Raw genomic sequence first — 42,404 nt, 5'->3', positions numbered from 1 at the left:
CTTTCAATACCCGAAGGTCCGATTGACAGGCTTATAGCCCCTTCATCCATCTCTACTCAAAAGTAATAACGGTTTACCTTTTACTTCACCTACTATCGGAAAAATAGTTGCTTTTCTCATTTATACGATTGAGATTTGGGTATGAATCAGACTTTATCGAAGCCATATACGTCTGTAGATTACCGATCATGACAGAAAAGTATGAATTTCCGGAAGAGCCATCAGACGATTTTCGCAATCTACTCGATGAGCTGACAAATAGTAAGATAACCCCCAAAGAGATTAAAAGCGTTACGCACCAAAATAGTACGACCCGCTGGCACAATTTGGATGGTTTTCCAATACGTGAATTGTTCTTTTTTGCGGCCGGGCTAAGTTGTGATTCTCGTGCCTTGTTCGTAGTTTTGAATTACGACGCTGATAATAACAGCTACGTATATCACCACATAGAACTGGCGAATGGAGACGAGTTCAAAAGATTTTGGTGCGATTAAAAACGCTATCACGGGCAAAACTATTCGTGAGATGACGTGGGACGAAATATTCGCTCTTGCCGGTAAGCCGATGACGCAGGCGGAAGCCCTTCAGCATATAAAAGCGGTACAGGAAGAGAAAGCTAAGGGAAAATCATCACAGTAACTGGTTATCATTATTATACCGCTGCAGTAAGGCTGCTACCCGTTTCACCATTTTCTCCCGCAATCCAACCGGTTCCAGCACTTCGACTAGTTCGCCGAAGGCCAGGATTTCTCGCTCAAGTTCGTGGTTGAGAATAACAGTCAATTCCAGATCAACAAAATCGGGGGTTTCCTGGATCAGCCGCTGACTACTATGTAACGGCAGTGAACGGACGTAGTTAGCTTCGCCGACCTGGAAGCGCAGGACCACCCGTTGAGGTTCGAGGTCGGGTGGACAGGTTACGCCGATGGCGTGTCGGCGGTCGGTTCGGCGCTGGCCCGTACGAGCGGTGGAAATAGGCTGATCCGTCAGTTTAAGCCCGTGCAACCGATCTAAGCCGAAGGTGCGGGGTTGATTGGCTTCCAGATCAAAACAATCCAGATAAAATCGATTACGATACTCCAGCAGTAAATCCGGTTCTACCCGCCGGATCTTTCCTTCGTCAGTTTTATTCTCAAACTTTCGGTAGACAAACTCCACACAGCGGCCTGTTTGTAGCGCCTGCCATAATAGAGGCAAATGCCCGGCCCCTGTAAACTGGGTGTTATGCTCAAGTTGCAAATAGCGCCCAATGCCCCGAATACTCGCTACCGACGACGTCAGGAACTCCAACCGTTCTCGTCGTTCGAGTAGTTGCACAAACTGTTCAAAGTCCGCCACATCTTCATCGGTAGGCAGATCGAGGTAATAGCCACCTTTGCGCCGGTCATTCCGAATATAAATTTGATAGACTGCTCCAATCGCCCGGATGTCTCGCTCAACAGTCCGTTCTGAAACCGCATCGAAGTCCTCACGGAGTTGAGCAACCAGCTTTTTGAGGGACGGATACAAAAAAGGCCGGTCGACCATACGGATAATGTGCAGCCGTCGACGCAGGGTTTGGATTTGATCCATTAAGGAAAGGGATATGGGCGAACTTAAGGTCAACGAATGAAAATTTATGTCGTTGACTACACCAGAGAAACAAAGATGGTTTCTGAATAGATGATAGGTTGATTGGAGTTATCGCTTTCTTCTAATCGCCTGCTTCTGTCGTTCGCGAATGGCTTTCATTTCAGCAACGAGCTTTTCATGTTCGTACTGGGTTTTCCCTTGTACCATCGCCCTACTATAATCATTCGGAAGATTATCGCTCTGGGACTTCAAAATTTGCCCTAATAGCCCAGGCTCCTGTTTGGCCAGTTGGTAGCCATGATTATAGCCCTTGACGAACTCAGGAGATGGCTCTTCTTCGTCTTCTGTCATAGCTAAAAGGTTGATTTAGAATGGCGGGATAAATAGTCGTTGATGGAATCGCTGTCGTATAGGATGATCTTCCTTTCAGGCTGTGAAAACCGGATACTCCCTTCATCTCGTAGTTTCTGCAAAGTCGTTTTGCTCTGAATGCGCAACTTCTTCATGGCCTCGCTACCCGAAATCCATTTGTCTTCCTTCTTCGCTTGCTGGTACTGAACCCGTTCAAGAACTTTGTCGATCAGGGCGTAGAAGGCTTCATCATGTAGACAGATAACTTCCATTGTGCTTTTCAGCCAAAATAGAGAGTCTATGAGTAAAAACTATACGAACGGCCTACATACTGACGTTTACTTGTCCCCATTTTATTTAACGGACTACTAGCTAATAAAATGATTGCTTAACCTATGCAGGTCATCCCAGAATTCGTTCATTGTAGTTATCCAGGAGGTTGACCGGTAGCCCTTTTAGATAAATCTCAGTGGTTTTTACGCTGGAGTGGCCAAGCATGGTGCTGATAGCCGTAAGCGGGATATCGTGTAGCATGGCCTGAGTCGCAAATGAATGTCGGCTCACATAACTGGTCAGGTTTGAGTCAATGCCGCATAGGGAGGCCAGTATCTTTAACTTTTTATTGTATCGCTTCCTGGCCCACTGAATGTCTTTTTCGCGCAGAATTGGCGAAGCCCGTTTCAGAATCGGAAAGACAAACTTAGAATCGGGGTTTTGTTGCATGTAGTAAACCAGGATGCTTTCCAGCTGCGGGGTGATCTTGATATCGTACAGCTTGCCCGTTTTTCTCCGGCGATACCTGACACGCCCATTTTCAACAGCGTTTTTTTCCAGGTAAGCCATATCCGCGAAGTTCATTCCGTACATCATGTAGCTGGCAACGAAATAGTTACGCGTATTGAAGCACAGATGGTTGGCAGGAATGTCCAGTTGAATAATGGTTTTAAGGAACTCTCCGTCCAAAGCCCGTTTTTCCGTTGGAGCAGTCTTGATCTTATAGTCATCGAACGGATATAACTCCTTATCGGCTATGCCAGACTTGATAGCCTTGTTGTAGATAGCTCGAATTGTCCGCATATAGACGGCCAGTCCGTTGGCACCATTCCCTTTACTTTTATGGTTGGTTTCAAATCTGGTTAGAAAATCGTAAGTGATTTCCTTGAACAGTAAATCTTTGCCCTTGCGGTATTCTTTCAACACACTGATTAAGCCTTTATACGATCGGGCCGTACCAACCCGATGCGCTTTAACCAGTTCGTCCACGCATTGACTGGCGAATTGTAGAAATGAATCTTTGGCTTCTTTCTGCGTAATCCGATCTTTTAGGGACGTAATCGACAAGGTTTGAAGGGTGCCCAACTCGTGGAGTTTGAGGATGATATCCATCGCATCGGTCTTCTCCTTGTCAATCTGATTGTTCAGTCGGGTAACGGAGCTGACGCCCTTGTAGCTTTTTTTGATAGCCCGTTTTTTTTCATCCCAATCGGCTACAGCAACGCTTATCCCAATGGGAATAGAGGTTGTTTGCGCATTATGGCCCAGCCGCATAATGACCGGATAGGTACCGTCCTTTTTGGCACGGCGCGTGTCTAAGGAAATCACGACGTTTGTGTTCATGAATTGAAGATACGAAAAATTTGCACAAGATTTGCACAAGAAATCCGTATTTATACGATCTGTCCTGAAACTATATTTTCCTTAAATAATTAATAGTCAGAGCATTATAAATCATATTAAGCCATATCAAACCAATAATCTGCTGACTGTTAATCAGAGGGTCGCTGGTTCGAGCCCAGCTTCGGGAGCATTAAAAACGCCACTAGCTAATCTGCTAAGTGGCGTTTTTAGTTTTAAAGCACCCAAAAACACTATAGATCATCAACTTACTCTTTTTAGCCACACGAGCCCACTGCCACCACCCGCCCCGTCTCACTACCGGGCATCGTCACTACAAAGACGTCCTGATCGGCGATAATTGCGTAGGCAATGTGATCAATTTAACAACCAAGCTTTATAGGCTAAACACTTTGTAAATGGGCGACTACTATTTTCGGCCAAACCCCGACATGGCTCGTTCTACCATGCCCTTACTAGCCCCGCTGTTAGTAAAATTACTGACTGCCTCTCGAACTACCAGTTGATAAGCTGTCTAATGTTCGCTGCTGTTTTATCCGTTTTATCTGTTGCTCGAGCAGGGAATTGTCTGATTGAATTTTTTCCAGTTCTGTCTTAGCCGCTGGCTTTTTTAAGGCAGTAGTTCCGGCGCTGGCGGCCTCACCAGCCGCTTTTATCTGATCCACTGATAGTCCTGTTTGCTGGAGCGACACAGTCCGCAATGCACCGGTCAGTGGATCAAGTTCTACGCCTACTTTTGAGGCACGCTCTGGCAGATAAGCCACTCTTCCTAACTGTGGTAGGGGCAGCATGGCAACAGCCACCGGAGATTCGGCAATCTCATTGCTAATAGCTTGTACTCGGCCGCGGACCAGAGCGGGTATATTATAGGCAATACCCGCTCTGGTCCGAGAACCATTCTGCGGTACATAGGTTCGATCTGCAACCTGAGTCCCCGCTTTAAAATCAAAAGTTAAGTAGTACACTTTATACCCTCGACTAATAGTTTCCGTTTGGCGACCAAAATGAATCAAGTGTTCGTTTTCGTAAGAGCCACTCGAGGGTTTGGCTAAAATCTCGACACCACTTTCCTTGTTGAAAGCAAACAAAGGTTTTCGTGCCAACGCAGCGTCAATATCAGAAGAGACAAAACTGGCCGGTGTTGGCACCAGCACATCGAACCGAAGAATGGCTTTTGTTCTTTCCTCTTCATAAGTGAGTCCGGCCATCAGACCTTGGTCCTGATTGTCAAACTCGGCTAACTTTCTATTATAAAGTGCTACATCACCTGAGTTTGACGCCGACTGCGTGAAGTCAAACCGCGCCTTACGAACCAAAAGGAGGTTTTTCTTCTGATCGAAGCACCGTCGAGTCACATCGCTATAATGAGCAATCTGCCAGTCTAACGTCGTTGTATCTTTACTGGCAGCCGCAGCGCCGACTGCAGGCGCTGCGGCCCGACTCCCAGCAATAGTGGATACAACACCAGCCAACGAGCTAACCCCCTGCACAACGAGATCAAACGTTCGATTCTCGTTAACGAACTCTCCTTTTGTCATTTGGCCTAGTTCGTTAAGCGTTAGGGCTAATTGCTGATTACGGTTCCATTTACCCTTTAACGTCGCGTAGTAGACTTTATCCCGGTCAGGAGCCGGACGAGTTGCCAGAGTGATTTCTTTATCATGCAGTTTGTAGAATGTATAGGTAAATTCATTGGCTGAAGACCATTTATCAACCAGGTCAGTCTTCCATTTTTTCCCCAGCCGTTCTTCCATTAATTTTTGACAAAACTTATCGCTCTCATCAAAACAGTCGCCTTTTTTACGCTCAATTTTGGTAATAGGTACCTCAACTGTTATGATCGACAGCGGTAAGGCGTAATACATGCCGCCGACATCATCTGCCGGAATTTCAGCCATTTGCGTTTGCCCGGGAGGTAAGTCCATTCTTGTCACGTTTAACTTAGGAGAACAGGCGCAAACGCCTGTCAGTAATAGGCATACAAGTTGTTTTGACTTCATTGCTGTAAGAAGGCTAATTGATTTGAAGAAAAGTACTGTTACGAAAGGCTTCGGTGACTACCCCTATTTCGGCATAACTCATCCCCCCCGTTTGGCACGAAGGAATGTCTAAGCACAATTGCTTATAGTTACGTCCGCCTGAGTTATCCGCTATAACCAAATCATGCATGTGTAAGGTAAATAACCCACCAGAGGGTAAGCCAATTGCCGTACTCGGATCACGTGAAGCGCCTATGTAAATCATCTGATACGGCTCGTTACGCTGAGTCCGTATATCGACGCACTGGTTCAATGCGGTTCGGCTACGCTCGAACGTACGCTCACGCTTGAATTTTTCTTCTCGTTGTGCCTCTTTTTCAGCAGCGGATAATGAACGACTTCGTTCAGCCCGCCTAGATCTCGTCCGATTAATGGCTTCTCCGGCCGGTCTGCGGCCATCATCCTTGTTGACGGCGAAATCATGAATCGAAAACGTAGAGCCGGCATGACACGCATCAACAATCATGACGATTCGCACGGCTGGACCGTAGCCAACCCAGACAGGTCGTAGATCATCATCTAACAAACAAGCGCTGCTGCCTGCCAGCATTTCATCCATACCATCATCTTCGTCACCGTTGAGGTCCCTGACCTGATCGCCGTGTCCCGAAAAGTAAAATACCACCAGATCCCCGGGTGATGGGTTGATTTGACGCAAAGTGGCTATAATGGCTGTTGGCTTAGTTTCATCGGGGGTTGTTAATGTTTTGATGCGTTGCGGCTCGAAACCAGCCCGATCCAATATGTCACGCATACGAACTAAATCCTGTGGCACGCCAGCAGTAGCTTCGTTATTAAAGTGTCTACCCTGTACGCATTGAGCCGTGGTTGCTGGTACGCCCACCAGTACGGCAAAACCTTTGGGTGACTGAGCCTGGACTACACCAGCCACTAAGCACCACTGTAAGCATAGCAGCGCACGTATCTGTATGAATGTGTATAAGCGCATTATAAAGGAGGACAGTTATTTTCATCAAAGCTACCTGTAGCCTCTGCGCGCTACAATGGGGAAAAAACCCTTTTTAGTCGTGTTTTCCCCCTTTATTTCAAGTTACACTACCACGCGAATAGTCACTGAACATAGGGCTTTATTATCATACCTGTCAATTCCAGCCAGGTAACCTGAGGATCTGTATAACACAGGATTTTAATTGAATACCCTGGCCAGATTACTCGAAAGCCTATTAAGAGACTACTGTTAAGAGGGGTAGGCCTATTGCCGAAAGCGCCTGGGAGCCGCTGTGCACAGCGGTTCCCAGGCGCTTTCGGCCTGCCAGTCTGAAGAGAGGAAAATACGCCGACGGTATTTACCGGCCCAACTCAGGCAATGGCCCGGGCATTCCTGTTTATTCCGTCGATTACTTCAAATAGACGCCGGGTCCGGTCCGCAAAGACATGCAGCAAACGCTGCTGCGGGTTTCGCAGGCGCAGGAGTTCACCCCGGTTGAGTCGACAACAGCCCGAAAAACAGACGTGCGTATTATTGCCGCTACGCATAAGTCACTACGACAGGCCTGCCATGACGGCCTCTTTCGGTGGGATTTATTCTATCGCTTATCCGTAGCGGAGCTGCATCTGCCCACCCTGACTGCGTGGAGCCTGACCGAAAAGCGAGACCTGATCGATCATTTTATCCGGATCAAGCAAAAAGCGTTTCGCCGGCCGAGGCCAATCCGGCTAACCACTGCCGCCCGGCAGCAGCTGGACCTGTATCTGTTTCCGGGCAATGTTCGCGAACTGGAGAATCTGATCGAATCGCTGTACGTCTTTGCCGAAAGTCAGGTAGACGTAGCCGACCTGCCCGACTGGATTCGGCAACCTGAGCAGGCAGTAAGCGGTTTTACCTGGCAACACCACGAGAAAGACCTCATACAAAGGGCTCTTGCCTATTTTGGGGGCAACAAGACCCGCGCCCTCGACGCGCTGGGCTACGGCTCCATGAATACATTGACGGCCAAAATAACCCGTTACGCCATCCCGCTACCCTGACAAACCGGCACCACCACGCATTCGTGAGCACAAACGCATAGCTTTGCCAACAGCTTTTCCCTAGACCGATTATGCGACTTTCGTTTGTTTTCCTGCTGCTGCTGCTGGTGCTTCCTGCCTGGGCGCAGGGACCCGATACCCGTCCTAAACCCCGGGTGCTGGTACTGACCGATATCGAGAATGAGCCCGACGATACGCAGTCGCTGATCCGGTTCATGCTCTATGCCAATCAATGGGATATTGAAGGCTTGATTGCCACTACCTCGGTTCATCAGCAAGAGCGGGTTGCGCCCGAGAAAATCAGGGAGGTCGTTACAGCCTACGGACAGGTTAGGGCCAATCTGGCTTTGCACGAACCCGGCTATCCGGAAGCCGCGCAGCTATTGGGTCTGATCAGGCCTGCCCTGCCCCGGTTCGGCAGACAGGCGGTTGGCCCCGGCAACGACTCGCCCGGCTCGGACTGGATCATTCAGGTTGTCGACAAAAACGACGAGCGGCCCGTCTGGGTGCTGTGCTGGGGCGGGCCGAACTGCCTGGCCCAGGCGCTCTGGAAAGTATCGATGACCCGATCGGCGGAAGAGCTGAATCGCTTTGTCGGTAAACTCAGGGTCTACACCATCTCCGACCAGGACGATTCAGGGCCCTGGCTGCGCAAAACCTTCCCGTCACTTTTTTACGTGGCCAGTCCCGGCGTATACGCCCGGGGAGCGTACCACTACGCCACCTGGAACGGCATCAGTGGCGATCGGCACCACGGCCGGTTCACGGGTGCCGATTTTTCGCTGGTCGATAACCCCTGGCTGGATGTCAACATACGGCAGGGTCACGGCCCGCTGGGAGCGCTGTATCCGGTTACCAAGTACCTGATGGAGGGCGACACCCCCTCGTTCCTGCATTTGATCGACAATGGATTGAGCGTACCCGAACACCCGGACTATGGCGGCTGGGGCGGCCGCTACGAATATTACCAGCCGCACACCCGACCCTGGTTTTCGGAGCCGGAGACCCGTCCGTTTTTCACCGATGCCGACGATGAGGTCAAGGGCCTCGACGGACACATGCACCGGAGTAATCAGGCCACTATCTGGCGCTGGCGGCAGGCCTATCAGCATGACTTCGCGGCCCGGATGGACTGGTGTGTGAAGCCGTTCAGCGAAGCCAACCATCCGCCCCGGGTCGTGCTGACCCACCCGGCGGTGCTGACAGTAAGCAGCGGAGAGCCCATCACCCTCAGCGCGCAAGGCTCGACCGACCCCGACGACAACTCTCTGACCTACAAATGGTTTTACTATCCGGAAGCCGGTACGTATCTGAGCCATCGGGACCTGGTGATCGGCCAGCCAGCCGCCCCGTCGGTTACCCTGACGGCCCCCGATGTCAGCAAACCCGAAACGCTGCATGTTATTGTGTCGGTAACGGATAACGGCCGGCCGGCCCTGACGCGCTACCAGCGGGTTCTGGTAACGGTTCTGCCCAAGATCCGGTAGACCGCTGGCTAAAGGACTGGGGCGGGTAACGGGCTCCTCTTCCGATCTTTCGGGTATGCAGACCTTGCTTTGTTCCCTCCTGTTGCTGGGGCGACCGCTGGCTCTAACCGAGCCGCCCCCGCAGACGCTCAACCAGTACGTGGCGTTCCTGAGCCAGTCGGTCGATGTGGTCAATGGGCGCTGTCTGGCGCTGAAAGCGTACGAGGCCGAGGTGCAGCGGTATCGGAAAAAAGCCGATGGTACGCTGCGGCTACCTTCGTCGGGGCCGCTGGAGACGTATTATTACCAGAAAGCGCTGGCCGCGACCGGACTGACTGCCGCTGAACAGCAATCGTTAAAAACCAGCGCGCAGGGTCTCTGGCAACGGCTAAACCAGATCGACCAGACCGGCAAGGCGCTGGAAACCTACGTGCGCCTGGGCGATTACCGGCGCGACAACCTGAGCCGATCCGATTCGCTGGTACGGGCGCTACAGACCCTGGCTAGTCAGTTTGGCCGGGAGAAGGACGCCTGTTACCAGCAGATCCGGCAGATGTACCGGCGGTATCAGCCCTACCAGGCCAGCGACCCGTACCTGGTTGCCGAACACGAAATGGAACAGGTGTTACAGAGCCAGCAGGCGCTGCTGTCGGCCCTCCCCTTCGTGCTCCACGACGATAGCCCCGCGGCCTGGCCCGTCGACCGGGTGCAGCAGCATATGCTGGCCGATGCGGAACCGCTGCAACGCCTTGACCAGACCGCCCCCCGGATCGGCTACCCGGCTTCGTCCATGCTGGCGTCGTTCAAAACGGCTTTACAGACTATGCAGGCCCTCAAGAGCCGGGCCATCGATGATAATACCTATGCCGCCCGGCAGTCGGCCCGGCACGGGAACGAGGTGTACCTGGCCCTGCTGCAGGCGTTCAATCAGGATTTACTGGCCATGTATCACAGCTTTGTCAACTACAGCCGGTCGGCCCGGTCGCTGCTCGACTACCCATCGGTCAGCATCACCTTCCTGATCGACCCACCCGCTCCGGTCAGTCGGACGGTTGCGTCGGCCGTGCCTTTTGCCGACAGCCCTCCGCTGGTGTTCAGCGTCCGACCGGCAACGGCACCGGCCAGCCGGGCAACGTTTCTGGCGCTCAATGCCTATGTCGATTTCATCAACGAGTCGCTGCGGCAGCTGCGTACGCTACAGGTCGGCCTACGCAACTACCAGTTGTCGGCGGAGTACCAGCGCGATCCGGCCCGGAGCCAGAAACGGGCGGCCCTCACCTACGCCCACGACGACTACAAACTGCCTACTTCCCTGTATCAGCTGCTGCGGGTCAGCAGCCAGTCTGTACCACCCTCCTACCGGGCTTCGGTCGTTGGCCAGGCCGAGGTGCTGATGAACATGCTGACCGAGATGGATCAGCTGAGCATCGAACTGACGAATTATACGGCCGACAAACGTTACCAGCAGGACCAGCTACAGCGGTCTGACGCCATTCTGGACCGCTACGCCTACCTCTTCGATGCCTTCGATCAGAAGAAAGAGCGGCTATATACCGACATACGGCGCATTTACGAAAGCTACCCCGCGGCCAGTCCGGGCAGCTCGTGGAACCGGGCCGGGAAAGCCCTGCTCAGCGCGGTCGACAGTAACCGGGCCGTGCTGGCGGGTATTCGGGCGTACCTGAGCGGGCAGTCGGACCGGCTTCCCGAAACCGCTTCTCTCGAAGCCATGGGCCGGCAGCTGATGGCCGATGAGTATTCGAACCTGAACGGCCTGACCCGCTACGGACGCAGCAATGGGCTCTGCCCGTATACTCCCTACGAAGACCTGGCCGAGAGTTCGCTGCGGTTTGCGGAGTTGACGAAGCGGATCGCGTTACCCCGGGCTACGGCCACCAGCCATCCCTACGAATCGGTCTATTATTTCTATAACAATCAGCTTATTTACCCCTACAACAGGTTCTGTGAACTGGCCAAAGAAAACCAGCTGAAAGCCATCAACCAGCCCGACCTGTTTGCGTTCCGCCGGCAGGCGTCGGCTCCGGTGTCGCCCCCCGCTCCGCTGCCGGTCAGCCCGCCCGAATCGGCACGCCCCCGCCGGGAGCCACCGCCCAGCCCGGCTACAACTCCAGCAACGCCCGTTTCACCGACCTCCGCTCCTGTGGCCGCCGGACCGACGCTGCGGGATACGGTTTATGTGGAACGGCTACGGGTCGATACGATGTACGTCGACCGAAGCCGCGAGGGGGCGGTAAGTCCGTCGCTGGCGGGGTTTGCGCCGAACAACATGGTGCTGCTGCTCGACGTGTCGGGGTCGATGGATTCGCCCTACAAACTGCCCCTGCTGAAGCGATCGGTCAAAGCGCTCCTGACCCTGCTCCGGCCCGAAGACCAGCTCTCCATCGTGGTTTATTCGGGCAAAGCGCGGGTGGCCCTGAAGCCAACCTCCGGCGCGCATGTGGGCGAGATTGCCCGCGTCATCGACGAGCTGACATCAACCGGTGATACCGATGGCAACGGCGGGTTGAAACTGGCATACAAGGTGGCGGACCGGAACTACATCCGGGCCGGTAACAACCGGATCATTCTGGCTACCGACGGCGAATTTGCGGTCAGCGGGGAGGTGCTTCAGCTCATCGAGGAGCGCGCCCGGCAGGACATCTCCCTGACCGTTTTCACCTTTGGCCGCAATGCCCTTACCGGACAGGGCCTCCGGCAGCTGAGCCAGCTGGGCCGGGGCACTTTCGTTCACGTTACCCCCCAGAACGCCACCAACCAGCTGATCCTGGAAGCGCAGGCCAGGCCCGTTCGATAGCCCGCGCCCGGTAAAGAAAACAGCCGCTCAGAGAGTGGCTGTTTATCGGACAGGAAAAAGGCATGTTATCAGTCAATACGGTTCGGTTTGTCAGCGGATCGCGATACCATCTTTGATATCCTCGCGTGCGTTGATGATGATCTTGTCGTTGGGGGTCAGGTCGCCGAATATTTCTGTCATATCGCCCGATTTCTGCCCCCGCCGGATCGGTACATGCCTCGCCCGGCCGTCTTCGACCTTGATGACGTACTGGCGCTCCGTCGACGCAATGACGGCCGAAGTCGGTACGGCCAGAGCGCCGGGCGTACCGGCCGCCGACAGAATAATTTCGGCGAACATGCCTGGCCGCAGGGTCCGGCTCCGGTTGTCGATGTCGATCTCGACGGTCTCGGAGCGGAACTGCTGGTTCATACTGCCCGACCACCGGCTGATTTTCCCGGTAAAGGTTTTTCCGGGCATGGCGCTAACCGTAAACGCCACCGACTCGCCTTCCTTCATCTGGGGGCTGTAGGTCTCGGGGACATCGACAATCAGACGCAGCCGGGTCTGCTGCTGCAAAACCAGCATCGGCCGGTCCTGTCGGGCGCCCGACCCGACCAGCGCGCCGGGGTGTACGTTCCGCTCGGTGATGAAGCCATCGAAGGGTGCCGATACGGTCAGGTATGATTTGAGTTTCGCCATGGCCCGGTAGTTGGCCTGTTCGCCCAGTACAGATGCGCTGTCGGCCTGCACCCGCGCCTGGGCCGTTTCCAGGTCCAGAGCCGATACCGAACCGGCTACCTTATTGCTGGCCAGCAACCGGCGGTAATGTTCGCGGCTGGCTACCAGCATGGCCTGTGCCTTCAGCGTGTTGGACCGCGCAGCCGCCAGCCGCTCTTCGGTTTCGGGCGCATCCAGCACCATCAGCACCTGCCCTTTCCGCACGGCCGAACCCCGGTCAACCAGCACGCGCTCCACAAAACCCGTGGCTCGTGGATAAATGGTCACCTCCTGATAAGCATGAAACTCGCCGGGCAGCTGTACCGTCTGGGCCAGCGACTGCCGCGTTACGGCGCCAATCCGGTAGCTGGACGGGGCTGATTTTGTTGCCGGAGCCGATTTTTTCCGGTCGCTCTCAGCCGAGTCGCCGGAGTGGCAGCTGCAGAGGGCACCCAGCCCCAGCAGGAAGGCCAGTGTTCTGTTATAATGAATGCTTTTCATACGATTCGGGGAGAACAGGTTGGGGGTCATAGTCGGTATCAGCTACCGGCGTGGTCACCGGAGCGGGCAGGAGCGACGGGTCCTCATACGTAGCCCGGCGCTGCAGCCAGACGTAGACCTGCGGTACGATATAGAGAGCAGCCAGCGTAGACGCTACCAGCCCGCCGATAACAGCCCGGCCCAGTGGTGCCACCTGCTCACCCGCTTCGCCCGTACCGAGCGCCATCGGCACCATGCCCGCAATCATGGCAAAGGAGGTCATCAGCACCGGCCGCAGCCGCAGCCCAACACTGTCGATAGCCGCCTTCCTCAGATCCCGATACACCCAGCGCAACCGCTCGGCATTGGTCACGATCAGGATAGCGTTGGCTACGGATATACCCGTCGACATGATAATGCCCATGTACGACTGCAGGTTGAGCGTACTACCCGTCAGCAGCAGCAGCCCGATAGCGCCGACCAGTACGGCAGGTACCGTGCTGAGCACCACGAACGATAGTCGGAACGACTGGTAGTTGGCCGCCAGGAGCAGGAAGATGACCAGGACCGCAATACCCAGCCCCAGCTGCAGGCTATCGAGGGTTTCGGTCAGCAGCGACGACATCCCTTTCACCTCCGTAACGAGGCCTTTCGGCGTTTCGCCCAGCTTGCTCAGGGTTTGGTTTACGGCCTGGGTAGCGGTACCCAGGTCGCGGTGGTGAACGTTGGCCGATACCGTTACGTACCGGCGCGGCCCCGTGCGGTCATACTCGCCGGGCAGCGTATCGACCGAGAACGTAGCCACATCGCCCAGCACCGGCCGCGACTGTCCCGCCACCAGCGGAATCTCGCGCAGCTGCGACAGGTTCTGCATATCATACTCCGGAATCTGGACCTGTACCTGGTAGGTATAGGCCGCCTGCTGGTCGAGCCACTGGTTTTTCTCGGTATAACGGCTCGATGAGGTCGAGGCCGTAATGGACCGGGCAGCCTGCTGGATGTTCAGCCCCATCATGGCCAGCCGCTGCCGGTCCAGTTTAATGTTGATGACCGGGAAGTTGAGCGGTTGCAGAATCCGGACATCGCGCAGATAAGGCACCTCGGCCAGACTGTCGACCAGGCGGTGGGCATAGCCCGCAATCTGCTTCATATCCCGACCGGCTACCTGCACCTCGATGGGCGTGCTGGCGCCACCGCTCATGAGTTTCTCGGTCAGGTCGGCCGGTTCGAAGGAGAGCGTCAGGTCGGGCATCTGCTCCCGTACGGCCTCGCGAATCCGTTCTTTCAGATCCTGCATATTGGTCCGAAACCCCTTCGTCAGCCCGACCTTGATGACCGCGTCGTTTGTACCACTGGTGCTGACGTACAGGTTGGAGGTGGCATAGTTGGTGGGGACAACGCCGACGTAGGCCGACGACACCGCCAGATTCCCGCCCGACACCTCATCGACCAGTGTCAGCAGCTCACCCACGCGCTCTTCGGTTCGTTCGAGCCGGGTGCCGTCGGGGGTTTTCATGCGGATGACCATCTGGCCGGTATTGATGACGGGCAGCATGTCTTTCCCGATCAGTGCGAATCCCGCGCCCGCCAGCACCAGAATACCTATCCCATACAGCCCGATAATGAGTTTGTTACGGTTCAGCAACCGGTCCGTCTGGGCCACGAAACCCGCCCGGACCCGATCAAACCGCGACGGCTGGGCGTCGGGCCGATGGGGTTTGTGGCTGTGGGCTTTCATGAGCCAGTTGGCCAGCACCGGCACCAGGCTCTGCGCCAGAAAGTACGATACGGTCATGGCAAATCCGATCGACAGCGACAGCGGCAGGAACATAGCCCGGGGTACGCCCGTCATGATGAACGATGGAGCAAAAACGGCCAGAATACAAAGCAGGATGAGCAGGAGCGGCAGCGCTACCTCTTTGCAGGCCTCGAATACGGCCTCTTTTTTGGGCTTGCCCATCTCCAGATGCTGGTGAATATTTTCGATGGTCACCGTAGCCTGGTCGACCAGCACCCCGATGGCCAGCGCCAGACCCGACAGCGTCATAATGTTGATCGTTTGCCCGGCCAGACTCAGCCCCAGCACAGCCGCGATAATCGAAATCGGAATGGTGATGATCACGATCACCGACGACCGCCAGTCGCCCAGAAACAGCAGCACCATCAGGCCGGTCAGAATAGCCCCCAGCCCGCCTTCGAAAAGCAGACTCTCGACCGCGTTGATGACAAAAACCGACTGATCGAACTCGTAATTGACCTCGATGTCGTCGGGGAGCAGGCTCCGCATCTCGGGCAGTTTGGCTTTGAGCCGCGTGACCACATCCCAGGTTGAGGCATCGGCCGTTTTGACGACCGGGATGTACGACGACCGGCTTCCGTTCACGAGCGCGTAGCCCGAGGTAACATCGGAACCATCCTGAACGGTGGCCACATCGCTCAGAAAAATGGTGCGGTGCCCTTCGGTAATGACCGGAATCCGGCCAAAGTCCGACACCTGATCTTCGAGCGAGTTGAGCGTGGTAATGTAGGTGGTATTGTCGACCCGGATGTTGCCCGATGGTGTCATGGCATTATTGGCCGCCAGCGCCCTGACCACCTCATCGGGTGAGATGTTCATACTACGAATCCGGCCGGGGTCCAGGTTGATAACGATGGTGCGGGAGTTGGTACCGATGGGGGGCGGAGCCGTCAGCCCCGGAACGGTCGAGAACAGAGGCCGGATGCGCGTAACGGCCAGTTCGTGAATCTCTTTCAGCGACCGCGTTTTGCTCGAAAACACCAGATCGCCGATGGGTACCGACGAGGCATCATAACGCACCACCTGCGGAGGCAGCGCCCCGGGCGGGAAAAACTTCATGGCCCGGTTTACCTGAATAGCCACTTCGGCCGCGGCCTGAGCCATGTCGGTTCCTTCGTAGAAAGCCAGTTTCACGATGGTCAGCCCCTGCACGTTACGGCTCGATATGTCGCGCACGCCCCCGATGTACAGAAACTGATCCTGCATGCGGGTGGCGAAAAAGCCTTCCATCTGCGCGGGCGACATACCGCCGTAGGGTTCGATGACGTAGATCACCGGCGAGTTGAGCCGGGGAAAGATATCGATCGGAATCCGCAGCGCCGACATAACCGAGAACGTCACTATGCCGGCAACCAGCACCAGCACCGATATCGGGCGTTTCAACGAAGTTGATAATAAGGACATAAGCAGATCGGGTTAGCGACGGAACAGCGAATAGAATTCGTCAAGGTTATCGGTAGCCTGGGCGCGTTGCAGCCGCAGCTGAACAGCCTGGGCGCGCGTTTGTACCACTTCTTTCTCCACGGCCGTAAGCAGGGTTAGCGCATCGGTCAGGCTCAGCACGGTTTCCAGACCGTTGTTGTACAGCGAAAGTCGCTGGGTGTAAGCCTCCCGGGCCGAACGAAGGGCGTTAGGAAGCTCGGCCAGCTGGTTCTGCACCACAGCCAGCCGGGCATTGGCGATACCGAGGGTGTTCTGCAACTGCAGCTGAGCTACCATCAGCTGATTACGGGCCTCCTCGACCCGAAACTGCTGCAGCCGGACCCGACTGGTAGCCCGCCGAAAATCCATCAGATTGGCCGTAGCCGCCACTCCCAGCAGATAGTTGGTACGGCTGTAAGACAGCCCCGGCAGAAGCGGGCCGTAGTTATTGTCGACATCCAGACTGGAGCCGCGCGCCCAGGTTGCGCCCAGCAGCGTTACCCGCGGCAGCGCCGATTTCCGGATCAGGTCGACCTCGGCCACCTGTCGGGTAATGAGTCGTTGCTGAACCTGCAGCAGCGGGTGAGCCGAAACGGGTTCAGGGTCAGCCAGCGGTATAAGCAACGGGTCGACGCGCAGCGCTGTGTCGATCTCGATTTGGTCGATGGGCCGTCCGGTCAGGGTAGCCAGCTGAACCCGCGCCCGCTGCCGCTCTTCCTGCATGCGCAGATAGGCCAGCCGGGCGCGCGACAGGGCCGCCCGTGCCAGCGACGAGTCGAGTCCCGGCTTGATGCCGTTGCGAACGAGGTTGGCGATAATTCGGTGTACGGTATCGACCCGGGCCAGGTTCCGCTGCTCGATCTGCAGGTTCTGCTCGGTCCAGAACAAATCCAGAAAACTGCTGATTACGGTTTGCCGCAGTCCGAACCGCTCCCGTTCCAGACCGGCCTCCCCTACGGCGATGTCGGCCCGCAAGAGCTGGTTTTCGGCCGCAAACCGGCCAAAGTTATATACCTCCCAGTCGGCGCTAGCCAGCGCAATGTTACCCGTTGCCAGATCGGCCTGGTTATCGGCGCGCCGGGCGCCCGACGTGGGCACAATGAGTCCCAGCGAGAAATACGAACCCGACAGCCCGTTGGCCGTACCGATATTGGTCTGGCTATGGACACGCACATTCGGCAGCCGGTTATCAGCAAGAATCTGGCTGTTGGCTCTCAGCGCGCCCAGCGCCGACTGCCGGGCGGCCAGCGTAGGGTATTGCGCCAGGGTGGCCGCTACGGCCTCTTCGAGGGTCAGTCGCTGCTGGGCCTGCAATCGGGTTGGCAGACCGACCAGACCGCTGATCGCACACATCCAGATAGTAAGCAAACGAGCCGCGTGAGGCATAGGCAACGGAACAGTTGAGTAAAAGGTCGCCGGATCGGTTGAGCCGGTCAGTAACCAAAATAACCACCGGGTCCATTAGAGACTTCTGAGAGAGTTATTACAATCTGATTAGAGTGAGCAGACGGCCGCTCATCCTGGCGTCTTCTGCTGTACTTTCGACCCTGTACTATCAGGCGCAGCTATGCACGTATTGGTTGTAGAAGACGATGTTGAACTGACGCAGTTCATTCAGAAAGGCTTACAGTCTGAAGGCATCGGCGTATCCGTGGCCTTCGACGGGGTCGTTGGTCGCTCTATGGTCAATGACCGGCAGTTCGATGTGGTAGTGCTGGATATCAACATGCCGGGCCTCAATGGCTACGAGCTTTGTGCGTTCATCAAGCAGAACTGGCCCGCTATTCCGGTCATAATGCTTACCGCCCTGGGTAGTCTGGACAATAAAGTAATGGGGTTCGAGTCGGGGGCCGACGACTATCTGGCCAAACCGTTTGCCTTCAAAGAGCTGCTGTTCCGGCTGAAAGCGCTGGCCCGGCGGCATCCGTCGCGGGCGCCCCTCCCCAAACGGCTCGAACTGCTCGACCTGGCCGTCGATACCGAATCGCATCAGGTCTGGCGGGCGGGCAAGCGGGTTACGCTGACGGCCCGCGAGTACGCCCTGCTCGAATACCTGCTGCTCAACCAGGGCAAAGTAGTAAACCGGGTCGATCTGCTCGAAAACGTCTGGGATGTTCACTTTAACACCAACACCAACGTGGTTGACGTGTACATCAACTACCTGCGCCGGAAAATCGACCATGTAGAGCCGAAACTGCTGCATACCGTCTTCGGCGTGGGCTACATGCTGCGGGCCGAGCCATGAGCATCAAGCAGAAAATTACGGTTGGCTTCGGGCTGCTGGTGGCTGCGCTGCTGCTGCTGTTTTCGCTGTATATTTTCCAGACCTACGAGTCGTACCGGCGGTCGCAGATGCGGATGCGGCTGCAACGCCGGGCCCTGTCGGCCCAGCTGTTCCTGCAGAACCGGCAGGAGTTTCTGCGCTACAACTACCTGACTCTGCCCGAGCAGCACGAATCGCTGGTGAACGCGCAGAACCGGCGCATCTACTCCTCATCGGGGCCCGACGATTACCGGATTACGCCCGCTCGGCTGGCCGAAGCGCGGCAGCAGGAGGTTTACTTTACGTATGACAGCCCGCTCTGGGAAGACCCGAAAGAAGGCATGGCCCTATCGTTCCGGATAAATGGCGATCAGTACGTAGCCGTGGTAACCGCCTACGACCTGGCCGGGCGTCAGACCAGCAGGAACCTGCGGCTTATCCTGATTCTGGGCAATATTCTGTCGCTGGTGGTGATTGCGCTGGTCGGGTTTCTGTTTGCCCGGCGGGCCATGCGTCCGTTCGATCAGCTGATCAGCCAGCTCGACTCGGCCACGGTCAACGATTTCTCGTTTCGGCTCAGCGAAGGCAGCCCTTCCGACGAAGCGGGGTATCTGGCCGCATCGTTCAACCAGCTGCTGGCGCATCTTCAGGAACTGGCCGTCAGTCAGGAAAACTTCGTAGCCTACGCATCGCACGAGATTCGTACTCCGCTGACGGTCGTGAAAGGCATGCTGGAAACCTCGCTGGCCTACGATCAGAGTCTGCCCGCGGCCCGGCAAAGCATCGATCAGGCACTGAGCCGGCTGGAAGGAGCCATCGAACTGGCCAATGCGCTGCTTCAGCTGGCGGAGGTGGAGGGGCTCAAAGCCATGCAATTACAGGAAGATATCAACGTAGTCGATACTATTCTGGACACGGTGGCCTATGTGAGCGAAAAATACCCGTCCCTGACCATAGAAGTGCAGCTGACCGACGAGTTTACCGAACAAAGCTCAACGGTGCGGGTCATCGGAAACGCTACGCTGCTGCGTACTGCCCTGATCAACATTGCCGATAATGCCGGTAAGTATTCGTCGTTTCAGCCCGTCGATATACGGGTTCGCTACGAAACGGGCTGGATCGTTATCGACATTACCGACCGGGGTATCGGCATCCCCGAAGCGCAGCTGACCGATGTGTTTCTGCCGATGATGCGGGCCGAAAATGTAGGGCGGATTCAGGGGTTCGGCCTGGGGCTGACCCTGGCCCGAAAAATTGTTGATCTCCACCAGGGCTACCTGCTGCTGCACTCCGTACCTACCCGGGGCACTACCGTTTCGCTGCGGCTGCCGGCCCGGCCCCTCTGGCCGTAAGCGAGCCGGTGTCAGGCCAGGGCCAGCCCGGCCAGCGGCAGACCGAACCAGTTGGCCAGTACGGACACGAGCAGGTTATGGTCGTCGCGCTGGGGCAAACCTGACACGGCCAGCGTACCGACGCAACCCGTTCCGCGCAGGATCAGCGGAAAACAGCCGCCAAAAGGCGCATAGTCTCTGAGGTCGAGGCCCGAGCGTTCCTGCAGGGAGGTTTGCCGCTGTTGCAGATCGAGCCCTACGGCGTAGGAACTCCGGTGGAAACGCAGCACCACGTTGCGTTTGCGCCGAATCCAGTCGGCATTGTCGGCGGTGGTACCGGGCATGGCGTAGAAGAACAGCGGCTGACCAGCCAGCTGAATCTCGATGGCAACGGCTTTGCCGGCGGCTTCGGCGGCTTCTTTGAGCCGGGTACCGAGCTGCCAGGCGGTATCGGCCGTGAAGGTATCGAACTGGAGCTGCTGCTCCTGAACGGCAAGCCGGTCGAGGTCGGCCTGTACATCAATGGGGACAGTATCCATAGGTAGCGGAGTAACGAGTTAGGGCCGGGTCGTAAGGGAGGAGTTACCGCTTCTGACGACCCGGCCCTGACAGAACCACAGGCAGCCGCTTCTCTACTCGTCGGCCCAGCGGGTCAGGCCCAGCAGTTTTTTACCCAGCTCGCTTAGTTCGGCGGTCTGGTGGCGGGTGCGCTCCCAGCCGCGCGGGTCGCCGGGAAAGGCGTAGCCCTCGGGGGCGATGCGGTCGCGCCAGGACGTGATGCGCCACTGCCGCAGGGCTTCGTTGTCTTCTTCGGCCGGCATCATGGATATATACTGCGCAATCCGCACCTGATCGGCCGAGCGGTTGGGCCGGATGCCGTGGGGCTGGGTGCTGTTGAAGATCAGCAGATCGCCGGCGTTCATCTTTACCTTGACCAGCTTGTCTTCGAAGCCCGTTATATCGGGTTTGAACCGGTTGCGGTCGGCGGGTTGGGTCAGCTTCCAGGTGTCGTAGGTGCGATACAGCTCGGGTATGCACTGGAAACCGCCCATGTTTTCATCGTTCTGATCGGCCAGGGCCAGCACCCCCTGCACGTTCTGAGGGCGGGTTTCGGGGTCGTAGTCCCAGTGAATGAATCCTTTGAAGGTATCCTGCGGACGCAGCGGAAAATTCAGGTTGGCCCGGTCGATGGTTACCCAGAGGTGCTCGGTGCCCCAGATGTCGACAAACGCATCGTAGACGCGGGGGTACTGGCGGTTATCCCATTGGTACTGGTGGTTATAGAGCTCGACCATGCCGCTGCCGATCAGCTCTTTCATCTGCATATCGGCCCGCGGGGGCGCGTACCAGGTGCCGGGGTCGTTGGGGTCTTTTTCTTCAAACACCCACAGAAAACGGGCCAGCCGCTCGGCCTGTTCGCGCGGCACGGCCTGTTTGACAACGATATAACCGTTTTCTTTCCAGAACTGCCAGTCGGCTTCTGACAGCACCCGCAGCGGTTTGACCGTTTCGCCGGAACGGTCGCTCAGGCTGATTTTGCTGCTGGTAGCCGTTGAGGGGTTGCCCGGAATGTCTTTGTGGGCGTTGGCGGGCGCCATGGTCGGCGTCATGGTTGGAGTTGCTTCCATACGAACTGATCGGTAAAAACAGGGTTTGGTTACGACAAAGGTAGCCCGACCGGGGCGGGAGGTGTTATGACGAAACTAGCCCTTTTTTGTACTATATTGCTCTCGGATAGCACCAGACTCTCACAAACCAGCAGATATGCACAAAATTTGCCCCGTATGAAACTAGCGCTCGAACAGATCAGCCCGGATGCCGACAGCTCGTTCCATATCCTGCTGACGCCCCACCTGAGCGACGTTTTCCTGTGGCATTACCACCCGGAGTATGAGATTGTGTTTATCGAAGGCGCCAGCGGCACCCGCCACGTAGGCAACCACATTTCGCGCTACGAAGGCAGCGACCTCGTTTTTATTGGCCCCAACGTGCCGCACCTGAACTTCGACTACGGGGTCAGGACCGAGCACCGCAAAGTGGTGGTCCAGCTGAAAGAAAACTTTCTGGGTGAGGTGTTCTGGCAGGCCCCCGAGCTGGCTGCTGTTACCCGCCTGTTCGAGCGCGCCCGGTCGGGGCTGTCGTTCTACGGGGCTACCAAGGAGGCCGTTGGGCAGCAACTGAGCCAGCTAGCCGGGCTGCCGTCGTTCGAGCGGCTGCTCAGCTTGCTTCGCATCTTTCAGCAACTGGCTACCAGCACCGAATACACTCCCTTACACGGCCAGGCGGTGGCCAGTGCCTATAACCTCAACGAGCAGCAGCGGCTGAAACGGGTGCATCAGTTCATTGTCGACGAGTATGCGCGTAAAATCGAGATTCCGGAGGTGGCTGCCCTGGCCAGCCTTACCGAATCGGCCTTCTGCCGCTACTTCAAACGGATTACCGGGCTTACGTTTACCCAGTTTCTGAACCAGTACCGGATCAATCAGGCGCAGAAGCTGCTGCTCATGGACCATACCGTATCGGAAGCCTGCTTTGCCTGCGGATTCGAGAGTCTGTCGTATTTCAACCGGATTTTCAGGCGGCTGACCGGCGAGAACCCGCTTCAGTTCAAGAAACGACACCGCCAGGACCTGACCTGACCTTTTTTGCAATCCCGACGAAGGACCGGGCCACCGGGATACCAAAAAACGGCGGGTCGCTTTACAGTTTAAACGCCAGGCCGGGTTCAGTGAGCATGGATGCCGGGTGCAGGAGCTGGAGCAGGACGGCCCGCTCGGCGGTAGAGAGGTGTTGCTGCAGATACCCGGCCAGGTTGCCATAGGTAGCGGTTGCAAAAGCCGGATGCAGCGCCTGGTACGCTCTTACGCAGCGGATGATCCGTTTCAACTGACCCATGTATGTCAGCTGCCGATCGATCTGCTCCGACGAATCTGGTTCGAAGATGGTCATCAGCACGCAGCGTATACTCGTAAGGGTTGCGGCCTTGTACAGTTTCCAGATCATGACTATCGTGTTTAACTAGTTGGAGAAATAAACCAGCCTGTTCAGTGCATAAATCGTTCCAGAAGCGGGGGCAAGCCCGATTTTCTGGAACGATTTATGCTTGTTACAGTGCTAATTCTCAAATTTACTATTTTAACTTTAAAGTCAACTCATTGTTACTTATTAAACAATGGCACGACCGTAAGTAAACAGTTTCACCCCAATCTGGCACATGAAAAAGAAAAGACGTATCATACATCACTATCATCAGCTCAACAGCCTTTATATCAAACGCTTATGAAAATACGATTAAAATGCACTAATCGATGAATGGTTAGTATTCGTCAATTGTTGCCCGGAAATAACTGGCCCCCATTAAAATTTGCGCTGGCCACCTGAATAATTACGTATATGGTTTTTAGTAAACTTATAATTTGCCATATTTGACACTTGTAACTTTACAGCAAGCACAAAGACAACCTCATGGAAAATAGCTACCACGTCCTTCATATAGATGATGACGTCTTCATCAGAAGGATCATCGAGCAGGCCCTCGGCGCCCAGTTTAAGATTACCTCATTTGCCAATGGCATGGAAGCGATGATGTGGCTGGAGTCGGGCAACGTTCCCGATATTATCCTGACCGACCTGCGGATGCCGATGCTCGATGGCACCGAAATGATCGATCTGATCCGCAGCAGCTCCCTGTATCGACACGTACCCATTATCGTGCTGTCCAGCGCCGACGACAGCGCGCTGAAAGTGAAATGCATTGACCAGGGGGCCGACGACTTCATCATCAAGCCGTTCAATCCTCTGGAGATAGAGGCTAAAATCAAAGCCCTACTCCGCCGGACCAATGATCGCCGGACCTTCCGGACCGATTTCGATGCCGCACGACTGAGCCCTTTCCGACAGTAACGCCCCCTTCTCTGTGATGACTTCAGACTCGCCCGTCAATACCGTTGATTTTCGCATACTGTATGTTGAAGACAACACCGAAAGAGCCTCTGATTTCGTGCAGGCGTTTGCTACGCTGGGGTCGGTGACGGTTCTTCCCGGCCGGTCAGAAGCGCTGGCAGCCCTCCAGCAGGGGCGGCCGTTCGATCTGGTCGTGGTCAATGATGAGCTGGGCGGGCTGAAATTCCTCAACAGCATCGACACGATCCGGCTCGACCAGGCGTTTGCCGTTATGCTGCTCAGCCCCAACGCCGAACCCGACACGAACGTGCAGGCCGAAGGTCAGCCCATTATCGACGTGTTTCCGCTGGATTACGATCCCACGGCGGTTCGGCAGCGGCTGACCTACCTCATCCGAAAAAAAGAATACAAAACAGCGTTTACGACCTTCGACAACGAAGAGCCGCTTCGGATGCCTCTCGGCAAACGCCTGTTCGACATGGCCGTATCGGCCGGGGTGCTGCTGCTGATCTCCCCCCTGCTGCTGGTGGTGGCGGTGCTGATCCGGCTCGACTCCAAAGGGCCGATTCTGTACAAATCCAAACGGATCGGTATGGGCTACAAACTGTTCGACATGTACAAGTTCAGAACCATGCGCACCGGGGCCGACAAGCTCATTTCGGGCATGGCGTCGCAGAACATGTACCAGTCGGCCCAGCCCGAGCCGGCTCCCGATGCGCTCTGCGAAACCTGCCAGCAGGCGGGTACGCCCTGCCAGCGGCCGTTGTTTCAGGACAATATGCAGGTCTGTGAGATTCAGGTGCAGCGGAACCGCAAAGCCAAAGCTATGTTCATGAAGTTCAAGGAAGATCCGCGCGTAACCCGCCTGGGTAAGTTCCTGCGCAATACGAGCATCGACGAGTTGCCGCAGCTGTTCAACATCCTCAAAGGCGATATGTCGTTTGTGGGCAACCGCCCCCTGCCGCCCTACGAAGCCGAAAAGCTGACCACCATCGGCTACGCCCGCCGGTTTGCGGCTCCGGCGGGGCTAACGGGCCTCTGGCAGGTTACCAAACGCGGTAAAGCCGGCGTGTCGGACCAGGAACGGATTCAGCTCGATGCGCTCTACGCCCGGACCTACTCCTTCCGGACCGATCTGATTATCCTGATCCGGACGGTAAAGGCTGTTTTCCAGAAAGAGAATGTATGAACAGCCAGCCGCTCGTTTCGCTGATCATCCTGAACTACAACCAGGTCGAGGTCACCTGCGCCCTGCTGGCGTCGGTACAGCAGCTGACGTATCCATCGCTCGAAATCATCGTTGTCGATAACCATTCGACCCAGAACCCCGAACCGGCCCTGATGGCTATGGGCCTGCCGAACCTGCAGCTCATCGTTACCGACGCCAACCTGGGTTTTGCGGGCGGCAACAACGCGGGTATCCGGCAGGCTACGGGCGATTTCCTGCTCATTCTCAACAACGATACCGAGCTGGCCCCCGACCTGATCGAGCGCCTGCTGGAACCCTTCGCCACCGACAACGCCATTGGGGTCACCTGCCCCAAGATTCGTTTTTTCGATCATCCGACCGTTATCCAGTACGCCGGCTACACGCCCCTGAACACCTATACCGGACAGGCCTGGGCCGTTGGCAGCCATCAGGTAGACCAAGGCCAGTTCGACCAGCCGAGCCCTACGCCCTTTGCCCACGGCGCGGCCATGCTGGTGAAGCGCAACGCTATCGAGCGGGCCGGCCTGCTGCCCGAGCTGTATTTTCTGTACTACGAAGAACTCGACTGGTGCATCCGGATCCGCGAGGCTGGCTATGTCATTTATTACCAGCCCTCGGCGCTGGTTTATCACAAAGAGTCGATATCCGTAGGCAAGGGGAACCCGATGAAGGTGTATTACCAGACCCGAAACCGGATTCTGTTCATGCGCCGGAACGTGGCTCCTCCACGGCTGCTGTTTTTTTTGCTGTACTACGCCGGCCTGGCTTTACCGAAAGCCATGGTGCGCTACAGCCTGCGTGGCCAACTACCATTTTTGAAGGCGCTGCTCAACGGCGTCGGCTGGAACCTACGCCATAGCGTAGCCCGTCCGGCCCCGCTGCCAGCCGACGCCCTAACCCTGTTAACACCCCCTGTGTATGCGAATCGGAATTGAAGCTCAGCGGCTCCTCAGACCTCATAAACACGGTATGGACATTGTCGCGCTGGAGCTTATCAATGCCCTCCAGCAGATCGACCATGACAACGAGTATTTCATTTTTGTGCGCCCCGACGTGGACGAAGGCTGTCTTACCCTGCGTGAGAATTTTACGCTGGTCAAGGTAACGGGCAACAACTACGTACACTGGGAGCAGGTGGCACTCCCGAAAGCCATCCGCGATTACCGGCTCGACGTGCTGCACTGCACCGCCAATACGGCTCCGCTGATGCCCGGCGTTCCGCTAATGCTGACCCTGCACGATGTGCTGTTTCTGATGCCCGCCTTCGGCGTTAATACCGCAACGGCCTATCAGCGCTTCGGCAACCGGTACCGGGCCCTGCTGGTTCGGCGGCTGATTCGGCGCTGCCACAAAATCCTGACCGTATCGCACTTTGCCAGCCAGCAGATCAAGGGTGAGCTGAACCTGGCCAAAACGCCGATCGAGGTACTCTACAACGGCGTCAGCGCCCGGTTTTCGGAGCCCATCACCGATCAGCAGCGCGACCGAGCCAGAGCCACGTACCACCTGCCCGAGCGGTTTATGCTTTTCCTGGGCAGTTCGGACCCACGCAAAAACATGACAACGGTGCTGAAGGCTTTCATTCGCTACGGCCAGATCGACACCGATGTGCAGCTGGTAATCAGCGGCAAGCTCCCCGCGTTTCTGAAGCAGCTGCTCACCGCCGAGGAGTATGCGTTTGTGGAACAGCGCTGCCAGTTTATCGGCTACATCGACAACGACGACCTCCCGGCGCTCTATGGGCTGGCCGAAACGTTTCTGTTCCCGTCCATCAGCGAGGGCTTTGGCCTGCCCATTCTGGAAGCCATGGCCTGCGGCACCCCCGTTATCACGAGCCGGGTTACCTCCATGCCCGAGGTAGCCGGTGATGCTGCGCTGCTGGTCGACCCGCACCAGCCCAACCAGATGGTGGTGGCCATGCACCGCCTTCGCCACGACCCGGCCCTCCGGCAAACGCTGATCGAACGTGGCCAAAAGCAGGTGGCCCGCTTCTCGTGGCAACGCTCGGCTCAGCAACTGCTGGCTACCTACCGTACTTTTGCCCCGGCCCCGCAGTCGGTCACGGCATCTACCTATTCAATGGCGTAATTAGCTATGCAGCTCTTCCTCCTGTTATGTCTGGCCGTTGTGGCCTATACCTACGTCGGTTACGGGATCGTGATCACGATCCTGGTAGCCCTACGGCGCTGGATCAAAGGTCGCCGACCGCTCCCGGCCGATGATTCGTACAGTCCGCCGGTGACGCTGATCATTCCGGCCTACAACGAGATGGACTGCCTGCCCGCTAAACTCAGCAACTCGCGCGCGCTGGATTACCCCGCCGGTCAGCTCCGCTTTCTGTTCGTCACCGAAGGGTCGACCGACGGGTCTACGGCCTACCTCGAAGCCCTGCGCGACGCGGGCGACTCGCAGATTAGCGTACTGGGCGGCACCGAACGGGCGGGCAAGGTGGCGGCCATGAACCAGGCCATGCAGCACGTCAGCACCCCGCTGGTCGTTTTCAGCGACGCCAATACCCAGCTCAACGCCCGCGCCATCCGTAATCTGGTGCGCCATTTCTACGACGAAGGCGTAGGCGCGGTAGCGGGCGAAAAGCGCATCGAGGTATTCGATACCGAAGCGGCTGCGGGTGCGGGCGAAGGGCTCTACTGGAAATATGAATCGTACCTGAAGCGGAAAGATGCCGAACTGCATACGGTCGTTGGCGCGGCCGGGGAGCTGTTTGCCCTCCGTACCAGGCTGTATGAACCCGTAGAGACGGATACGCTGCTCGACGACTTCATGATTTCCCTACGCATTGCGGGGCGGGGGTATCGGGTCGAGTACGAACCCGAGGCTTACGCGCTCGAGCGGCCTTCGTTCTCGATCGTTGAGGAGAAAAAACGAAAAGTCCGGATTGCGGCCGGGGGTTTCCAGTCGATCCGGCGGCTGCTGTACCTGCTGAACGGATTCCGCTACGGCTGGCTGACGTTTCAGTACGTGTCGCACCGGGTGCTGCGCTGGGCCGTTACGCCGTTTCTGTTGCCGCTGATCTGGCTGGCCAATCTGGCGCTGGTGCTGGGCATCGAACCCCTGTCGCCCCTGGCCTATGGTTTCTGGGTGCTGCTGTTTATTGGTCAGTGTGCGTTTTACGGAGCCGCCTGGCTGGGGTACCGGCTGGAGCATCGGCAGTTGCGCGTCAAAGTGCTGTTTGTGCCGTTTTATTTCACCTTCATGAACGGTTGTGCCATACTGGGCTTCCAGCGCTACTGGCGGGGCAACACCTCCGGCATCTGGGAAAAAGCCCGTCGCGCCAACGATCTTCAGTTAGCCAAGTAGAGACGCAACCCCTTGCGTCTCATTCGCGGCAGCACCCCACCTACGCGACAGCAACAAACCATCCGGACAGAAGACGCAATGGCCGGGCCGCCGGGCGGTTGCGTCTCTACGTGCGGTCAGGACGACAACCGCACAGGTACTGGTCGATACCATGCCATTTCCCCCTAACTGTGCCGATAGGCCAGCCAGTGGTGCAGACCGTGATCCCCGTGTATTATTCCCTGGAGCGTAGTCCGGGACGCGTCCCCGGTGCAGACACGAACCACCGGGCAGGTCCAACCCCTTGCGTCTTATTCGCCTTATCGACAGAACGGTTAGGAGACGCAAAGGCGGGGCCGCTGGTGCGGCTGCGTCACTACATCTGCCATTCCCATCACTGGGGGCACGGTTTGCACCACTGACTGGCCTATCGGCACAGTCAGGGTGGTGACGTCAAACCGCCCGGCAGCGATGAATCCTGGTTCTTACTGGCTGACGCCTTTGGCGCTGTGGGGCGTGTGCAGGAACTGGTTCTTGGCCGTTTTCATCTTGTAGATCGACTTGATGAAGCTCGTGAAAAGAACCGGCAGCTTCAGCAGCTCGGCCGGGCCGATCTGACGAATTAGGGCGTTGGGCGTTGAGATATAGAACGTGATCAGCAACAGAGCCAGCTGAATGCCGGTAATCAGCAGAAAGACCGGACTGTTGACCAGCGCACTGGCCATGACGGCCAGCAGCAACCCACCCATCAACAGAATACGGGGTGGTATCAGCGTCTGAAACACCTTGTCGGCATAGTCGATGTTGCCCTCCAGCAACGACCGGATTCCAGACCGGAAATTCAGCCGCAGGTATTTGTACTGAGCCGCAATCCAGCGGGTGCGCTGCCGTTCAAAAACCGCTTCGTTGGGCACCTTTTCATCGTATACGAAGGCGTTGGCTACGTAGGTAAACGGAATTCGCTGACTCAGCAGCCGCATCTCCAGCTCTTTATCGAACCCACCCACCGCCTGTACCTCCGGCATGATCTGCCGCAGCAGCGCGTATTCGAACGCCATGCCCGAACCAATGAGCGCGGCCGACAAGCCTACCGACCGGTGACCCTGCCGGAAAATATGGTTGTTGATTTCTTCGCTGATGGCGTCCAGCACGGCCACGCTGCTGTCGGTATTTTTGGCCACCCGATGCCCCTGTACAATGCGCCAGCCCTGCTGAAAGGCCGTGTTGATCTGTTGCAGAAAGTCAGGCGCCATCAGGTTATCGGCGTCCAGGATAACGGCAATGTCGTACGTGGTGGGCAGCTGCTGCAACGCCACATTGAGCGCCTTGGCCTTGGTCGACTTCTCGAACGACACTTCGATGACCTGGATCGGAAGCTTTCGCAGGGTCTGGATGGTTTCGGGCTGCAGCGAATCGGCAATCACGATTACGTCGTACATCGATGCCGGGTAGGTTTGCAGCAAGCCCTGCTGCGCCGACTCCAGAATGACGCCATCTTCGCGATAGGCCGGAATCAGCACCGCAATGCGCTGGCTCGTGGCCGCGTAGGTCCGAACCATATTTTTGTTTTTCCGAAGCCGGCCCGCCAGCGCAAAAAACAGCAGGTACAGCACAACGAGACCCGTGTATAGAAACAGAGCGGCAGCCGCCCACTGAAAAATAAGTACCATAATACGAAGCAGTTAAGCCATTAATCGTTTCCACTCGCGCCGGAGCCGCATCGTAAACGCCTGCCCCAGTCCGCCCGACTCCAGCAGCCGGCGATCGCTGGTGCGGGCGCGGGCTTTGGGCGACGACACCCGGTATAAACGACCGCGTTCCATCAGGCAAAGGGCCATCCAGCCGTCTTCGCAGGGCCCGCTTTTATGATTCACCGTACCGGTATGACCGGCGTTGAGATTGAAGCCGCCCACGGCCAGCGCGTCGGCCCGCCGGAAGGCGAAGTTGAACCCCAGCACGTTGGTGGGCTCGCTGGTCCGGCTGCGCATCAGCGAAGCCAGCCGCGACGCCCGTTCGTAGAGGGCCAGCTGCAGGGGCGAGGTGCGGGCGCTGGGAATAAACGAGTAGGTGCCGTAGGTGCAGCTCACGGCCGGGTTCTCCAGCGGTTTGATGATGGTATTGAGCCAGGTAGGCGGATACACACTATCGGCGTCGGCGTTGGCAATGTAGATGCCCCGGGCCGCTTCGAGCCCGGCCTGCCGCGCGTAGGCCACGCCCTGCTGCTGTACGAACAGAGACCGAACCCCGTACTGGTCGAGCAGGGCCTGGGTCCGATCGGTCGAGTTGTTGTTGGCAATGATCAGCTCGACCCGGTAAGACGTTACCTGAGCTGCCATCGACTTCAGCAGCCGCTCAATCGTCTTTTCTTCATTGTAGGCCGGAACAACAATAGACACCTCGGGGTCGTCGACCAGAAAGCGCTTCAGTTGCTGGCGGAGTTCGGGAGTACCGGTGGATGGTTTGTGTGAGATAGCGGCCATAGGAGCACGAATTTCACACAAGTATAATGCTATAATTTATGATAATCCATATTAAGTAAACAATAGAGTTGTTAAAATTCGATTAACCTATTTTTTATTAACAAAACATATGCCTTATTTGAATGTATTTGTCATTCAGCACACTTACAGAGCCGTTCTATCTGACTTGTATGAAGAAACGACCTACCTGTAGCCTGTTAATATCTACCTACAACTGGCCCGATGCCCTGCGGCTTTGCCTGTTGAGTGCGTTCCGGCAGAGTGTTCTTCCGAACGAGATTATTGTCTGCGATGACGGCTCCCGCGACGATACCCGGCAGCTGATCGATCAGCTCCGGCCGCTGAGTCCGGTGCCGCTGCTTCATGTCTGGCAACCCGACGAAGGGTTTCAGCTGGCCCGCATCCGCAACAAAGGACTGGCGCGGTCCAGCTATCAGTATATCCTGCAGATCGACAGCGACATCATTCTGCACCGCCATTACGTAAAAGACCAGCTGGCCAACGCGCGCCAGGGGTTCTTTTTCTCGGGCAACCGGTATTACCTCTCGCCCGACGAATCGATCCGGCTCCTGGCCGATCCGGCTGCGAGCGAGCATATTCCGTTCAAACTGAACAAGATGAGCTGGCGTCGGCTACGGCTTCCGGTTTTGCAGAACCCCATGCGCTGGTATTACCACTGGCCGACCGAGTACCTGTATACTACGGGCTGTAACATGGCTTTCTGGCGGCAGGACCTGGTCGACGTGAATGGCTACGACGAAAGTTTCAAGGGGTGGGGCTGGGAGGATACCGACCTGGCGCTGCGGCTGATGAACAAGAACGTTAGCCTGCAATTCATTCGGTTCGGCGCCATCCAGTTTCATATCTACCACCGCGAAGTCAGCCCCGACAAGCGGAACGAGAACTACGCCCGGGCTATGGTGTCGAAGGAGAAAAAAATCATCTACTGTCAGCAGGGGATGAGTCAGTATCTGCTGGCAGCCAACCACCAGCCGGCTATCGTTTAAGGCTGGCTACTACCGAATTTTCTGTATGGTCATGACTATTGCGCACAGGGTTGCCGACAACCCGCGTCTGAAACAACTTATTCATTATCTGCTCATTCCGAAAGGGCAGGCGCGTCCGCGGTGGTGGGTGAGCTGGTTCGTGAATCCGTTTATCCATAAGAAAGGCAAAGGAGCCCGCATCTGCCGGTCGGCCAGACTGGACGTGCTGCCGTTCCGAAAATTTGAGCTGGCCGATCATGCCACTATCGAAGACTTCTGCGTGATCAACAACGGAGTTGGCGATGTTACCATCGGGCCCAGCTCGCGGGTCGGCATCAGCAGTGTGGTCATCGGCCCCGTCCGGATCGGCACGCAGGTTATCATTGCGCAGCACGTGGTTATTTCGGGGCTGAACCACAGCTACGAATCGCTCGACAAACCCATCCGCCTGCAACCACCCACCAGCCGCTGTGTGGTGATTGAAGACGAATGCTGGATTGGCGCCAACGCGGTCATTACGGCCGGGGTGCGGATCGGTAAACACTCGGTGGTAGCGGCTGGCAGTATCGTTACGAAAGATGTGCCCCCCTATTCGGTGGTGGGCGGGAATCCGGCGCGTTTGCTCAAAGCGTATAATCCCGAAAGCCAGTCGTGGGAAAAAGTACGCCCTCAACCGGTTAGCTGAGTTAGTATTCGGGGCTTGGAAGGCAATTCTGCGCTGGGGTTCTATGAACAGGGCGCCCTGCTGGGGCTTGAGAGCTTGTTTGGGGAAGTTATCTGCTGAATTTAGTCGGCTCGATGGGCTGCCTTTTACACCCCCCAGCCCCCTAAAGGGGGAGCCGTCCGCGCCGAATGGGCTCCCCCTTTAGGGGGCTGGGGGTAAAAAAACGGGTCTCATCACGGCTTTAACTTCTCAACTGACTTCCCTAAACAACCCCTAAAGAGACGGCCGGCCGCTGCCGGAGCCGTCCGCGCTCCGGCAGCTTTTCCACGCCTGCTCTGACCTTTCCCAGCAGCCTTGCTAAAGTTATCAGAAAGACCTCGTCGTTCCGCGTCCACGCTGGTCATCTTAGTAACTTAGCTGGGATCGCAGATAAACCCTTACAACCGGTATCGGTTGGCAGGCAGGGTAACCGTCTCCAGCCAGTAGCTGCCCAATGTCTGGAAATACAGCAACCACTGATCATAATCGACCGGTTTTTTCAGGTAGGAAGAAGCGCCCAGCTCGTACGTTTTGAGGATGTCAGCGCTATTATCTGATGAGCTAAACGTCACCACCGGAACCTGACCCAGCGGAAAAGGCATGTTTTTTATGTACTCCAGCAACGCCAGACCATCGATCCGGTCGGGCATGTATAAATCCATCAGGATCAGCTTCGGAATCTCCCACTCCTGATAGGTCCAGGCGTCCAGCTGCACCAGAGCCTCTTTCGGCGAGCGGGCCCAGATAATCTGCACGTTGGGAAGACTTTGCTGAACAATCTTCTGAATCAGCGTTCCCTGATCTTCGTTATCCTCAACGAGAAAGATGCGCACTGGTTTAGAAGCAGTTCGACTACTGATTGAATGTCCGGTAAGTTTCATAAAGCAGGGAGGTTAGCCTGTCAATATAACAAACTATTTATCAAATAGATTAAATAGTCTATTGGTCATTTTCAGGTGTATACGTTGATCATCAACCGTTTTTGTGACCGGACATGCGTTTATGAGCCAGCCTCTGCCTGTCAGCTGTCGCCAGAGATGAATGTTCATCAAAGGCCCGCCACGATGACCCGGTGGCTTGCTTTCGGTCAGAAACCAATACCAGAAACCACCCGTAGCCCGGCAGGATGAGTCCGTTCAGGCAGTCCGGGCCTGCTTTCGGTTCATCGATCCGGCAGACGCCCTCGTTGTTCTGTCCTTTCGGATCCATGGCCGTCAACGGAAAATAGAATCAACGTTTTAACGTATAGACACTTGCGTCGGCCGACTGTCCCGACTTCCGGGTCGCCAGTGAGCAAACGGTCTGTCTGTTTTCGTCTGGTCGTGGGCTCGGCTCCGGATGCTATCGACCACAAAAAACCCCGGCAACAGCGTCGCCGGGATTTTCTAACTATCCTCTCAATATACTATCTTCATAGGGTTGGCTTCATGAGCCCAACGCCTGTATTATCTGACTTTTCGGATCACGACCGGTACGCATTTCGGCGCCGGGCATTCGCAGACCACCGGATCGAGCGTAACGGTAACGTCCGTTACACAGGTGCCACCCGCGCTGAACAACCGAACGGTGTAGGTTTGCCGCTGGGTCGGGTTCGCAATACCGGTGAAGCTCACCGCTCCGCTAACAACCAGCTTGTTGCTGGCCGCGCCGTAGACGGGTCCGCTACCATATGAGCTGCCCGGTACGATGTCGGCACGCTCTACGTTCTGCAGGGTCGTGAAGTCAAACCGGGCATCGCTGTTCGAATTGGCACCGGTACAGGTAGCGGCAGTCACCGTCGGTGCCACATCGAACGTGGGGGCATTGTTGACGGTAATCGTGGTCGCAATGGTCGATGAGCATCCTGTTGAGAACGTACACGTAGCCGAGTAGGTCGTGGTGACCAGTGGCTCGATCGACAGAGACGCCGTATTATCGCCGGTTGACCAGAGGATGCTGCCGCCTTCGCAACCACCCACTACCAGGTTGGTCGATGTACCGGCGCAGATCGTTGCCGAATCTATGGTCAGTTGCGGACTGGCGCTAACCGTTACCGTAGCGCTGGTCACGTCTGAGCAACCGGCTTGGTTCGTTACGGTTACCGAGTAAACTCCGGTGCTGGTGACCGAAATAGCCGCCGTTACCTCGTTTGTCGACCATCGGTAGGTTGCTCCCCCACTGGCAGTCAGCGTTGAACTCTGACCCGAGCAGATGGTAGCGTTGCTTACCGTAATGCTGGCGACCGGGTTGGCGTTCACCACCACCGTGCCGCTGCCCACTGCCGTACAGCCCTCAGCCGAAATCGCCGTCACGCTGTAGACCGTCGAGGAGTTAGCCGCGCTCAGGCTCGTAGCCAGCGTAGCCGTGTTGCCCGACGCGCCACCGACCTGGGTCAGACCCGGTGAGAAAACGTAGCTGGCGTAGCCCGGTGTCGCCGTCAGGCTGGCCGTTGTGCCGGCGCAGACCGTCGTGCTGCTGAGGGTGATGACGGGGTTGCTGTTGACTACTACCGTGCCGCTGCCCACCGCCGTACAGCCTTCAGCCGAAATCGCCGTCACGCTATACACTGTCGAGGAGTTGGCCGCGCTCAGGCTCGTAGCCAGCGTAGCCGTGTTGCCCGACGCACCGCCTACCTGGGTCAGACCCGCCGAGAAAACGTAGCTGGCATAGCCCGGCGTTGCCGTCAGGCTGGCCGTCGTGCCAGCGCAGACCGTCGTGCTGCTGAGGGTGATGACGGGGTTGCTGTTGACCACCACCGTGCCGCTGCCCACTGCCGTACAGCCCTCGGCCGAGATAGCCGTTACGCTATAGACCGTCGAGGAGTTGGCCGCGCTCAGGCTTGTGGCCAGGGTTGCCGTATTACCCGACGCGCCACCGACCTGGGTCAGACCCGCCGAGAAGACGTAGCTAGCGTAACCTGGCGTCGCCGTCAGGCTGGCTGTCGTGCCAGCGCAGACCGTTGTGCTGCTGAGGGTAATGACGGGGTTCGGGTTCACCGTAATGGCACCGCTGGCCGTAGCCGAACAGCCCGACGTAGAGATGGCCGTCACGGAATAGGTCGTCGTGCTACCGGCCGCACTCAGGCTCGTAGCCAGGGTTGCCGTATTACCCGATGCACCGCCCACCTGAGTCAGACCCGGCGAGAACACGTAGCTGGCATAGCCCGGTGTTGCCGTCAGGCTGGCCGTAGCACCAGCGCAGACCGTCGTACTGCTCAGAGTAACTACCGGGTTCGGATTCACCGTAATGGTTGTCGATGTGCTGGCGGTACAGGTGCCGTAGGTGTTCGACGTACAGGTGAACGAATAAGCCGTTGTCGATGTCGGCGATACCGTTATGCTGGCCGCGCTGGACCCCGTGCTCCACAAAATTGTACCGGTACCGCAGCCCGTAGCCGTCAGGCTGGTGCTGCCGCCCACGCAGATAGCCGTAGCCGAAGCCACCGCACTCAGGTTCGGCAGGATACCATCTTCGATAACGAGCGGTACGCAACCACTGGCCGGACAGTCGACATTAGCCGTTGTGGTGAAGCTGTAACTACCCGCCTGCGTAATGGTGAAGCTGTTTCCCGAAGCCACCGGAGCCGGATTGGCATTTCGGTACCATTGTACATTGGTGTACCCGACGGGCAGGCTCGCGACATACGACTCGCCCGGGCACATCTTGACCGGTACGGTTACCCCCGCGCGGCTTACGTTGTTGCGCGTGCTGATTTCGGCATCGGCGGTCGTGACATAAGCCGTATTATAGACAATACCTTCGGCGTTTGTTTTCACCGTCAGGTTAATGCTCGACGTAGCGCCGGCCAGCATGGTCCCCAGCGACCAGGTCAGTACCGTCTGCGACGAGGGTGTGGTGCTGACCGTAGCCGCTGGTGAGGATGAGACGTAGAGTACACCGGCGTCGAGGGTGTCTTTTACAACGACGTTGGTAGCCACGCCGTCGGGGCTGATGTTGTCGACCCGGATGGTGAAGCCAGCGTTACTACCCAGCGTTACGCTCGTTACGGTGGCCGTTTTTGTCAGGCTCAGATCCGGAGCACCAGCGGCCAGTCCAATATCGTACGAGTCGTTGGGCGAGTTGGTACCGCCGGTGGCGGCAAATACCACGATCTGGTTACCGATGACCTGCGCATCGCTGTCGCCACTGGTATCGCCCTGGTTCCGTTTCGTCAGCGAAAAGCCCGCTGGCAGATCGGTTGTAGCCACCCGAATTTCATAGGCCGTATTAGGCTTGAGTCCTCCCGTCACAACGGCGTCGTCGAAGGTGTACTGTCCATTAGCGTCGGAGGTCGTCTGACCGCGCTGGATTCCCTGCTGATAGAGCCGGAGTTTTACGTTACCAATACCTACTTCACCATCGTCCTGACGACCGTTTCGGTTGTAATCGTGAAAAACGCGGTTGCCGAGTGCCAGCGCTTTGGGTGCGTTTCGGGCACCCGGAGGCCGATTGCCAGGGGGTGAATCATCAGGTGCAGAAGCCCCCGCTGTCTGCGCTACCAGGATCAGTAGCCACAGCCCCGCCACCCGCACTAGTCGTTCTGTCAGCAGGGAGCTAAAACTGGATAACTGTTTCATAGAGGATTGTTTGTCAAGCTGTTTTATTTAGTTAAGTAATCGGTGTTAACGGTTAGCAGGTATTGAATACGTACAGGATTTTTAGCGCTTTTGCAGACTTACTTTCGGACATAACAGCGGTTCGCAGGTCGAGCAGGAAGCCACAGGGTTTGTTGTTTGTGTAGTCTGGCAGGTTGGTACGTCAAGATCACGGATAACGAGGGTGTAGGTGGTCGAGCCATCCGCTTTGAACGTAGTGGGCGTGCCGACAGTCACCGACTGGCCGTAGGTTGTTCCGCCGGGGTTCAGCACCGTGCCGTTCAGCAGTACCTCGAACCGGTTCGACGGGCCGTGCACGCCGGGCAGCGCCCGTACACCCAGGGTATAATAATCGTCGGCGGCCGTTGAGTTGGTGTTGTTACTGGCACAGCTTCCCTGCACCAGCGTGGCTGACGTCAACGTCTGGCTAACAGTCGTTGTGGCCGAGGCCCTACAGCCGTTCGGGGCCGTAGCCGTTACGGTATAGGTGCCAATCTGGCTAACCGTAGCACTGGCGCCTGATGTACTCACCACACCCGGTCCGGCAAACACGTAGCTCAGCCCGCCGGTCGTGCTGCTGGCGGTGAGCGTCACCGTAGCCGCCGTGCAGCTGAGCGGTCGGTTACTGGTCAGACTAAGCGACTGGGGCGCAGTCGTATTGAGGGTAACCACCGCCGTAGCCGAACTGGTACTGGCACAGCCATTGGCGGTAACGGTCAGTGTATACGTACCGGGTGTACTGGTCGTGAAACTTTGTGCCGCGGAGGTGAAGGCAAGTGGGCCGGTCCAGCTGTAGGTCGACCCGGTTAGGCTTGAGCTACCCGTTACGGTAGCCGTAGCCACGCAGGTAATCGTCCCCCCCGTAGCAGTCGGCACCGGCACTGGCCTAACCGTCACGGTACCGGTAGTTGTCGATGTGCAGCCACTGGCGTTGGCTGCGGTTACCGTATAAGTGGTTGTGCCGCTCGGCGTGACGGTAAAACTGCCCGTCGCACTTGTCAGGCCACCCGGCGTCAGCGTGTAGCTGGTACCGCCCGTAGCCGTCAGGACAGCGGAACGCCCGACGCAGATGCTGGTGCTGTTCAGTGATGGCGTCGGTAACTGATTGACCGTGACCGTACCAGAGGTCGTGGATGTGCAGCCGCTGGCGTTGGCTGCGGTTACCGTATAAGTGGTCGTACCGCTTGGCGTGACGGTGAAGCTGCCCGTCGCACTCGTCAAGCTGCCCGGCGTCAGCGTGTAGCTGGTGCCGCCTGTAGCCGTCAGGACAGCGGAACGCCCGACGCATATTGATGTCGATGAAAGGGTTACGGCGGGATTCGGGTTAATCGTTACCTGAATTAGCTGCGAGGGTCGGCACCCATCAGCCGCGGGGGCAGGATTCAGAATAGCATAGACATAATAGGTAATGGCCGTCGTACCCGTATTGGCCGGGAAAGCTACGTTCCCGATACCGGCCGTACCGCTGGCGGGCGTCGCGGTCCCGAGCGACGTCCCCCCCGAATACATGGCCGTGCCGCTCTGGGGCGCCGTGAAGTAAACGAACTGTATGCCGCTGGTAACCGTAGACGTGGTCGCCACCGTCAGCGATCGGATGGGTGTACCGGTGCAAACGGCCGTTGTACCCGACGGATTCGTTATGGTTGGACAGTCGACAAATCCGAAGTCGAGGGTGTGGTTATTTTCGCCGTAGTCGCCCGTGGTGAAGCTGACAACCGCATTGTTCCCACTTCGTACGGCATCATTATCAATCGACGGATCGGAACCGGAACCACTGGGTGCCGGCAGGTAACCCGACCCCGAAAGAGCAGTCTGGCTCAGCGGGACCCGCAACTCATAGGCCGTGTTAGGCAGTAAGCCACCCGATACGTTGGTACTGTTGAAATAATATTCGCCATTGGCATCTGTGGTGGTCGATGCCACCTGCGTACCGTTCAGATACAGCTGCACGGTTATGGTGGCCAGGGGCGACAGGCCGTTATCCTGCGTACCGTTGGCGCCCGTTGCCACCCCGTCGTACCAGACGCGGTTGCCAATTTCGATCGGAGCCGGACTACAGGTCAGTTCCAGATCGCCCAGGCCGTTTGCTTTACCGAAGGTGGCTACGTCGCCACTGGCATAGACCTGCACGCTGGTTGACGGACTACCGGTACCCGTCGCATTTCGGAACCGCCGGATACCCCCCGCATCAATCTGGTCGGTCGGGTCAATCACGATGGACGATACATCACCGGTGCCGGGGAAGACGGCCAGGGACCCCTCGCTCATCTCCGCATGGTACGGATCCGTAGCCGAAGGAATAGCAATGGCGTCCTGGTAATAGTATTCGCCCCCGCCAAAGCCCTGTCCGTTGGTGGCACCAGCCGTAGCCGTTCCGTTACAGACCCGGCCCGCTCGCTCGATAGTCCACTGGTTGATGGCCGGATCGCATTTGCCCGCCCGCAGAATGTCGCCCGGCGCGATGGCCCGGTATAACGTAGTCGTGTTGGACGTGTTGGTACCGTAGTTATTATTTCCGTACTGATCGCCCAGGCGGTCGCGCAGGCTCAGGATCATGGAGCCATCGACGTCGAATTCAATACCCGTCAGCATCGGCTGCGGATAGCTGCAGTTGGGCAGGTCAGCGCGCGCAAACCGGTTAGGTACGCTGCCGGTAGCTGGAGGAGCGCTAATCCAGGGTAACCAGTATTCAGCCCGGTCAACTCCCGACCGGTCGTTGTTGGTGGCTCCTTTCTTATAGGTTAGCGGAAACGACAGTACCTGGGTGAAGCTGTTATTGGTCGGGTTGAACTCATACACGTACGCCTTCATGTTAGTCGTATCGCGGGTGATCAGGTTTCCCGTTGTCGAACCGGCTCCGAAGTTGATGGTTGTGGAGGTAGGCACGCCCTCGTTGGTCGTAACCCCGCCAACGTACACCCGATCCCGGTACACTTTAAGCGCAAACGGCCTGAAAACACTCCCCGTCCGCTGCGAAGGTACCGGCAGCGTGTAGCTCGTTGGCGTACCGGCGGTTGGGGTCGCGCTGGTCGGGTTGGTAATTGGGATTTTGTACAGCGACCGGTCGGCCAGGTTTACGGCATATAGTGTGGTGCCATCTTCCGAAAGCTCTATATCGCCCAGGCCAGCTTTACCCACCTGATCGTATACGGACGGGTCGTGATTACCCGTGGTTATGTTGGCCGGTAACCCCCGGTCGGTGTTGGAGGCAACGGTACCGGCACTGAGGGTCGTAAACACACTTGACACCAGTGTACCGCTCACCACCCGGGTCAGATAGATGGCGCCTGCCCCTCCGGGCCCCAGACCCGCGTGTCGTTTCACAAACGCACTGGAGTAAAGCTGGTTGGCAGCCCGCTGATACGCCAGCCCGTATACGGTACCGATCTGCTGGTTCAGCGCCAGGGCCGTTTCGGTAGGCGAGTTACCGGTACTGCTATACGGCAGCGAAACCAGCACCCCCTGCGTACCGGCGTTTCCGGTAGTAGTGAGCGAATTTCCGTTCACATAGCAGGGCACCAGATAGTTGGGATTGGCCTGGCAATAGTCGGCCGGGTAGTTGATACCCAGACTGATCGTTGCCGAGACGGGTAGCGTAGTGGTGTTGACAAACTGAACGGTGGTGCCGCTCTGCGTACCCCGTTGCCCCGGAAAATAGCCACTGGGCAGGTTGGCAAACTGAACCCGGTAGGGCCCGACCACGGAAGGCGTAATGCTGTACTGCCCCTGCGTAGCGGTTGTTGAACTGGTAACCGCCGTTCCGGCAATAGCTCCCGTAGCGGTATATACGGTCACCGTTACGCCCCCTACCCCAATCTCTCCCGTCAGCGTCGATACGGCGGTGTACTGACGGGTGCCACTTTCGTTAAAGTCCCGGTAAACAACCCCCGATATCTGCGCGTTAGCCTGACCGGCTACCAGCAGGCTGATCAGACCGATAAACAGACCGAAGCCACGCCCGGAAGCCGTCTTAAAAAATTGACTATATCGAAGGTAAGTGGCGTAGAATTTTACTTCCATACACAGTAACTCTTTGTATACATCTGTATCATATTGTATAGCTGATAAATCAGATGTAGACAGGCTTTTTTTATAGGATAAAGTACAAGTGCAGGACTCTGTCAATCAAATAAGGTGCCAGTTTTCAGAATTAATAAACTTTAATATCCTTTTAACAATATAATTGTACACGTTTATAGCCAAACAGGAACCCTGTTTCGAAATAGGCCTACTAGTATATACATCACCTATTGAGTATACTATCTTTTGACTTACTCCTTAAATTATCTGATTTATAGTTCATTACGTATATAGTGTCATATGCCGGTTTCGGGGTGCTCCGTGCCGTATACATTTTGTAGTAATCGGGCCAAACAATTTATCCGATTTCGGGTCTATACATGAATCGAATCGACCAGGTGGCCCCGCGCTCCGGAACCAGCAGCCAGTCTTGTCCAACCGGAACCTGGCCTTTTTACGGACGGGCCAGTTCATCAAATACTATACCAGATTTGGCAGGAACACATAGAATTTAGAACCTACAGACTGGCTGGGTTTAACCGTATGATAAGGTTCGTTTAGACCTCTTATCACAATTCGGTTGTTTTCGCGAAACGACCGTTGGAGATTAGGTATTGATTTGTATATTTGAAACCGTCGCATTATGAATTTTATGCATAATAAGCTATTATACAGCCTATTGTGCTCTCTTTTTGCGACTCAGCAAACTACCCCACCGGGTTCTACCATAGTCCGTTCACCTTCCTGCCGTCTGGCGTCGATCCAACCAATCGACTACCGATAGCTATGTCGTCGCATGAGAGTCTCGCCTACGCAACCATTCCAAATCGTTTATTCCCTGCTGGACCATGAGTTTCTGGGTTACCTCATCGAAGCCTTTGTGGTACAGCGGAATAGCAAGGGAGAGTTAACCCTGCAGAACCAGACGCTCTCGACACAAAATGTGGGCGAGTTTGCGCAGGGACTCGATGAGCGGGATTTTGAACTGGTTAAACTGATCGACAGTATTCAGCAGGACACGATCGTTAAGAAGTTTAATACCCGCAAGCTGCCCGCCGTCGATTTTTTCCTGAAGATTTATGACCCGCAGAAAGGCGACAAGCTGGTTCAGGAAGCGATATGCCAGTACCTTGAGAATCTGAAGGCCCAGATCATGGCCCTGATGCCCGGCAAGCCGTTCTATATCATGGGCAATGATGGCAATCCGGCCTGGTCGGTAATCGAGTGGATGCCCGAACCCGCCCGAGTCAACTTCCACTTCGACCGCAACGCCGAATCGACCCATTATTTCCCGATTATCCGCTACCCTACCGGCCAGGTATCCGAAACCGGCCGCCCCCTGACCGACCGTGTGGAGTTTCAGTTCAAGGA

Annotated in this window: 32 protein-coding genes (1 of these 32 only partly in view); 15 read left to right on the top strand and 17 right to left on the bottom strand. The window is 56.6% G+C overall.

Annotated features, from left to right (window positions below):
- Positions 1-459: 459 nt before the first annotated feature.
- On the top strand, positions 460-639 hold the full coding sequence (locus B1C80_RS22790) for a hypothetical protein (protein WP_077923531.1): 180 nt from the start codon (positions 460-462) through the stop codon (positions 637-639).
- On the opposite strand, the gene B1C80_RS22785 is transcribed toward B1C80_RS22790, so the two are convergent.
- From B1C80_RS22785 to B1C80_RS22760, 6 genes are all read right to left on the bottom strand, one after another.
- On the bottom strand, positions 631-1,572 hold the full coding sequence (locus B1C80_RS22785; protein ID WP_077923530.1) for a YafY family protein: 942 nt from the start codon (positions 1,570-1,572) through the stop codon (positions 631-633). The genes B1C80_RS22790 and B1C80_RS22785 overlap by 9 nt on opposite strands.
- Before the next feature lie 108 nt (positions 1,573-1,680).
- A complete protein-coding gene (locus B1C80_RS22780; RefSeq protein WP_077923529.1) occupies positions 1,681-1,923 on the bottom strand; it encodes a hypothetical protein in 243 nt (80 codons plus the stop codon).
- A gap of 2 nt (positions 1,924-1,925) precedes the next feature.
- Positions 1,926-2,195, bottom strand: a complete 270-nt coding sequence (locus B1C80_RS22775) for a helix-turn-helix domain-containing protein (RefSeq protein ID WP_077923528.1) — start codon at positions 2,193-2,195, stop codon at positions 1,926-1,928.
- Between the two features lie 130 nt (positions 2,196-2,325).
- On the bottom strand, positions 2,326-3,540 hold the full coding sequence (locus B1C80_RS22770; RefSeq protein ID WP_077923527.1) for a site-specific integrase: 1,215 nt from the start codon (positions 3,538-3,540) through the stop codon (positions 2,326-2,328).
- A 494-nt stretch (positions 3,541-4,034) separates the two neighbouring features.
- Complete coding sequence (locus B1C80_RS22765) at positions 4,035-5,558, bottom strand: hypothetical protein (RefSeq protein WP_139361715.1); 1,524 nt, start codon at positions 5,556-5,558, stop codon at positions 4,035-4,037.
- A 13-nt stretch (positions 5,559-5,571) separates the two neighbouring features.
- A complete protein-coding gene (locus tag B1C80_RS22760; RefSeq protein ID WP_077923525.1) occupies positions 5,572-6,546 on the bottom strand; it encodes a caspase family protein in 975 nt (324 codons plus the stop codon).
- A 446-nt stretch (positions 6,547-6,992) separates the two neighbouring features.
- On the opposite strand from B1C80_RS22760, the gene B1C80_RS22755 reads away from it, so the two are divergent.
- The 3 genes from B1C80_RS22755 (at position 6,993) to B1C80_RS22745 (ending at position 11,867) form a co-directional block, all read left to right on the top strand.
- Entirely contained in the window at positions 6,993-7,586 is a 594-nt protein-coding gene (locus B1C80_RS22755) for a sigma 54-interacting transcriptional regulator (protein WP_077923524.1), read from the top strand.
- Between the two features lie 71 nt (positions 7,587-7,657).
- Positions 7,658-9,073 (top strand): DUF1593 domain-containing protein, encoded by a 1,416-nt coding sequence (locus B1C80_RS22750; RefSeq protein WP_077923523.1) that lies wholly within the window; start codon positions 7,658-7,660, stop codon positions 9,071-9,073.
- A 55-nt stretch (positions 9,074-9,128) separates the two neighbouring features.
- Positions 9,129-11,867 (top strand): VWA domain-containing protein, encoded by a 2,739-nt coding sequence (locus tag B1C80_RS22745; RefSeq protein ID WP_077923522.1) that lies wholly within the window; start codon positions 9,129-9,131, stop codon positions 11,865-11,867.
- Positions 11,868-11,957: 90 nt separating this feature from the next.
- On the opposite strand, the gene B1C80_RS22740 is transcribed toward B1C80_RS22745, so the two are convergent.
- The 3 genes from B1C80_RS22740 to B1C80_RS22730 are packed head-to-tail and all read right to left on the bottom strand — an operon-like array spanning position 11,958 to position 17,652.
- The gene (locus tag B1C80_RS22740) at positions 11,958-13,067 is read right to left on the bottom strand and encodes an efflux RND transporter periplasmic adaptor subunit (protein WP_161492810.1); all 1,110 of its coding nucleotides are present in this window, start codon (positions 13,065-13,067) and stop codon (positions 11,958-11,960) included.
- Positions 13,048-16,248, bottom strand: coding sequence for an efflux RND transporter permease subunit (locus B1C80_RS22735; RefSeq protein WP_077923520.1), 3,201 nt, complete (start codon positions 16,246-16,248; stop codon positions 13,048-13,050). Before B1C80_RS22735 ends, B1C80_RS22740 begins: the two co-directional genes overlap by 20 nt.
- Before the next feature lie 12 nt (positions 16,249-16,260).
- The gene (locus tag B1C80_RS22730; RefSeq protein WP_077923519.1) at positions 16,261-17,652 is read right to left on the bottom strand and encodes a TolC family protein; all 1,392 of its coding nucleotides are present in this window, start codon (positions 17,650-17,652) and stop codon (positions 16,261-16,263) included.
- A gap of 181 nt (positions 17,653-17,833) precedes the next feature.
- Here B1C80_RS22730 and B1C80_RS22725 point away from each other — a divergent pair, with 181 nt between their 5' ends.
- Both B1C80_RS22725 and B1C80_RS22720 read left to right on the top strand, forming a co-directional pair.
- A complete protein-coding gene (locus B1C80_RS22725; protein ID WP_077923518.1) occupies positions 17,834-18,511 on the top strand; it encodes a response regulator transcription factor in 678 nt (225 codons plus the stop codon).
- On the top strand, positions 18,508-19,881 hold the full coding sequence (locus tag B1C80_RS22720; RefSeq protein ID WP_077923517.1) for a HAMP domain-containing sensor histidine kinase: 1,374 nt from the start codon (positions 18,508-18,510) through the stop codon (positions 19,879-19,881). Before B1C80_RS22725 ends, B1C80_RS22720 begins: the two co-directional genes overlap by 4 nt.
- An 11-nt stretch (positions 19,882-19,892) precedes the next feature.
- Here the strand turns inward: B1C80_RS22720 and B1C80_RS22715 are convergent, their stop codons facing one another.
- Together B1C80_RS22715 and B1C80_RS22710 are read right to left on the bottom strand one after the other, a co-directional pair.
- Positions 19,893-20,399 carry a heme-degrading domain-containing protein gene (locus B1C80_RS22715; protein WP_170315647.1) on the bottom strand — a complete coding sequence of 169 codons (507 nt, stop codon included), beginning with the start codon at positions 20,397-20,399 and terminating at the stop codon, positions 19,893-19,895.
- 93 nt (positions 20,400-20,492) lie between these two features.
- Positions 20,493-21,488 carry a phytanoyl-CoA dioxygenase family protein gene (locus tag B1C80_RS22710; RefSeq protein ID WP_077923516.1) on the bottom strand — a complete coding sequence of 332 codons (996 nt, stop codon included), beginning with the start codon at positions 21,486-21,488 and terminating at the stop codon, positions 20,493-20,495.
- A gap of 156 nt (positions 21,489-21,644) precedes the next feature.
- Between B1C80_RS22710 and B1C80_RS22705 the strand changes: the two genes are divergently transcribed.
- On the top strand, positions 21,645-22,499 hold the full coding sequence (locus B1C80_RS22705) for an AraC family transcriptional regulator (RefSeq protein WP_077923515.1): 855 nt from the start codon (positions 21,645-21,647) through the stop codon (positions 22,497-22,499).
- Between the two features lie 61 nt (positions 22,500-22,560).
- Here the strand turns inward: B1C80_RS22705 and B1C80_RS22700 are convergent, their stop codons facing one another.
- Positions 22,561-22,863 carry a hypothetical protein gene (locus B1C80_RS22700; protein WP_077923514.1) on the bottom strand — a complete coding sequence of 101 codons (303 nt, stop codon included), beginning with the start codon at positions 22,861-22,863 and terminating at the stop codon, positions 22,561-22,563.
- 462 nt (positions 22,864-23,325) lie between these two features.
- On the opposite strand from B1C80_RS22700, the gene B1C80_RS22695 reads away from it, so the two are divergent.
- Genes B1C80_RS22695 through B1C80_RS22675 form a run of 5 tightly spaced genes read left to right on the top strand, consistent with a single transcriptional unit; the run spans position 23,326 to position 28,291 of the window.
- On the top strand, positions 23,326-23,763 hold the full coding sequence (locus B1C80_RS22695) for a response regulator transcription factor (protein WP_077923513.1): 438 nt from the start codon (positions 23,326-23,328) through the stop codon (positions 23,761-23,763).
- A gap of 16 nt (positions 23,764-23,779) precedes the next feature.
- Positions 23,780-24,952: a sugar transferase gene (locus B1C80_RS28930; RefSeq protein ID WP_077923512.1), complete on the top strand. Its 1,173-nt coding sequence runs from the start codon at positions 23,780-23,782 to the stop codon at positions 24,950-24,952.
- Positions 24,949-25,908: a glycosyltransferase family 2 protein gene (locus B1C80_RS22685; protein WP_077923511.1), complete on the top strand. Its 960-nt coding sequence runs from the start codon at positions 24,949-24,951 to the stop codon at positions 25,906-25,908. Before B1C80_RS28930 ends, B1C80_RS22685 begins: the two co-directional genes overlap by 4 nt.
- Complete coding sequence (locus tag B1C80_RS22680; protein WP_077923510.1) at positions 25,892-27,061, top strand: glycosyltransferase family 1 protein; 1,170 nt, start codon at positions 25,892-25,894, stop codon at positions 27,059-27,061. The genes B1C80_RS22685 and B1C80_RS22680 overlap by 17 nt, the downstream gene beginning before the upstream one ends.
- 6 nt (positions 27,062-27,067) lie before the next feature.
- Positions 27,068-28,291 (top strand): glycosyltransferase family 2 protein, encoded by a 1,224-nt coding sequence (locus B1C80_RS22675; protein WP_077923509.1) that lies wholly within the window; start codon positions 27,068-27,070, stop codon positions 28,289-28,291.
- Between the two features lie 464 nt (positions 28,292-28,755).
- On the opposite strand, the gene B1C80_RS22670 is transcribed toward B1C80_RS22675, so the two are convergent.
- Together B1C80_RS22670 and B1C80_RS22665 are read right to left on the bottom strand one after the other, a co-directional pair.
- Complete coding sequence (locus B1C80_RS22670) at positions 28,756-29,940, bottom strand: glycosyltransferase family 2 protein (RefSeq protein WP_077923508.1); 1,185 nt, start codon at positions 29,938-29,940, stop codon at positions 28,756-28,758.
- Between the two features lie 12 nt (positions 29,941-29,952).
- Positions 29,953-30,750, bottom strand: coding sequence for a glycosyltransferase family 2 protein (locus tag B1C80_RS22665; protein WP_077923507.1), 798 nt, complete (start codon positions 30,748-30,750; stop codon positions 29,953-29,955).
- A gap of 170 nt (positions 30,751-30,920) precedes the next feature.
- Between B1C80_RS22665 and B1C80_RS22660 the strand changes: the two genes are divergently transcribed.
- Both B1C80_RS22660 and B1C80_RS22655 read left to right on the top strand, forming a co-directional pair.
- Positions 30,921-31,757 (top strand): glycosyltransferase family 2 protein, encoded by an 837-nt coding sequence (locus B1C80_RS22660; protein ID WP_139361714.1) that lies wholly within the window; start codon positions 30,921-30,923, stop codon positions 31,755-31,757.
- 31 nt (positions 31,758-31,788) lie between these two features.
- Entirely contained in the window at positions 31,789-32,421 is a 633-nt protein-coding gene (locus tag B1C80_RS22655) for a DapH/DapD/GlmU-related protein (protein WP_077923534.1), read from the top strand.
- A 416-nt stretch (positions 32,422-32,837) separates the two neighbouring features.
- On the opposite strand, the gene B1C80_RS22650 is transcribed toward B1C80_RS22655, so the two are convergent.
- The 3 genes from B1C80_RS22650 to B1C80_RS22635 form a co-directional block, all read right to left on the bottom strand.
- The gene (locus B1C80_RS22650; protein ID WP_236648897.1) at positions 32,838-33,272 is read right to left on the bottom strand and encodes a response regulator; all 435 of its coding nucleotides are present in this window, start codon (positions 33,270-33,272) and stop codon (positions 32,838-32,840) included.
- Positions 33,273-33,884: 612 nt separating this feature from the next.
- Positions 33,885-36,995 (bottom strand): SdrD B-like domain-containing protein, encoded by a 3,111-nt coding sequence (locus B1C80_RS22640; RefSeq protein ID WP_077923503.1) that lies wholly within the window; start codon positions 36,993-36,995, stop codon positions 33,885-33,887.
- An 81-nt stretch (positions 36,996-37,076) separates the two neighbouring features.
- Positions 37,077-41,033 carry an SdrD B-like domain-containing protein gene (locus B1C80_RS22635; RefSeq protein WP_077923502.1) on the bottom strand — a complete coding sequence of 1,319 codons (3,957 nt, stop codon included), beginning with the start codon at positions 41,031-41,033 and terminating at the stop codon, positions 37,077-37,079.
- A gap of 796 nt (positions 41,034-41,829) precedes the next feature.
- Between B1C80_RS22635 and B1C80_RS22630 the strand changes: the two genes are divergently transcribed.
- A protein-coding gene (locus tag B1C80_RS22630; RefSeq protein ID WP_077923501.1) for a DEAD/DEAH box helicase crosses the window boundary here: on the top strand, positions 41,830-42,404 show its 5' end (the start). It continues 2,449 nt past the right edge of the window; only the first 575 of its 3,024 coding nucleotides appear in the window; it begins with the start codon at positions 41,830-41,832; its stop codon lies beyond the right edge, outside the window.

The organism is Spirosoma sp. 209 (assembly GCF_002006735.1).
GTDB lineage: Bacteria > Bacteroidota > Bacteroidia > Cytophagales > Spirosomataceae > Spirosoma > Spirosoma sordidisoli.
Note: the sequence above shows the minus strand (reverse complement) of the source record. Positions and strands in the feature narration are given on the sequence as shown.

Bases quoted from the DNA above. Each gene is read 5' to 3' on its own strand.
- B1C80_RS22790 (WP_077923531.1), top strand. From the start codon at position 460: ATGGAGACGAGTTCAAAAGATTTTGGTGCGATTAAAAACGCTATCACG.
- B1C80_RS22785 (WP_077923530.1), bottom strand. From the start codon at position 1,572: ATGGATCAAATCCAAACCCTGCGTCGACGGCTGCACATTATCCGTATG.
- B1C80_RS22780 (WP_077923529.1), bottom strand. From the start codon at position 1,923: ATGACAGAAGACGAAGAAGAGCCATCTCCTGAGTTCGTCAAGGGCTAT.
- B1C80_RS22775 (WP_077923528.1), bottom strand. From the start codon at position 2,195: ATGGAAGTTATCTGTCTACATGATGAAGCCTTCTACGCCCTGATCGAC.
- B1C80_RS22770 (WP_077923527.1), bottom strand. From the start codon at position 3,540: ATGAACACAAACGTCGTGATTTCCTTAGACACGCGCCGTGCCAAAAAG.
- B1C80_RS22765 (WP_139361715.1), bottom strand. From the start codon at position 5,558: ATGAAGTCAAAACAACTTGTATGCCTATTACTGACAGGCGTTTGCGCC.
- B1C80_RS22760 (WP_077923525.1), bottom strand. From the start codon at position 6,546: ATGCGCTTATACACATTCATACAGATACGTGCGCTGCTATGCTTACAG.
- B1C80_RS22755 (WP_077923524.1), top strand. From the start codon at position 6,993: ATGCAGCAAACGCTGCTGCGGGTTTCGCAGGCGCAGGAGTTCACCCCG.
- B1C80_RS22750 (WP_077923523.1), top strand. From the start codon at position 7,658: ATGCGACTTTCGTTTGTTTTCCTGCTGCTGCTGCTGGTGCTTCCTGCC.
- B1C80_RS22745 (WP_077923522.1), top strand. From the start codon at position 9,129: ATGCAGACCTTGCTTTGTTCCCTCCTGTTGCTGGGGCGACCGCTGGCT.
- B1C80_RS22740 (WP_161492810.1), bottom strand. From the start codon at position 13,067: ATGAAAAGCATTCATTATAACAGAACACTGGCCTTCCTGCTGGGGCTG.
- B1C80_RS22735 (WP_077923520.1), bottom strand. From the start codon at position 16,248: ATGTCCTTATTATCAACTTCGTTGAAACGCCCGATATCGGTGCTGGTG.
- B1C80_RS22730 (WP_077923519.1), bottom strand. From the start codon at position 17,652: ATGCCTCACGCGGCTCGTTTGCTTACTATCTGGATGTGTGCGATCAGC.
- B1C80_RS22725 (WP_077923518.1), top strand. From the start codon at position 17,834: ATGCACGTATTGGTTGTAGAAGACGATGTTGAACTGACGCAGTTCATT.
- B1C80_RS22720 (WP_077923517.1), top strand. From the start codon at position 18,508: ATGAGCATCAAGCAGAAAATTACGGTTGGCTTCGGGCTGCTGGTGGCT.
- B1C80_RS22715 (WP_170315647.1), bottom strand. From the start codon at position 20,399: ATGGATACTGTCCCCATTGATGTACAGGCCGACCTCGACCGGCTTGCC.
- B1C80_RS22710 (WP_077923516.1), bottom strand. From the start codon at position 21,488: ATGGAAGCAACTCCAACCATGACGCCGACCATGGCGCCCGCCAACGCC.
- B1C80_RS22705 (WP_077923515.1), top strand. From the start codon at position 21,645: ATGAAACTAGCGCTCGAACAGATCAGCCCGGATGCCGACAGCTCGTTC.
- B1C80_RS22700 (WP_077923514.1), bottom strand. From the start codon at position 22,863: ATGATCTGGAAACTGTACAAGGCCGCAACCCTTACGAGTATACGCTGC.
- B1C80_RS22695 (WP_077923513.1), top strand. From the start codon at position 23,326: ATGGAAAATAGCTACCACGTCCTTCATATAGATGATGACGTCTTCATC.
- B1C80_RS28930 (WP_077923512.1), top strand. From the start codon at position 23,780: ATGACTTCAGACTCGCCCGTCAATACCGTTGATTTTCGCATACTGTAT.
- B1C80_RS22685 (WP_077923511.1), top strand. From the start codon at position 24,949: ATGAACAGCCAGCCGCTCGTTTCGCTGATCATCCTGAACTACAACCAG.
- B1C80_RS22680 (WP_077923510.1), top strand. From the start codon at position 25,892: ATGCGAATCGGAATTGAAGCTCAGCGGCTCCTCAGACCTCATAAACAC.
- B1C80_RS22675 (WP_077923509.1), top strand. From the start codon at position 27,068: ATGCAGCTCTTCCTCCTGTTATGTCTGGCCGTTGTGGCCTATACCTAC.
- B1C80_RS22670 (WP_077923508.1), bottom strand. From the start codon at position 29,940: ATGGTACTTATTTTTCAGTGGGCGGCTGCCGCTCTGTTTCTATACACG.
- B1C80_RS22665 (WP_077923507.1), bottom strand. From the start codon at position 30,750: ATGGCCGCTATCTCACACAAACCATCCACCGGTACTCCCGAACTCCGC.
- B1C80_RS22660 (WP_139361714.1), top strand. From the start codon at position 30,921: ATGAAGAAACGACCTACCTGTAGCCTGTTAATATCTACCTACAACTGG.
- B1C80_RS22655 (WP_077923534.1), top strand. From the start codon at position 31,789: ATGACTATTGCGCACAGGGTTGCCGACAACCCGCGTCTGAAACAACTT.
- B1C80_RS22640 (WP_077923503.1), bottom strand. From the start codon at position 36,995: ATGAAACAGTTATCCAGTTTTAGCTCCCTGCTGACAGAACGACTAGTG.
- B1C80_RS22635 (WP_077923502.1), bottom strand. From the start codon at position 41,033: ATGGAAGTAAAATTCTACGCCACTTACCTTCGATATAGTCAATTTTTT.